Here is a 44823-nt window from a genome sequence, read left to right as displayed (position 1 = left end):
AACTATCTGTGCGAGCAGTTACGCTCGCCTGAATTGGTGGTTGCGTAAGTCCTACTATTATAGTACGGTGTTGAATACCATCGTCGCTAAGGGTGAGTCCGTGCTGGTATATCTTGATAAAACCAGTGGAAAAAAGAAAAATATCGATGACACCAAAAAAGCCGCGATTACTGCTTTTGAAAGTTTTAACTAAAATAGGCTGCATGGGTTTTACACAAAAAGGTGGCGCTGATAGTTATGGTATTAAAAGCACGGTAGCAGCAGAGATTTTAATGAATTTAAATTAACTTAAATGGATTTTCAAACAACACAAGGAATGTGTAGATTATGCTTTATATCAAAAAGTTGTCTTTTGGTTTGGCTGTTCTTGGAGCATGCGTACAGGCACAAGCGATAGATCTTGTCACTAATGGAGATACTACTTTAAGTATCGGTGGTTATGTTAAAGCGGAAGGCATATTTTATTCTCCCGATGAAGGGGAGTCTGAGTTCAAAGGAAGTGGACGACAATCTCGGATTAATGTTAAAACCACAAAGAATGTAGAGGATAAAAAATTAACGGGTTTTATTGAAGGCGACTTTTATGGTAATGCCGCAAATGGTGGTTCAGACTTGCGGCTCCGCCATGCTTATGTTCAGGTCGATGATTTGACCGTCGGTAAGACGTGGAATGGTCAGTTCTTAGCGGTCTACCCACTTTTGACTGATCAGCTTGACTTTCGGGGCACGGGATTGGGCACCATCTCTGGTGGTGGCGCTGATATTCGTCCAGATTTGACGGTGCACTACACTCATAAAGGGTTTCGTTTTACCGCTCAAGACCCTGTTTATGATGAAGCCAATCTGCCTGATATGGTAGTTAGCTACAAGAATAATATATCTGATCTTAGCTATAATGTGGCGGTCACTGCTCGTGAGGCCAAAAATGGAGACGATTCGGATGTAGGCGTCGGTGCTTCTTTGGCTGGTAAACTAAAACTGGGCAATGACTCGCTACATGCGAGCGTATATAACGGTAAAGGGATGGGCGTCTATTCTACCGTCTGTGTTGGAAGAGCCCTTGGCACGACGGGCGATTTAGATTGTGATGCGGAAGACGGTAAGCTTGTCTCGCAAACGGGCTACACGGTCGGTTACAGGCACAAGTTCACAGAGAAACTGATGAGCAACATGCGCTATGGTGAAATTATGGTGGATGATGAGGCAGATACTTCTGTAAATGTAAAAAGTATCAACCTTGTCTATGAGTATCTACCAGATCTAGACATTGGTATTGAGTGGCGGGATCGTAGCGACAAAACGCTGTCACAGGTAAAAAAAGGTCAGCAAGTTGAAATAATGGCCAAATACGAATTCTAAGCTGAATATAGTCAATCATGTATAAATCCGATACGGTCTCAGGCGCTTAGTCGACTATTTATCGTACTTTCACTTACCTTCTTTGTATTCGGATTAGGTTCAACATACCTTCTGGTTAAAGTTCTTTTGGTTAGGGGCTGTATAGAATTCAAATCAGCGGCAGCCAGATAAAAACACAAGCGAGAATTACGGCAGCCTCATAGCTGGCTTTAAGTTTATCATAGCGTGTAGCAATGCCTCTGAAGTGTTTTAACCTAGCAAAGGCGTTTTCTACTAAATGGCGACAGCGATATAAGTACCAATCTAGCGTATCGTTGTTGCTTTTAGAGTTAGACTTAACGGGTATTACTGACTCAGCACAATGCTCAAAGATACACTCTCTTATGTCGCTACTGTCATAGCCTCTATCTGCTACGACCGCCTTAGTCTCTTTTTTGATGGTACTTTTAATTAAAGCGTTGGCCATTTTAGAATCATGTACTTGGCCTCCTGTCAGCGCCACATGAACAGGGTTACCACAAGCATCAACTATGAGATGTAACTTGCTGCTATTGCCAGCAACGCTAGTGCCGATGGCTTCATCACGACAACTGGCAGCGCCTGTACTGTGCTGATGTGCTTTTACCACGCTACCATCTATAAATAACCATTCACTATCGTAGTCTGCTGTCATTATGGACATCAGTTGTTGCCATTTACCCGTTTTACGCCAATAGCGGTATTGATGATATACGGTAGACCACTTGCCAAAGCAGGATGGTAAGTCGCGCCATGGACAGCCAACACGTATGCGGTACAACATCGCTTCGACGGTTCGTCTTAGATTGGGCTTGTTATATATGTTAATTTGTCGCAATATATCAGACAGCTTTTGCCATTGTTCCTCAGTGAGCATGGTACGAGCCATAAGTGACGCCTTTTCTCTTTGTTGTGGTAAACAAGAGTGTAAGGCGTTGCTTATTTTTTTCAACTATTCCCCAATTCTATACAGCCCCTAGTCATTGCTTATTTGGTTGTTAAGAGATTGTAAGCAATGACACCGTTTTTAAGAAAGTCTCAGTTTGGCAAAGGCTTATAAGTGTCGTCTTTCTTGTATCACAATTATAGTAAACCAATTCTATCTATAGTCTCGTTAGCGTCATTCAAAAGTTCTGGCCCATTCAGCCCATGCTACATTTATGTCGACTCAGTCTTGACGCCAATACACTTTCACAACGACTTCTGCACGGCTGAGCTCAAATCTCTCTCTTAACATAGGTCGCAGCGCCTTCACCGTGCTAGCCTCTAGTGCGCCCCAAACCTTATCAATTTGCAATGGATGTTCAGTCAAATAATCGCTTAGCTTACTATCGATTAACGTGGCTAAACTCTGCTCTGAGTTTATTGAACCGATTACGATAGGTAGTACGGTAAAGTTTCCGTCAATACTGCCTTTGACATCGTGATTTATTTTTATATCATCAAAATAGCTTTGATCGGCTGCGTCTTGCGTGACACACACAATCAATGGTGGCTTAGGATTGTCCCAAAGCTCTAGCAAACGTGCCGCTGTTGGCATCGAAGTCTCATCGACGATCAGTAGCGCTTGGCCATCGCGCAAATGCTCAACCTTCTCTGGAAACTCCCTTTTAGTGATAACCGTATCACCTGCCTGCAAGGCTGTCGCCCAATTCCCGCCCGGGGTATTCCCATGGACAAAGACATCGACCCATGCTTGCAGACCATCAGAGTTTTGCCATGCTTTTCTTAGGGTGTAATAACAATGTGGACGAGCGGGGTGCGAGCTGTCTTTTATACCGCTATTTATATGATTGCTAGCAATGACGTTGTGTTCTAAATCAAACAAATACGCATAACCGGCCTCATTCATGGGTATCGAGGTTGGGTTGGTATTTGATGGGTCGTTTTCACTTAATGCCGGAAGGCTTAATGCTGGCACGTCTAATGTAAGACGCAGCATATTTTTGCTGACTCTGTAGCTGTCCTGAACTATAAAGGTTTGCTTGGTCAATTTGATACTTTTTTTACCCAGCTTTTTATCCGCTCTTTGTTTGAGCAAAATATATTGGGTTTGTAACTCATCAGGCTCTGTAATGGGGGTTGCAAACCCAATAAAAAAAGTCTGATCATAAAGAGTTTTATTTTGAGAGTCGGTAGGCTGTTGTTCTTGATTTTTGGGCTGTACTTGTACCTCGATACCCTCAGAGTAGATAGCGGTTAACTGCACGTCTATGTTATTAAGCTCGTTTAAAGACAACGAGGTAAACACTCCGAGAAACCCAAGTAGCTCATCAAAATGCTCTTCATTGAGATGAGCAATAATGTTCGTTATTTCAGGGTCATTTATCAAGGTGTAGGGGCGTACTTGGTTAGGCGTGCTTTTGTTCGCAGCTAAAAGGGCGTCGGTCATATTAATACTCACAAGCAACAGTGAATTGAGGAACAAGATTATTTATTTTTTGGTAATGATAATTGTTTTTATTATCATTTGCGAGTAAAATCGATTTTTATTGTCATATCAAGTTACCGACAACGATTTCTATTGACCATTAATTTTATTAACCGTGAGTGCCTATATGCTACGTGCAAATCAACTGACTATTAGTCGTCAAGGGAATACTTTACTAGACAATGTGAGCTGTGAGATTGCCAGCAATCAATTGGTCGCCCTAGTAGGGCATAACGGCTCGGGCAAATCGACCTTGATTAAAGCTTTGGCAGGCGAGATGAGCAGTAGTAGCGGTAGCATCACTTTGGATGAGCGATCTATTAGCGATTACGGTAGTAAAGAGCTGGCGCGGCAAATGGCTTATTTGCCGCAGCAACTGCCTGAAGCGGCTGGATTTACGGTACGTGAGCTGATCATGCTAGGGCGTTATCCACATCAAAAATGGCTGCAAAAGCCAACCCAAATGGATAAAGAAAAAGTCGCGCAAGCGCTGAGAGTGACTCAAACAGAAGCGTTCGCTGACCGTATTACCGCGACTCTCTCAGGCGGCGAGCGCGCCCGAGTGTGGCTGGCGATGTGTCTGGCGCAAGATACCAGATATCTGTTACTCGATGAGCCACTGGCTGCCCTTGACATACATTATCAAATCGAGGTTATTCAGCTTATTCGTCGCTTAGTCGATGAGCAAGGTTTGAGTGTGGTCATCATTGTGCATGATATTAATTTGGCCGCGCAGTATGCAGATCGAATCATTGCGCTAAAGAACGGTCACGTTTGTCATAACGGTGATGTGTCCAGCACCATGCAACCCAAAATATTGCACGATATATTCAATATCGATATGCAGTTACTTAGCCATCCAGTCACTGGTCAGCCCGTCGCAGTGGCGTAGTGCTCGGTATTTGCTTTTTTTATTCTTTCTTCTTAACTCGCCTACAAAGATATGCTTCTATGCGTCCTGTTTTTTATAAATATAAATCGTCCAAACCGTCAACCGTTTTGCCACTAACAACCCTAAAATGGTTAACCGTTTCAGTATGTTTAGTCTTAACGGCTTGTAATAATACAACGACCGCACAAAGCGCTGACCAGCTTGATGAGTCACATTCTAAAAATGCTGCAAAAGCAGACAATCATACTGGCGAAACCAACCACACTAACGACACCATTAATATTGCCTCCCCTGACTGGGGCAATGCGGCGACCTTGACCGCTATGGGTCATCCACCGATTGCCACTGGCGATGTCAGAGTGTGGGACAGGTGGGTAGGTACGCCTACCTTGCCGAGCTCAATTATTGATTTGGGCATTCGCTATCAACCCAATGCAGAACTCATCGCCCAATTACCCGTTAATCTGGTGGTGGATAACTTCTTTTATAAGCATGCGCGCAACCTCTACGGGGACGTGCCTGCTGAATCTGTGATGTTTGCCGCCAAGGGGGAGACGGCAACGTGGGCTGACTATACCGAACCAACGCGAGAGCTAGGCATACTGATTGATAACCCTAAGATGGCTGAAGACTATATTGTAAAAAGTCAGAAAGACATACAGCTGGCCAGTCAGCAATTCCAGCAGCGCTATCCAAAAGCCAAGAAATTTGCAGTGGTACAGTTTGCGGATGCCAATAACATGCGTATGTATGTGGCAAACAGCTTATTTCAGCCTGCGTTAGAGCAGATGGGTAGAGAGCTTGTAGTATTGGGCAAGGGCAATCAGTGGGGGTTTGTGCCAATACGAATGGGAGATTTGGCGCAATTAGATGATGAGACTTGTCTATTAATTATCGATCCACTAAGCCCAATTACTAGAGCTGAAATTGATGACAGCTTAATTTGGCAGCGCCTGGATTATGGTAATACCCGCTGTGTGGGCGAGCTACCACCAGTATGGATTTATGGTGGGATGTCATCATTGGTTAGCCTAGCAAATAACTTGTCAGAAGTTTCATTAAAAGGCGGGGAAGTACTATGAGCGCCAACGCAGATACTCACAACAACCACAATAACCATATCAATAACTACGCCGACAGTTCTCATAACGACAGTGCTCATACGATGACATTAGCCTCTCAATCAGCAACGGTTTCAAAACCCTCATCAACGTCATCATTAAAACAGTCATCGCCGCCACCGAACCAACCCAAACCTCAAACTTCTCTATTTACCAATATATCTTGGCGACTGTGGGTCATGCTCATCGGATTAACGGCTCTATCATTATGGAGCAGTTGGGTACTGATAGATCAAGAATGGACGCGCCCATTCCGTGATTTGTTGATACCAAGCTCGCAATTGGACATTGCCAGTATGGCGATACAGCTGCATATCGTGGCGACCAGTGTGGTGGCGTTATTAGCTGGCGGGCTGTTAGGCGTGGTCAGTATCTTGCTACAGCAATTGGTAAAAAACCCTTTAGCATCCGATACGACGCTAGGGGTGGGCGTTGGTGCGCAGTTGGCTATGCTCATCGTCACGTTGTTTTTGCCGAGCTTGGCCATTTATGGTGGACTTTATGTGGCCTTTGTGGGGGCTATCATCAGTATGAGTCTAGTGTTTGCGTTATCAGCACCCAGTCGGTTTAACCCATTGATTTTGATACTGGCTGGTTTGGTGGTCAATATTTTGCTGGCAGCCGTGGCCAATGTATTGGTGTTGTTTTTCGCTGAGCGTAGTAATGGCATGCTGTCATGGGCGGCTGGGTTTTTGGCACAAAACAGCTGGCATACCAGTATCGCGCTAGTCATCACTGCTATTTTGATGGCGGTCGTATGTCTGCCACTATTGAAACCATTAACGCTAATGAGTCTAGATGACACGCAGGCCAAACGTTTGGGTGTGCCTATTAATGGGATTCGGGCACTGGTTGTATTGGTGGTCGCCGTTGTGACCGCTTTAGTGATTAGTGAAGTTGGTTTAATTGGTTTCATTGGTCTTGGTGCGGCAAGTTTGGTCAATGCGCTGGGCATCTCCGCGATTGGTAAGCGTTTGGCCACTGCCTTTGGGTTGGGGGCACTGCTGTTATTGTTGACCAGTAATGTCGCGTTACTGCTTGAGCCAATGCTCGATATGCAGATTCCAGCTGGTGCCATGACAGGTATCTTGGGTGCGCCGCTGATTATTTGGCTGATTTTGCGTCAGCGCCGCGCGCGGATAGAGACAGTGACGCCTATGCTTGCGGGTAAGCATACATCTATTGCCTTTTGGCGATGGGGCGTTGGTGTGATCGCTATCATCATGCTAGCTTGTCTTTTTGTACAAGACATCAATGGTTGGGGGCTCAGTACTGACTGGGCGCTCACTCAGCAATACCGCTTGCCTCGCAGTTTGAGTGCTGCAGCGACAGGCTTGATGTTGGCGGTCGCCGGTGTGCTACTGCAAACTTTAACGCGTAACCCTATGGCCAGTCCAGAGGTATTGGGTGTCAGTTCAGGCGCCGCACTTGGGGTTATTTTAGGGTTTTTATTACTGCCAAGTTTAGGGCTGTCCGCGGGAGCAGGGACGTTGCTGGTTTCAGGACTGTCAGGGGCGATGGCCGTGTTGCTATTGATTATTTGGCTGGCACGCAGGGTCAGCTCAGGTTATTTATTGTTAGTAGGTATAGGCATTGCCGCCATGATGGATGGGGTGATGCATATGGTCAAGCTCTCAGGAGATCCGCGTCTAGAAGCAATGCTCAGCTGGCTTTCAGGGACGACTTATAGCGCTCAGCCTAGTACAGTATGGTATCTCATTGGCATTGCCGCTATCTTATTTATACTCAGTCTATTGCTGATTAAGCCTTTACGTGTCCTTGGACTAGGTACAGGTGTGGCGCGTAATTTAGGTGTGGCAGTTACGCTAGTGACTTTATCGTTATTGGCATTAGTAGCAGCGCTTAGTACGGCTAGCACGCTTGCCGTTGGCCCGTTGAGTTTTATTGGTTTGATGGTGCCACATTTGGCGACTTCACTGGGAGCTGTGAAGCTTGAACGGCAATTGCCACTAGCTGCGCTTTTAGGGGCAGGGGTAATGGTGATAGCAGATTGGATTGGCCGTTACGTTATTTTTCCTTATGAGCTGCCTGCGGGCACGATTGCTGCCATTATCGGTGGTGGATATTTCTTATGGCTCATTCGTAAGGTGCCAGCCTCAGCAAATAGATAGCTCATGTCTGCAAGCATTGAATAGCCGACAATTTTGACTTCATTCAGCAGAGGCTTATCTAACCTTATTTGATCAGCATTTTGATAAGAATAACGATGCTAAATTTCAGCAAGATTGGATGACGTGCTCGTCAGGCTAGCCAAATAATAACTAGGAGCAAGTCATGCCGACCATCACCCAATTTTATGGTGCCGCTGCTTAATGAGCAACGCCCCTATAAATAAGGCATCTACCAATGAGTCGCCTATAAACGAAGCCTCGAATAGTAGTGGTAATGGCTTTACCGACAAACAGGTACAGCAGGTGTTACTGACACTACTGCTCGGCGGTACGGTGGTCAGCTTTAGTAATAGTGCGCTCAATCCAGCGATTCCTGTCTTTATGTCGGCGTTTGATGTCGATATCGTGATGGGGGGCTGGGTGTTAAATGCTTATGTCTTGGCCATGAGTGTAGGGCTAATGCTGAGTGGCTACTTAAACAAAAAGTTTCCGTTTAAGCATGTTTATTTGGCGGCAATTTTTGGATTTATGCTGGGCTCAGTCATTGGCATGCTGGCGTCTAGCATGAGCTTTGTCATCATTGCCAGAGCCATACAAGGACTGAGTGGCGGTCTGATTATCCCGCTGTCTATTGGTATGCTATATCAGATTTATCCGCAGAAACAGCACGGCAGAGTAATGGCGCTATGGGGCATTGTCATTATGATGTCGTTGGCGTTTGGCCCTTTGGTCGGTGCTTACTTGGTTGAGCAGTTTGCGTGGTGGACACTGTTTGCCATTACCTTGCCACTCAGTGCGGCGGTCATGGCGATGGTGTGGTGGTTAATACCTGATATGCGCTCACATGATAAAAAAAGCCCTTTCGATACCATTGGGTTTATCAGCTTACTCATTTGGCTATTGACCATGATGGTGTGGCTGAGTACGCTGAAGGTAGACTTCACTGGCGGGCTACTCAGCAGTGATGGCTTATTAAAGATAGCCACGTTGGGTTTATTATCTATTGGGTTTCTACTGTCCGCGATGGTTTGGTGGGCATATGAGCGGCGGCAGAAATATCCATTATTAAACGTGCGCTTGTTCAATAATAAAACCTATTTGCACAGTAATATCATCAGCATTAGCCAAACAGTCGGTTTGATGCTGTGTCTCTTGTTATTGCCCGTGGTGATACAAGATGTGATGGGCGAAAGTGCTTTATGGACAGGTATTGTCCTGATGGTCGCGACGCTCGTGGCCAGTATCACCACGCATTACGCTGGCAAGATGGTAGATAAGCAAGGTGCCCGAGGGATTGGCATCGTAGGAATTGCGATTAGTGCGCTGTCTACTTTGATGCTGGCATGGTGCTTGTATCAGCCTACGCTTTGGCTATTAATGCTAATTATGAGTGTGCGAGGTATTGGGGTAGGTTTGGCGTATCTGCCGACCACTACCGTTGGTTTTAGCAGCTTACCCAAAGACGCGGTCACTGAGGGAGCCGCCCTTAATAACATCAGTCGCCGTATCATCTCTACTATATTTATCACGCTGTCCACCCTTTATATAGGCAGTCGAAGTGCGCAGTTATTAGCAGCAGGTAGTAGTGACGGCATGGCAAGCTCGATTCAAGAAATACTGGTGGTCATCGCGGTGATTTTATTATTCACAATCCCTTCAGCGTGCAAATTACCACGATCCCCATAAACAAACACCCCGTATCGGGGTTTACTTTAACTTATCAAGACGGAAATATCATTGATTTTTGGCACTAGGCATTAATCGCCGCAGAACAGTGGGCATCATTAATCAATTGTCCTTTTCACCCACTGGATAAAAGTAAGTTAAGTTTCCCTGTGTTTGCACAGGGTATCAGCGCTGTGACTACCTTCAAGAGTAACCAAGTACAAGGCACACTAGCACCCGATATTTGCTATCGCTTCGGTGAGCAGGCAACGACGATTCATTCAGGCGACATTGCCATTATGGATAATGACGGCGTATTTATATTGTCTGTTGATGTAGCACAGCAGCTATTATCAGATTGTCAAAAGAAGCATAGAGAGGATGAGGCAAAATTTCAGCGGTTTTTTGAGGCCTATCGTAATAATGAGCTAGATAAGTTATTCAATAACTAATGAAAATATCAGAGGTTAAATAGTCAGCGATATCTAAAAACAGTACAAATAAGCGTTTACTAACAAGATGTAAATACATATAGAAATAAAAATGATTATCATTTACAATACGATTCACAAAGTTAGTACACACTGTATTATTAGCTAAATATTATTCATATCACTGTTTATTTATCCAACTAAGTGAAATAACCTAAGTGAAAAAATTATGAAACGCCATCATCAAGTTGCTCTATCCGTTCTTACCCTTTGTATCAGTCAACAACTATATGCAGAAACTAATATCGACGTTTCAACGACAGATACAGTCGAAAATTCAGCTGCTAGTGATGAGCCAAACGTGACTTTGGATGCCATTACGGTCACTGCTAACGCCAGAACAGGTACGGCGCTGGCACAAAAAATTAGCGAGATGCCTGCCGTCACGCAGGTAATTACCGAAAATGAGCTGCAGATGCAGGCGACAGGCAATCGTACTACTGGTGACATCTTGGCACAGCTGATTCCGAGCTTGGGTACCAGTAGTGGTTCGACCAGTAACTACGGCACCACCATGCATGGCCGTCCAGTACAGTTTTTGCTAAATGGTGTACCATTAAGCGGTTCACGCAGTCTTTCACGTGAGCTTAACAGTATTGATACGTCACAGCTTGAGCGGGTAGAGGTGCTTTCGGGTGCCACTAGTATCTATGGTGCTGGCGCGTCAGGTGGCCTGATTAACCTTGTGACCAAATCTTTGGTAGGATATGGACCTATCAGACAGACTAGAGTCGGTGTCAGTAGCAGTCGCGATTTTGACTCAGACTCATTGGGCTATCATGTAGGGCAGACATTGGGCTATGGCGGTGAGCGAGTCTACGGTCGCTTAGATGTGGATTACGATACTAAAGGCGGCAAGTTCGATAGTCATGACAATCGCATCAGCCCAGACGTCAATCAAACTGACCAACAAGATACCGAGGCTTTGAGTGTTAATGGTAGCTTAGGTATGGAGCTCACTGATAGCCAACGTCTTGATCTCGCCGTGACTTATTATAAAGATGAGCAGGACACCGACTATGGCCCAGACTATGGTAAGGGTTTAGGTGTATTATTTGGCGAGATACCCTCTCTAAAAGCTATTGACGGCGCCAACGTAGAAAACCAGCCTTATACCGAAAAAAGCTCCGTGAATTTAAATTATAGTGATGATGATTTTGCGGGTTCAGGTTCTAGCTTAAGTGTAACGGGCTACTACAGAAACGAAAAGGGTCGTTTTTATCCTTCAGGTAAAACTGCAGGAGACCAAGCAGCTGAAGTATGGCAGGCAAATGGCCTCACTGATGAAATTGCATTGAAAAAACTAAAGAGCGCTGCAACATTTGTCACTCAATCAGAAGCAGAGATTGAGGTAATGGGTCTGCGTGCAGCGATGCAAACTGAAACCGAAATCGCAGGCAAAAATACCCTATTTAGTTATGGTGTGGATGTCGAACGCGAAAACAGTGAGCAGACCTATTATGGTCAAGATCTAAACACGTTTATTGCTAGTAATGGTTTGAGCGCTCAAACCAACGGATTATCTTACAATGGCGGACCAGATACCACCATCGATAAATGGGGTGCTTTTGTCAATGCAGATGTTGACTTGACCGACAAGTGGCATACCAGTGCTGGTGTGCGTTACCAAAAATTGAAGTCAGAGACTGATACCTTTACGCCCATCTATGAGCAGCTGCTTGAAGAGTATTTTAATAGTGCTGCTATTAGCGGGACAAGTGCAGCTTATGGCATTGACTATCAAGCAGGCGACGTAGAAAAAGGCAACACCGACCATGACAAAGTACTTTTCAATCTTGGTACCAGCTATCAGATAACACCGAAAGATCAATTGTTTGCCAATTTTTCACAAGGTCTTGATACCGCAGATATACAGCGAGCACTGCGTGATGTGCGTGCCGGTTTCGTGGTTAATTCAGACAATGTTCAACCGATTGCAACCAATAACTATGAGTTTGGTTGGCAAGGAAAACACGGTGATACAGCGGCACGCTTGAGCGGTTTTTATAACGAATCAGACAAAACGGTACGCTTTACCAATGACTATACGGTAGAAGTGGTCGATACCGATGAGCGTGTCTACGGCGTAGAAGGCTCATTCAGTCACGATATTAATGAGCAATGGCAAGTGGGTGGCAGTGTCGCCTATACCCGTGGTCAGTACGACAAAGATGGCGATTGGTTGGAGCTCGATGCCGTGCGCTTGACGCCACTTAAAGGCACCGCATTTGCGCAATACAACTTTGATGAAGGCAGTAATGTACGTCTACAAGCGTTAGCAATTGGCGATGATGATAAAGCCTTTAAGGATCAACAGAAAGACCCTGATTCTAGCGCATTGCCAGTGACAGGTTATATGACACTAGACGTTTTGGGACAAGTAAAAATGCCAGTAGGCCGAGTAGACTATGGGGTTTATAACTTACTCAATAAGGATTATCTAACGGTCTATCATCAAACAACTTATGGCGACTTGAATCGTCTACCTGCCTCGGGCACAACTTACGGCTTGAGCTACACTGTAGATTATTAAAGAAGGGTACGATGACATGCCCTACAAATCCTTTACGTTATCTAAAAAGGATTTGATCTAAAGATTTGATATAAGAATTTAAGCCTACCCCCATCAGTTGGATGCAACTGATGGGGGTAATTTTATGGCGTACGCCCTAAATATTCCATTTTTTAATAACTGTATTCTACTTATTACACAACTGCCTCAACAGCGGTAAAAGATTTAATGCTAAAATCGCCAGTCATTATTACCCCAGCCGCTAGTGCCTGTGTAAATGGGCTAATCGCATCATCGATCAAATCATGTATTTGATACCGCGCGTACCAATATTATATTAATAGGAAGCTCTCATGATCGTTTGGCAAAAACCGAATGCATTCAGAATACTTTTTACTTTGCGCGGCTCTGTCATACCCCATATTTACCCCCAAGTTTTGCTGATTACCCTACTAAGTGCCATCATTTCAGCGGTTCAGCATTGGTTTCCAAGCTCTTTTTCCTCTTATGGTGCTGCGCCATTTACCTTGCTTGGTATCGCCTTATCGTTGTTTTTAGGCTTTCGTAACAATGCAAGCTACCAACGCTGGTGGGAAGGTCGGTGTTTATGGGGGCAACTGGTCTATGATGCTCGTAGCTTTACCCGCCAAGTCCTCTCTTTTATAGATGATGAAACTGAGACTGGACGCCACACACAGCAGTCTATGATTCATCTGACGATTGCTTTTACGCACGCACTGCGGCACAGGCTTCGCAAGACGTCTCCATGGGAGGATGTCGAGCGATTTGTAGAGCCGGAGCATCACATTAGTATGCGCCAAGCAGGCAATCTACCCGAGTATCTACTGCGCCTAATGGGTAAAAAGCTCGGATATAGTCGACGCCAGCAGCTATCATCAGATCTTATGATACAGAACATGGATGAGCGTGTGACCTCGATGACGATAGTATTGGCAGCTTGCGAGCGCATTCATAATACGCCTTTGCCATTTGCCTATACCTTACTCGTGCATCGTACCACCTATCTATATTGCTTTATGCTGCCTTTTGGCTTGGCAACATCTTTGGGCTGGGTCACTCCTTTGGTTTGCGGTGTCATTGCCTATACTTTTTTTGGTTTAGATGCACTCAATGAAGAAATTACCGATCCTTTTGGCGTTGCTGCCAATCACTTGCCCCTCACTGCTATATCCCGCACCATCGAAATCAATCTGCTCGAAGCATTGGGAGAGACGGAGCTTCCCCCTGAATTAATGTCTGAAGATGGTTATTTACAGTAAATTAGTTATTATCACTTAGATTGAGCACATGCCTTTGTTAAGCCTGTCATGCTATAAAATATCCAGCGTGACAGGCTTTCTTATATTTTGAGGCTGAGAAATGATTACTGTCTTTTAAATTTATTTAAGACTGAGCATATAAAAGAGAAGGGCTTAATCTCGATAAGTTGAGAAGATAATGATGGTTAATCTTTTGCGGATAACGTTTGAGAGCGATGTTTGGCAGTGATGCTTGAAAAAGCACGCTGAGGCAGCAAAGAAGAGGCGACATCTAAAGAAAAAATGTTATATTTAAGCTCATAAAGACACAGAGTCAGATGAGTTAACCAGACTGTTATTGTTTCAGCTTAAAGGTAAGCAGTCTCAAAAACGATGATAATAATGAAGGAAGGAAAAGTTATGCATATCACGGCAAATTTCGATGCGGGTAATATTGACGTTATTAACTTGGACAATAAAAACAATATTCAGTTGGCGATTCGTCCTGACGTTGGCGAAGAATTTTTTCAGTGGTTTAACTTTCGTCTATCAGGTGAAGTGGGCGAGCAGTATGTGCTGAATATTGTGAATGCAGGGCAGGCATCCTACCTTGCAGGCTGGGAGAATTACCAAGCGGTTGCCTCCTATGATCGGGAGTATTGGTTCCGTCTACCGACCTCTTATACAGATGGCAAGTTGACCATAACGGTAGAGCTTGAATGCGATACCATTCAAATTGCCTACTTTGCCCCGTACAGTTATGAGCGTCATCAAGACTTATTGGCAGCTGTACAAACGCATCCCTTGGTAACCTTAGAACATTTAGGCGAAACGCTGGATAAGCGCGATTTAACCTTAGTTAACATTAGCGATGGCAATAATGAGGTCAATAAACGCAACATTTGGATCACGGCGCGTCAGCATCCGGGCGAAACCATGGCTGAGTGGCTGGTTGAGGGACTATTATATAGCCTCTTAGACAGTGATAACGCTACTGCTAAATTATTATTAGAAAAAGCGAACGTCTATATTGTACCCAATATGAACCCTGATGGTAGTGTGCGTGGACATCTGCGTACCAACGCTATTGGGACGAACTTAAACCGTGAATGGTCCAATCCAAGCTTAGAAAAAAGCCCTGAAGTCTTTCATGTCATTAATAAAATGGAGACGACAGGCGTTGACCTATTTTATGATGTGCATGGTGATGAAGCTTTACCTTATGTATTCTTAGCGGGTTCGCAAGGCACACCAAGTTATAGTGACCGCCTTGCCCGTTTACGCGATAAATTCTCAGACATGTTAAAGATAGCCAGTGCTGATTTTCAGTCCGAAGTTGGCTATGACATTGATGCGCCAGGTACGGCCAACATGACTATCGCAACTCACTGGGTGGCGGAACGTTTTGACTGCCTTGCGAATACTTTAGAGATGCCATTTAAAGACAATGATAATTTACCTTTTGAGGATACAGGCTGGTCGCCAGAGCGTTCTGCTAAACTGGGTGAAGCGTCGCTAGTTGCTATGTTGGCGGTCGTTGATGATTTACGCTAGTGAATAGTTTGATATTATAGTTCGTTGAAAATAAAACGATTATATAAATTTAAACGCGCTACTGGTATAAATGTTACTTACGTGCTGCGTCCCCATAGGCTGCGCAACCTACATTTAAAGACAGCGTCCCAGTAGCGCTATGTTCTTTTTAGAGTATATCGACTATAGTTAAATATTTAGGTTAATTATTTAAAGCTTAATCCTTCCTTATTTAATATCTCTCATTTCTCTTCCGCTATTTTTAATTGGCGTTTAAGTGGCTTGATTCCTTCAAGAACGGCCATCACTGCAGTATAATAGGTTGCTGTGACGACAAGCATGCCTTCTTTTGACCGCTTCTGCTTTGAATTCCGCATTATTGCTCTGCAATTTTTTGGTCATGATACACTCATCATAGAGTGGCTGTTTTACCAAGTTCACCACTACGATTTTTTCAACACGCTCTAATAAATCAGTAAAATATTTGACCCATTGATTTTTCACTCATACGCCTTTAATAATTAATAAGAAGACTTTATTATGCAAACCAAACGTCCACTATATATTCCCTTTGCAGGTCCTGCATTATTAGAAACCCCTTTACTAAATAAAGGCAGCGCTTTTTCATCAGAAGAGCGTGATAGCTTTAATCTGACAGGTTTGCTACCTCATAACATTGAGACGATTGAAGAGCAATCTCTGCGCGCTTATCATCAACTGCGCTCATTCACTAGTGATATGGATAAGCATATTTATCTGCGTAATATACAAGACACTAATGAAACCTTATTTCATCATCTAATTGAACAGCATATTGAAGAGGTCATGCCGCTCATATATACCCCAACGGTTGGTCAAGCATGTGAAAAATTCTCGCAAATTTATCGCCGCAAACGTGGTTTGTTTATCTCTTATCCTGAGCGCCATAAAATCGATGACATGCTGCAAAATGCCACCAAACAAAACGTAAAAGTGATCGTTGTCACCGATGGTGAGCGTATATTAGGCCTAGGCGACCAAGGTATTGGCGGCATGGGAATCCCCATTGGTAAGTTAGCGTTATATACGGCTTGTGGTGGTATTAGCCCAGCTTACTGCTTACCGATTTTGTTAGACGTCGGCACCAATAATCAACAGCTAATTGACGACCCTATGTACATGGGCTGGAGAAATCCACGCATCTCTGGTGATGACTATAATGAGTTTGTAGACTTGTTTATTCAAGCGGTCAAACGTCGCTGGCCAGAGGCATTATTGCAATTTGAAGATTTTGCCCAAGAGAACGCGACGCCATTATTGAATAGATATCGTGACCAATTATGCTGCTTCAATGATGATATTCAGGGTACTGCTGCTGTTTCAGTCGGCACCTTGATTGCAGCGTGTTTAAATAAGGGTCAAAAGCTTAGCGAACAAAAAATAGCGTTTTTGGGTGCAGGATCTGCAGGTTGCGGTATCGCCGAGCATATCATTCGCCAAATGCAGCGTGAAGGGTTAACGGAGGCGCAGGCGCGTAGCCAAGTATTTATGGTGGATCGTTATGGCCTACTTACTGATAGCATGACAGAGCTACAAAAATTCCAAGAACTGTTGGTACAAAAAGAATCGGCCATTGCAAATTGGGATAAAAGTAAGAAGCTTGGTTTAGCCCAAGTGGTGAAACAAGCAAAAATAACGGTATTATTTGGCGTCAGTGGCCAAAAAGGTCTGTTTACCCAAGAGGTGATCGAAACGTTATGTGCTAATACTGAACATCCCATTGTCTTACCGCTTTCAAACCCAACGTCTCGTGTCGAAGCAACGCCACAAGAAGTGACCAATTGGAGCAAAGGTCGCGCAATTATTGCAACCGGAAGCCCTTTTCCTCACACCACTTTTGAAGGTCAGACTTTCGAAGTGTCGCAGTGTAATAACAGCTATATTTTCCCCGGTATTGGCCTAGGAGTGTTAGCCTCACGTGCGACGGGTATCAGCGATAATATGTTAATGGCCGCAAGCCAAGCACTGGCAGATATATCTATGGAATATGAAAAAGCACCAGGTGCAATATTACCGCCAATTAGAGTCATTAGAGAGATCAGTGAAAAAATAGCCTACGCAGTTGCACGACAAGCAATTGAAGATAAATTGGCGCTACCTGTCACGGCAGAGAATTTAGAACGTCAATTACAAGCCAATTTTTGGTTACCAAAATACCGCAACTATCGTCGTACTTCTTTTTAGTAGTCAAAAAGTAGCTGCTAAAAAGCACTCATAATAAAATATAGTCAGTGAAAAATAATATCGAACCATCACACACTGCTGATATCTATTTTTCTTGCTTGCTGTGCCTGCGCAGACAGAGGCGACAAAAAATTGATATCAGCAATACCGTCGCGTTTTTAGGATATTTTGACTATACATATAATAAGGCCAAACGTTACCGTTAAAAGTAGCATTTGGCTTTTTTCATTATTGTGGTAGTCAACTAATTCAGGACGGCTGATAAGAGGGTTTTATTAAAGTGGTGTCTCTCTTCTTCTAGCGCTACTAAGACGAGTTTTGCATTGCCTCAGGTTTTGACATCGAACGCCATAATATATCAAATAATGCATCAAAATTTGCATTGAGCGGGGCATCTGCTTGACGAATCGTTTTCATAATACCGAGACGGCTGATAAACCCCATAAACACGTCAAATAAGATATGCAGTGGAACCGTCTCCACCAGTACCCCTCGCTTTTGACCATCCTCAAGCACGCTCAAAAAAGCATTGATAAGCTCTTTATTATTGTAAATAGCGATGTTATGAAAACGCGCTATCGATACCTTCGATAACACCATCACGGCGTCAGGATGAGTGTCGACAAAATCTAAGCACACCCATAACGTCTTACGCAGACGATCTTCTACGCTATCAATACCTTGCAAATGATCCATCATCCTTGTCGCTAGCCTACCAAGCACTATATCCATAATAGTATAAAGTACCGTTTGTTTATCGCCAAAATACTTATAGAGTGTTTGCAACGAGACGTTTGCAGCCTTAGCAATTTGTATCATCGTAATATCGCTAGCATCACTACTAGCAAAAAGCTGGCGTACGGCTTTCTCTATTTTATCTAAAGTAGCAGGGCGCATATCGGACAATGGCGCTAAGGCTAAAGACTCCGTTTGAGCAGTCAAATTAGCAGAGTTGCTTTTATGTTTGCCACGTTTATTTTTGGCGCTTTTTTTATCAATGTCAGTTTTGCTACTTGCTTGCGCTTTTGAGCGAGTGGTTTTCATATTTAGTATCTCCTTGATAATTCTAGCTTATCAATTTTTAAAACCAGCAGTTAATATTTAGGATAATTATAATTACCATTATAATGAACTCTGTTGCAAATGTAAGATTTATTTTATAAGATAAAAGCAACTAGGCTAGTATTAATATGTATTTTTATAACTTCATAAAAGGTAATATTAATTACTATTTTATAATTTTTTATTATATTATCCGTGTAAGAAGTTTAACATCCATTAAAACTAATACCATATCAAGGAAGACTTTATGACTATCGCCTGTTTTAAACCGAAGTGGATGGATGAAGAAATCGAGATGCTGCATGAGAGTGCGCTAAAAGTGTTTAAAGGTTGGGAAGTGCATGATGAAAAATGGCGTGAGAACGGCATGCTTGACCGCGCAGCTTGGCTAGAAGCTGGCGAGATGGGCTTTTTATGCGCCTCGATGCCAGAAGAATATGGCGGCGCAGGCGGTGATTTTCGTCATGAAGCGGCCCTGATTTATGCACAGTCAGAAGCCAATCAAGCAGGTTTTGGTGGCTTTTTGCATTCAGGAATTGTCGCCCCTTATATTTTGCATCATGGTACCGAAGAGCAAAAGCAGAAATGGCTACCCAAGATGGCGACCGGTGAGCTGATTGGTGCAATCGCGATGACTGAGCCGGGTACAGGCTCTGACTTACAGAATATCAAAACCTTCGCAGTCAAAGACGGTGATGATTATATTATCAATGGCTCTAAGACCTTTATTACTAATGGTCAATTGGGCAATTTAATAATCGTGGCTTGCAAAACGGATAGAGAGCAAGGGGCGAAAGGCGTTTCGCTGATTGTAGTAGAGACGGACAATGCGCCCGGGTTTGAGCGTGGCAAGAAGCTAAAAAAGCTCGGTATGGCGTCACAAGATACCTCGGAGCTGTTTTTTAGTAATATGCGAGTACCACAAAAGAACCTCTTGGGTACGGTTGAAGGTATGGGGTTTATGCAGCTGATGCAAGAGCTGCCGCAAGAGCGTCTCATCGTCGCCTTGGCGGGGGTTGGTGCCATGAAATTGGCGCTGGATCTCACCATTGATTACACCAAAGAGCGCACCGCTTTTGGTAAGCCAGTATGGAGTTTTCAAAACACTCGCTTTAAATTAGCGGAGTGTAACAGTCATTATATCGCTTCAAGTGCGCTATGTGATGCTGCTATTGAATCGCTACTCAAAAAAGAGCTTACCGTGCAACACGCAGCTTTAATCAAATATTGGGTGACCGAAAAGCAGTGTATCGTCATGGATGAATGCGTACAGTTATTCGGTGGTTACGGTTATATGATGGAATACCCCATCGCGCGACTCTACGCTGATGCACGAGTACAAAAAATCTATGGCGGTACCAATGAGATTATGAAAGAGCTGGCCTCACGTTTTATGTAAAAGCGGTTTTTTGATATCAGTACTTTATACCCCTTTTATACCTCTATTTTATATTTATTATTCAGAACGAACTTTCAAGGAAGAAAGTATGAAAAGTATGCTCGGACACATGATGCAACGGCCATTGTTGATTAGCCATTTGATTGAACACGCTGCCAATTACCATGGTGATACACCGATTTATTCGCGTGAGACTGATGGTAGTACGACTCATACTGATTAGAAAACGATACATAATAACAGTAAGCGCATCGCAAACGCTTTAGCCAAGCTGGGCATAGAGCAGGGCGATCGCTTAGCGACCATCGCATGGAATAACCGTCGTCATCTTGAGATATGGTATGGAGTGTCTGGCTCCGGCATGGTATGTCATACCATCAATCCACGTTTATTTCCGCAGCAAATTATCTATGTTGTTAATGATGCTGAGGATCAAGTGCTGTTTTTCGAAAAGACGTTTTTACCGCTAGTGTTAGGAGTTAAAGACCATCTGCACACGGTTAAGCACTTCGTTTGTATGACTACGGTAGATGAAGAGGTCAGAACGCAACTCCCTAATGTCATCTTCTATGATGAGCTGATAGAGGGTGAGTCAAATAACTATGACTGGCTTGAGCTTGATGAAAATGCACCAAGCTCGCTATGCTACACCTCAGGTACCACGGGCAATCCTAAAGGCGTGTTATATACCAATCGGGTGGTGTTCTAAAAAGTATGCTGGCATTAGACGTAACCATAATTGATGTAAAAGAACACCAGATCAAACACTTTGAAGTGATTATCGAGCTTCTTAGAGAAACAACAGGTTTTTCTAACCGCCCGACGCAGTCGGTGTCTAAGACGGCAGTTATTACCTTCAATGCCTACCGTATGAGATTTGCCAACTCGTTTGTGATCAAGTTTAAAGGCGGTTATAAAACTGTCCCAGTTATCCATGCTAATCGAGTCATAGCTGACTTTAAGCTGCTTGAGACGAGCTCTTAACTTCTTAGCCGTTTTTAAGTCACGTTTGCCCCAGACATAAGCGACAATCTCATTAGTAGCGCGATCATAAGCATAAATAAGCCAAACTTTACGCTTTTTGCGATACACGTAAGTCCAGAATTCATCAACCTCTAAGCGTTCATAGTAGCGCTTCTTAGGCGTAATCTTATAAACAGATGAGCCTATAGTACTAAGCACTTTACCAATACTAACTGAGGCTATAATAGCAATATCTCTAACACCGCAGCCTCTAACTGTCATGAGCCGTATAAGCTCTTCCACTTTAGAGTGACAGCCATGATAAGTTAAGGCATGGTCACCAATGAATTGACGTTTGCAGTCCTTACACTGGTAGTTTTGCTTACCATAGCTTTTTATGCCATTTTTCTTTAAACTGGGACTGTGACAGTCGGGGCAGCTGATATCTATTTGTGTCTTCATAACCTCAAATATATCATCTTGCTTTGACTGTCACCCTCCTTTTATCTCCTCAGCATACTTTTTGATACACCACCACCAATCGTAGTACGGTGCTACATAGCTTCGCGGCCAGCTTACCTGATTCAATGAATTTATCGTCACAAGATATCGTGTTGCCTGTAGTACCGATGTTTCATGCCAATGCATGGGGTTTGCCTTATGCGGCTGCGATGATTGGAACATCAGTGGTGCTACCAGGGCCAAATCTAGATGGGCACAGTTTGGCCAATATGATCGATGAGTATAAGGTCAATGTGGCAGTTGGCGTACCGACTATTTGGCAAACCTTACTAGCGGCGGCCAAAGAGACGGGGACTAGGCTGCCTAGCCTTAAACGTAACGTCGTTGGTGGTTCAGCTTGTCCATCGTCCATGATTAAAGCTTTTCGTGATGAGTTTGATTGCGAGACCTTACATGCGTGGGGTATGACGGAGACCAGTCCACTAGGGACCGCCAATCAGCTCAAAGCCAAACATAGCGAGTTATCAGCAGACGATAAGCTAAAGACGCGTCTGTCGCAGGGTCGTCCGCCATTTGGAGTGGAGATTCGTCTTGTTGATAAGGATCAGAACAATAAGCTACTGCCTAATGATGGTAAAACCTCAGGCAATCTACAAATTCGAGGATATTGGATTGTCGATAGTTATTTCAATAGTGCAGAGTCGGCACTTGAGGCTGACGGTTGGTTTGATACGGGTGACATTGCAACCATCAATGAGGACGGTTATCTAAGCATTCGCGACCGTGCGAAAGACTTAATAAAATCAGGTGGTGAGTGGATATCCTCAGTAGAGCTAGAGGATATTGCTATGTCGCATCCGGCGGTGGCTATGGCAGCGGTCATCGGCGCTAAGCATCCAAAATGGGATGAGCGTCCAATAATTATTGCTCAATTAGCAGTTGGCGAGGAGTTAACAGAGGAGGCCTTAATCGCTCATTATGAGGGAAAGCTTGCAAAATGGCAGCTTCCGGACGCCGTAGTCTTTGTAGACACTGTTCCGCTGAATGGCACTGGAAAAATGCTCAAAAAGGATATGCGTGAACAGTATGAAAATCATCTCATTGAGCGCGGTTTGATCGATTAATTAAAGTGAAGCGCTAGTTTCCCTAGTATCAATATATATTTATAAACTCTAAATGGACTTGTTATGAAAACCAGAATCACCGAAATGCTCAATATTAAATACCCTATTATCCAAGGCGGCATGATGTGGGTGGGCACTGCGGACATGGCGGCCGCTGTATCAAATGCTGGCGGTTTAGGCATGGTTACCGCCCTCACGATGCCGACGCCTGAAGCGCTGACCAAAGAGATTGCCCGTTGCCGTGAGATGACGGATAAGCCCTTTGGCGTTAATTTAACCATTTATCCTACTATCAATCCGCCGCCTTACGATGAGTATATGGACGCCATTATCGAAAGTGAGGTCAAGATTTTAGAAACCGCTGGCAATAATCCCAGAGACTTTATGGCAAAACCCAAAGCGGCCAACTTAATTACTATCCATAAATGTGTGTCGGTTCGTCATGCTTTATCTGCTGAGCGCCACGGTGTCGATATAATATCTATTGATGGGTTCGAGTGTGCTGGTCACTCAGGAGAGGAAGATATCGGTGGCTTGGTGCTCATCCCAGCTGCCGTCAAACAGCTATCAATCCCTGTCATCGCCTCTGGCGGTATCGGGCCGCCGCTTTAGTATTGGGTGCAGAAGGCATCAACATGGGCACGCGCTTTTGTGCCACTGTCGAGGCGCCCATGCATGATAATATTAAGCAAGCGTTAGTCAACGCCTCAGAGCGTGATACTCGCCTTATTTTTAGAACCCTAAATAACACGGCCCGCGTCCTCAAAAACGCTATTTCAGATGAAGTTGTCGCCAAGGAGTATCGCGAGGGTGGGGTGGAATTTTCAGAGATTCGTCCACTTGTCACAGGTGCGCGTGGTCAAGCGGCGCTGAATTCAGGAGAGGTTGATGACGGTGTTATCACAGTAGGACAAATCGTCGGCTTGATTGATGATATTCCTACCTGTGCTGAGCTTATTGAATGCATCGTCGCTGATTGTGATGAGCGCTTATCTATTGCCTCAGGTTGGATGAAGTAGATTCTATATCGACACGACTAGGCAGCTTTTTAGGCAATTCAAACTTGCCAGAGTCAATCAGTGTGTCTTCTACTTTACGAATGATACGGCTAGCAGAAGACTCATGAATACCAAAGTCCATACTGATATGATAAAGCGTGCGGTATTCACGCCAATAAGTCAGGGCGAGTAGTATCTGCTCCTTAAGACTGAGCACACTTGGTCTGCCTGATTTGGTCTTAGATGCTTCATGCTTTTGCATGGCATCAAGCATGTCATAAAAGGTGGCTTTATGAATGCCTGTGTAGCGTTTAAAACCAGCGTCACTTTGTTTGAGTAGCTTATCTATGTTTGGCATATCTATTAAGTAAGTAGAGTTCAATAATATACGTTGTGTCTTACAACTACTTTTGCAAGAGGTCTAGTATATCACCAAGACTATAAAACAAGATTTACAGCCATCAGCGATATCATTGGCTATATTGAGCTGTACTACAACCAAACGAGGATTCAAAAGGGTTTGGGTTATAAATCGCCAAGACAGGTGTGGTTTGATTATTATCGTCAGGCTGCGTAACTAAAATCTCCCAAGTTTAAGTCTACGGGATTGACGGCAGGGGTCAACTTGAGCTTATGTATCAGCTATCTTAAAATTTAATTAACTTGCCATTGGTTAAAATCTTCTAGCGTGGCTTGTAAAATTGCCTCTTTATCACAAATGGCTGTGCCTTCTGCTCGAATCAAGGTGCGTTTTTTAAAGCCCATTTTTGCAAACATCATATCCAAATAACGGTAAGCAAATTCCATTTGTTGGCATTCTTTATCCAATGAGAACATCGACCCACTAATTTGTAGAAACAACACGGCTCTATTATCGGTCAATAAAGGTTCAATTTTACCTGCCTCGCTGTACTGGAAAGTCTCTCGTGGCATCAACACCATATCCATATAATCTTTGAGTCGAGCAGGGATATTGTAGTTATACATCGGATAGATAATAACGATTTTTTGATGCGCTTTAAACTGCTGTAACATCGCTTGCCGAGTGTCGGCGATAGCTTGCTCCGCCACACTCAAAGCCTCCCCTGCTTTTTGTTTATAAATGACCGTTAGGGTTGCCTCATCCAAGGTAGGTAAATCCATGTCATTTAATGGCAAATAGGTTGTGCTTTCAGCAAATTGCTGTTTGATTTGTTGTAGTAACTGAGCCGAAAATGACTCAGTATGGGCATTGATTGTGGTATCAATGACAAGCGTTTTCATGGTTTTATACCCCATTTTTATTGGTTTAATTTGGCTAGCACATTTTCTGCCAAGTCTTGCAACGTTTCTTTGACAGGGCGTTTGGTAGGCTTTAAATTAATGGTGACATGAGATAAGCCTTGTTCTTTCTGCTCTTGCCAAAATTCCAGCAAACTATGTGACCCGCCTCGTAGATAAATATTGCGAGATAATTGAGCAGGCTCATTCGGATTCTCACTAAGTTCGACAAAATTGGCATAACCAAAAGGATGCCAAGCGTCATCTTGATTTAAATCCGCCAAGGTTTGCACGATATTTTTGGTATCTTTTGGGTTTACCCCATGCCAAATCCACGCATCGGCAGTATTAGCAAGCCAATCTAGTTCCTGTCTGGCACGACCAATAGCAACCATCGGTAAGCGTTGTTCAAGGGTAGGGATAAAGCCAATATTGCCTGTTAAATCCCCATAATGTTGCCCTTTAAACTGCGGAAATTTTTGGGTGGTTAAGGCACGAATCATGTCCCAACTTTCTCGAAAACGCTCGGCACGATTGTCAAAGTTTTGCTGAAACACAGGGTATTCCACAGGTCTATCGCCACTCGACATCCCCAAAATAAAGCGATTATTGCTTAATACTGCCGTACTTGCTGAGGCTTTGGCGATATGAATGGGACTCCGCAAAGGTGCAACGATGCCTGCTGAACCTATCGCAATTCGTTGGGTTTTCGCAGTCAAATAGCCCATGGCAACCATGGGGTCAAATGCTTGTCCAACATCGCCAAAACTTGGGTCATAAAATGGCACATCTCGCAACCATAGTGCAGAAAATCCAAGCTGTTCTGCTAAGACAGCGGTTTCCCCAAAGTCTTCTAAGCTCGGAATCGGACTATTGGGATAGCCTTTAAACGGGGCAATCAATCCCAAGGTGAGTTTATCCGCTTGAAACACCTCACTAAATGCAGGGTGATTGGCAAGATGAGGGGGTAGTTGTTTTTGTTGCGGGGTTATATTTTCATTCGTCTGAGCGGTGTGAAATAATTGGCTATTGTCTTGTCCAAGAACAGAGAGGTTTGGTACAGCAGTTTGTGAGCTTGTGGTCATGGGAGTCACTCCGTTAAATTAAGCATTAAAAAATATAGCCCTAGTATAATGCTTTTATTTTTAATGATAATTGGGGTAAAATTAGAAACAGTTTTGCTTTTTTTGCAAAAATATGTTTATTCAAAAATACACTTAACTGCTAACAAACCCATGACCATCAATTACTTCTATGCCCTCACTATTTTTCACCATGTGGCGAATACTAATAGCTTTACTGCCACGGCAAGTCAGCTTGGGCTGGCGGTGTCGTCTGTCACTCGGCAAATTGATAACTTAGAACAATCCTTGCAAGTTAAGCTATTGAATCGCTCAACCAGACATTTGGATTTGACCCATGCAGGGATGCGTTATTTACAACAGACCGAGCCGATATTAGCTGAATTACAACAGGTAAATGAAGCGATTAAAGAGGAGCAAATTGAACCACAAGGGCGATTGTGCCTTACTTTTCCCAGTTCCTATGGGATTGAAAAAATCGCCCCATTGCTTGCCGAATTTGCCCATTTATACCCAAAAATTGAATTGGAGCTATTTGCCAGTGATGAATTTGTAGATTTATTTAATGAGAAATATGATGTAGGGGTGCGGTTAGGGCGTGTGGAGGATGACCGCTTGGTAGCAAAATTTATTGCCTCTCAGCAACGGCTGTTATGTGCCAGTCCCGATTATCTACGATTGCATGGAACACCACAAATACCGTCACAATTAGCCGAGCATAATTGTTTGCCGTTTATGTATCAAGGCTATGCGTCAAAGTGGTATTTCCATCAAACGGGTAAAACGCAAAGTTTGCGGGTGACAGGGAATTTGATGGGTAATAATATAGAAATGCTGAAACAAGCCACGCTTGATGGACAAGGGATTAGCCATTTACCTAATTGGCTGATTGAGAAAGCGTTGCAGTCTGGGGCGTTGGTACAGGTGTTGTCTGATTGGCAAGTGACCCCGTCTTTGGCGACAGATGACGGGATTTATTTGGTGTATCCGCCCACTAGCCGTAATGTGGTAAAAATTGGCGTGTTGGTGAATTTTTTAGCACAGCGTTTGATAGGTTAAACTGTAGATGGTGATATTGTGAAAAGCAGTAGAATATTATGCGTATCTAATTTAGGGAGGGTTTTCTTCATAAAAGTAGTCTATCATAGTGCTTATCTACTACAGCCCCTTAATTACTACAAAGGTCAAAGTATCAAGATAGTATCAAAAAATTAATTACATCCATGCAGTCACATAAATTTTAGACAATAAAAAACCCTTACAAGCCAATGCCTGTAAGGGTTTGAATTTGGTGGGCCCAGTATCAACCATATTTAAATATTAACTTATTGATTTTAATGTCTTTATTCGTAAATATTTCTGCTTATACCAACGGTTATACCAACAATTGAATCGAATTATAGATTGATTTTCCAATCAATACTGCAGTAAGTTTGGTCTTAAAATTAATTGTTGTTTATTGTTAAATATAGGTAATATGCTAATTGCAGAATATAACTTATTCTAACTGTATCTTAATATCATTCAGATAATATGTGGGGAAGTAAAATACTAGGAAATCGTGTATATATTCTTACCCCACAGTGGCAAGCAGTTAGGAAGGTGTTTCCTATATTAGTGAGAATTCAATATTCCAACGTCCAGCTTCATTATATTCACCTTTAGCATTCAACTTAAAATATCGGTTTTTATTAGTATCTGAGGTTAGTTGATAGGTTACACCACATTGCGAGTTTAAGCATTGCGCGATAAAGGTACGATTGGTTGCTCTTGGTTCAAACCCCGATATTAATAGCGTCACCTAAGAAAAATAAATTTCATACTCCAGCCCTCTACACTATATAGATAATAGCATATAGAGCTTTTATAACTTATCAGAGTAAGGTTGATTCATGGCATATGCAGATATTGACGATATTTTAAACACCATAATATTGAGGAGTTTACTACCTAATAAGTTATAGTTTTAATAAGAACTTGATCTACTTGAGCGTTAACTATTTCTAGTATCTATCTCAATTTTGAGCATAGCTAGACTATAAAACTGACGACATCAGTGTATTTATAAAGATTCTAATGCTTGCTGGCATGCTTGAGCTAAATAAGGGTCAATACTGTCCTGTTTAAGCAGCCATTTAATATAGCCAGTACCTTCAGAGCTAGCAGCTAAATCTGCAATAGCCTCACCCTTGTGCTTACCAAAGCTTAAATGCGTGGGTATACGCGCCATTTCACTAAATTCATATAAGCTTTCCACATCATTTATCTCATGACCTTGGCTATTAGCTAAATCAATCAGACTACCAAGCACCAGCTCAGTGAAGTAAATATCAGCAATGGCAGCATGTGCATCTCTTGCTTGAGCGCGCGCTATATAACGGTGAAAGTAATAGAGGAGGTATACTAGCTTATGACTCTCAAGCGTAGGAAGCAGGTAGTTAGCCATCGCATTAGTACATATCAGATTAGGAGTATGGGTCACGCCAGCATTTTTCAGAACGGTCATATCAAAATCAATATTATGACCAATCAAGTACTCAACACTGTTAGATAGTCTAAAATCAGTATGAGGCGGCTCATCTGCCACATCCTCATCACAGATATGTGATATTGCCATAGAGCCCAAGCTGATTTCTTTTAGAGGATTAAAGCGCTTCGCTCTTGGTGCTTGCAATACAGTCACCTTGGAAAGTACCCTAAGCATGCAAGATAGAACCTTAATATGTGGTTGCTCCAAATATGAGGTTACTCACTTTTCAAGATATTTCACCATTTAAAAATTATTATTACGTTTTTTAGTAAACGGCTAAACTCAAGCTTCAGAAATTGTTAATCTATTTCGGGCTTACTAATCGCGCGCCATAATATAATGAACAGCTCATCGAAGTTATCATTCAGAGGAGCTGGGTTTCTCCGTATAATATGCATTAATCCTAAGCGGCTAATAAAGCCTATAAACACATCAAATAAAGTAAATAAAGGCACCGTATCATTCAATATGCCTTGTTCCTGCCCATCTCTCAACACCTGTAAATAAGAATCAACTAACTCTTTATTATCATAAATGGCAATTTCGCGATAACGCGAAACTGGCACTGCTGTGGACAATACCATCATAGCATCTGGGCTTTTATCAATAAAATCGAAAAATACCCAAAGAGTTTTACGAAGGCGATCTTTAACACTATCAATACCTTGCAAATGATCAATCATACGGATCGCTAAACGTCCTAACACTCTATTTAAAATAGTGTAAATGATGGTTTGCTTGTCCCCAAAATAATTATACAAAGTTTTTAATGACATATTTGCTGCATTTGCTATCTGTATCATGCTCACTTCGGAGGGATCATGATTTGAAAATAACAACAGCACTGCTTTTTCAAGTTTGTTTAAGGTTGCTGGTCGCATAGCTGATATTGGTTTTAATTGTTTGTTCCTCAGTTTACTCTTCAAAGCCTTGCCTGCCATTTTCACATTCTCCAATTCATAGTTTGCATTTTGTTATCCTCTAATTTTTCTATTAGCCTGTATATAAATCGCCGATTGAACAAGTTTGCTATTTAGAAAAATATCTCCTGAATAAAGTATATGAGGATAATCTATATTATCTTTATTGTATAATTGATTGCAATATGTATTGCAACTGCATAATATAATTCCTACAAACCTTATTTAATAAGTTTTTATAGGTTATATAAAATGATAATATTTATTATCATTATTTTATATAATGCGATTATGAAATATGAAAACCAGTATTTTGAAGGTTTTCAAACACACTAAACTAGGAAAGGAAGCCATGACCATGTTAATGACAGAAGAGCAGAAAATGGCCACTGACGGCTTGCGTAAAGTTCTGGATAATGAAATTGAACCAAAGCTGCGTGCTCACGGAGAAGGTTTCATTCCTAAAGAGATGTTAAAAGGCTTTGTTAAGACTTTGACAGAATACGGCCTAATCAAAGCGCCCTTTCCTGAGAGGTGGGGTGGTTTAGGCTTGGATTGGGTGACGCACTTGTTACTTTGGGAAGAAGTGGGTGTTAGCTCAATAGATTTGGCATTACCTATCCTAATTAATGTTTCTGGCGCTGATCTGTTGATTAGAAATGCTCCAGAGCATATCAAAGAAAAGTATGTGCCGGGTCTGCTTTCAGGTGATTTGTTTATAGGCATCGGGATATCTGAGCCTGACGCAGGGTCTGATGTAGCTGCCGCAAGGACTCGAGCAGTGCGTGATGGCGACGACTGGATTATCAATGGAGAAAAAACCTGGATCTCAAACGGCGAGCATATGGATATCTTTATATGCACATGCAAAACTGCTGAGGGCGAATTGACCCATATTTTGGTAGATATGACCACATCAGGCATTGAAGTACGCGGTATTAAAAAAATGGCTTTAAATGGTCAGTCAACGGCACAAGTATTTTTTGGTGATGTGCGAGTCCCTGTGAGCAATACTATTGGTGAATTGGGCTCTGGGTTGAAGAATACGCTTGTGACTTTTGAACGTGCGCGCTGTCATATGGCAGCTTGGGGTTACTCTATTGCTCGTAGATCAATGGAAGAGTCTATTAAGTATAGCCAAGAGCGTTTCCAACACGGCAAGTTGATCGCGGGTCATCAATTAATAGCGGATAAAATCGCTGATATGGCTACTAAAATAGATGCCTCTAGATTACTAACGCTAAGAGCCGCCACTATGATCGATCATGGTATACGTTGTGATAAAGAGTGTGCGATGGCTAAATGGTATAGCACCGAAATGGCGGTCAAAGTTTGCCGTGATGCTGTGCAGATTCATGGCGGCAATGGCGTTACCAAAGAGTATATTGTTGAACGTTTAGCTCGAGAAGCAATTATTGGCACCATCCCCGATGGCACTACTGAAATCCAAAAGTTATTGATAGCGCGTTCGCTGACTGGTATTCAAGCCTTTAGATAAATTTACTCGACGCAATAGTGTCCCAATAAGAGAAAGTATGGGTAAAACAAAGCTGAGTTTTTTAATCAACTAGTAATAAATAGTACTGAGTCAGTAGCCAGTCAGCAAGTTGTAAGGAACATGCTTAATCGACCTAAACCGTGGGTTAATGCATAACAATTAGCTTGACCTGAACGATTAGACTGATTTTAACGATTAAAAAACTCTTAGTATCTGGTTTATTGATGTATGCCAAGGAGAGGCCATCATGTTTAGTACCATTGCTATTATCATAACTTTACTGTTATTGATGTTCTTTGCTTATCGTGGATATTCTGTGTTGATTTTGGCGCCGATATTGGCAGTGTTAGCCGTATTTTTATCAGGTGATTTTTTAAGCAGTATCCCTGCTTATACCGATATATTTATGGGTGGATTAAGTGGATTCTTACTCAAGTTTTTCCCAATATTTTTATTAGGTGCTATGTTTGGGCGCTTAATGGGAGATTCGGGAGCGGCCACAGTCATTGCTAATGCGATCGTCAAGAAGTTAGGGTCAAGCAAAGCTATTCTAGCCATTATTTTAGTATGTGCATTATTAACTTATGGTGGGGTATCTGGTTTTGTTGTAGTATTTGCTATCTATCCGGTAGCCAAGAACTTATTCAAGATTGCAGATATTCCTAAGCGTCTAATCCCAGCAGCGATTTCGGTAGGGTCTTTTACTTTTACCTTGACGGCACTGCCAGGTACACCTGCTATTCAAAACGCTATTCCTATTCCTTACTACAATACCAATCTTTTTGCCGCTCCTATCTTAGGTGTTATCGGCGGGATAATTATGTTCGTGCTGGGTTGGTGGTGGGTACAGTCACGAGCAAACAAAGCTAAATCGGCTGGTGAAGGTTATGGTCAGCATAAGGATGGTTTCGAAGGGGGGTATTAATGTTGCGAAAAGTGATATTTCTCAAAATAATACCACTCAAGGCGAAGAGTTCGTAACGGGTCATACAGTTAAGGAAAAAGCCCCAATTTCATTTACGATGGTTATCATACCGCTGATATTGGTTATTGGGATTAATGCGTTACTGGTTTACGCTATCTTTCCTTCGATTGACTTCAGTGCGCTACAGACTCAGTTCCCTGATCTGAATATTGCTGGCTCATTAGGATTATGGTCTATTATTATCTCGTTAGTTATTGCCTGTTTGGTCTTGATTATAATGCGAGTTGGGCATTGGCACAATCTACAAAAAACTATTAATAATGGTACGTATGACTCCATGTTACCTATTTTCAATACCGGCTCTGAAGTAGGGTACGGTGCTGTCATTGCTTCGTTAGCAGGCTTTATCATTATTCGCGACAGTATTTTAAATATAAGTCCTAATAATCCATTAATTTCAGAAGCTATAGCCATGACGACGTTGGCAGGAATTACTGGTTCATCGTCTGGCGGTTTAAGCATTGCCTTAGCGACTCTAGGTGAAGATTATCTACGCATGGCCGTCTCAGCAGGTATTGATCCAGAGCTGATGCATCGAGTCGCCGTTATGGCCTCCGGCGGTCTAGACAGTCTGCCGCATAATGGTGCTGTAATTACTATGCTAGGTATTTGTGGTCTTACTCATAAGCAGGCTTATCTCAACGTGGCGGCGGTTACTATTGCTATCCCGATAATTGCCATCATTGCTGTTATTACCTTAGGAACTGTCTTTGGTTCATTCTAAGCAGCTTGATTAATTATGAGATGTTTACTTAATGATAAATAATAACCAAATATTAATAGAGACATATGCTGCCAATACGCATACCAATAATAGCGCTTTCAAAATTAACGTTCGATAGGAGAACCATACATGAAATTACATATGGAAAATAACGCTTTAGAATTTAAACAAGTAGGGCCAGCGGCTTGGATTACCTTGAATAGACCTGCCGCTATGAACGCCATTAATCTTAATATGATAGATAAGTATGAAGAGCTACTGCCAAAGATTGCTGAAGATAGCAGTGTGAAAGTATTGGTCATTACCGGTAATGGTACAGCCTTTTGTGCGGGTGCGGATCTTAAAGAAATCTTAGTCTCAAACGATGGCCCTGCAGGCGAAGCAGATTTCATTGATCGCTTAACCGTTAACGTGCTTGATGTACTACGTAACTTCCCTAAGCCAGTTATTGCAGCTATTAACGGTATTACTATGGCCGGTGGTTTAGAGACTGCTATGTGTGCGGATATTGTGATAGCTGCAGACAGCGCGCGCATAGGGGACGCTCATGCTAATTATGGCGTCTATCCAGGAGCTGGTGGTGCGGCAGTATTACCAAGATTAATTCCACTTAATGTTGCAAAGTATTTACTTTTCACTGGCGAAACCCTTTCTGCAGAAGAAATGAGAGGCTATGGCTTCGTTAATAAAGTTGTTAGCCCCGATAGCTTGCAAGAAGAAGTGCAAAAACTAGCAGAATTAATAGCGGAAAAAAGCCCTATAGCGCTAAAAAGAATGAAAGTAGTTGCTAATGCCAGTGCAGACAAATCGCGTGATGATGCGTTGCAACAGGAGCAAGTGTTGTTCCGTGCTCATATGCGCTCTTACGATATGCAAGAAGGTCTCACCGCGTTCAGTGAAAAGCGTAAACCAGAGTTTCGCGGCTATTAACTTAAGTTATTTTTCAAATAATTTTTAATCAGAAAACAAGGGAATGAATCATGAATTTAACCAATAAAGTTGTCGTTATCAGTGGTGGTGCCTCAGGATTAGGTTTAGCTACTGCTCAATATATGGTACGCAATAAAGGGGCTAAGGTAGCCTTATTAGATATGAATCAAGAAGCAGGTGAGGCTGCTGTTGCCGATCTTGGCAAAGATAAAGCCATGTTCTGTCGTACGGATGTGACTTCTGAAGAAGATGTCGATAACGCTATTGCTGCCATCATAGATGGGTTTGGCGCTATCCATGCCGACATCAACGCGGCAGGTATTGTAGCTCCAGCGAAGATTCTAAATAGAGAAGGCAAAGCTTCGGCATTAGCGAATTTTAAAGCAGTAATTAATGTGAATTTGATTGGGCTATATACCGTCATGTCAAAATGTGCTGAAAAAATGGCACTAAATGAGCCTGATGAAAAAGGCGAGCGTGGCGTTATTGTGAACGTCTCTTCTGGTGCTGCTTGGGAAGGCCAAATTGGGCAGAGCGCCTACGGAGCGTCAAAATCTGGCGTTAACGGTCTCAATATACCGGCAGCGCGTGAGTTCGGAAAATTGGGTATTCGAGTTAATTCCATTGCTCCAGGCATGTTTGCGACCCCTATGGTGGAGTCGCTTGATGCAAAAGTTAGTGAAGCTCTTATTGCTATGTGTGAAGCACCTAAACGTATGGGTAATATGGAAGAGTTTGCCTCTACTTGTGCATTTCTAATTGAAAATAGCTACATGAATGGTCGCTATATTCGTCTCGATGCTGCGACGATACTGCAGGCTAGATAATAGAAGGCAGTTTTATGAGTACTCAGCAAGGAAGTTACATTACGCCACCAGAGTTTGGTGAGTTGCTAGTCGTTAGTGACGGAATATTATGGACTAGATTTAAAATACCTAGCAAGTTGGATCATATAAATATTTATTTGATTAGGGATGTAGATGGCTGGTTCGTGATTGATTCAGGTCCTGCCTCCGATGAAAACCGTGACTTGTGGAAAAGCTTAATACAGAACTTACCTAGCCCCGCGAAAATTACCGGTATCTTAATCACTCATTCACACCCTGATCATATTGGACTGGCTGGCTGGTTGGAGGATTATAGCGATGCACCCTTATATATCTCCGAAAAGGAGATTTTACAGGCAAGGCTTGAGAACCGTTATCGCAGTACTAAAGATTACAGTGACTTGCCACATTTCTACAGTCGTATGGATGCCTCACTAGAAGACATGCAAAGTCTGGAGGAGGTTTGGGAGTACTTAGATATGATGTTTGGTTCGTTGCCCACCGAGGTAAATATTGTCAAGTCTGGCGATACGATTGAAATAGGGGGCGAGTCATGGCATCTTTGGTCGGGTTCGGGGCATTCTATAGAGCATATTTGTTTACAAAAGGCTTCGGGAGAGGTGATGATTTCAGGTGATCAAATCATCGAACATATCACGCCCTACGTTGGCCTAAATTATATGAGCCAAGAGACCGATCCTTTAGCCGGTTGGTTAGCAGGTCTGAGCGATATGATTGATTGGATAAGTACGAATGCACTGGTCTTACCCGCACATAATAAGCCGTTTTATCATGGGGATGAAAGAGTTCGTGAAGTGTTGCAGCACCATCAAACCTCGTTAGATAAACTGCGGAAAAACCTCGACCAATGGCGCACTGTCAACGAGTTAAGTTCGGTATTGGGATGGGCAAAGAAAAAAGGTTTTGCACGTTGTTTAGCGCTTGAAGAGACGTTCGCTCACGTTACTTATTTGGTGAATACTGGAGAAGTAGTTTGCGAGACTGCAGAACTATCCGGTGTCTTGTACTACCAGTTAGCTTAAACAATTATATTTTTTAGAGATCGTCTAAAAAGTTATAACCTTTGGTTTCATGGTAAATGTAAGAGATTCGATAGCAGGATTAGGCTGTAAAGATAAACAAGGGACTACCACTTATTAAGGATAATAAACATGTTAATTAATTTTAGTAATCATATGGCAGCACTCGCGCAGCGTTACGGAGATCGTGAAGCCTTAGTAAATATAGAGCGTAACCGCAGATATACTTTTTCTGAATTTCACCTCTTATCCAATCAAATCGTCAATATGATGGTCAGCTTAGGATTAGGTGTTGGCGATCGCTTTATCAATATTCTGGATAATGACAATCTATCATTGATTCATGCTCCAACTATTTTTAAAGGCGGCGCTACTGGTGCCTTCACCAATTTTAGAGATTCGCTTGAAGAGCATACTTGGCAGGTGGCGGCTGCTAATGTGAAAGTTGCATTTATTGAAACGTCATTACTCAAAACACATTATGAAATGTTAATAGGGCAAGGCATTACTATCGTCGTTATGGATAAGCCAGAAGATAGCTTAGAGGGTGTCCTTTATTTTTGGGAGCTAGTAGATCAGGCCCCTGATCATAATCCTGATTTTGAATTAGATGATCGTGAGCATTGTGCGCTGATTCGCTTTACTGGTGGTACGACTGGCAAAGGTAAGCCAGCTATGTACTCTATGGATAATTGGTTCAGCTGCCGTGATACGGCCTTTGCTTTTGATGACAAGGATATATGGGCCGATGAACCAAGATGCATTCACGTAGCGCCTATCAGTCATGGTAGTGGCATGCTTGTATTGCCAACGTTATATTCGGGTGGCTGTACGATTACCCAAAACAGCCCTGATTTGAATGCTTACTGCGCTAATATTGAAAAAGAAAAGGCTACGCTGACATTCTTAGTGCCTACCATACTTTATCGCCTGCTAGAGATTGAGTCTGATTTAAGTACGCTTAAGTATGTGGTTTATGGCGCAGCACCTATGAGCCCAGGAAAACTCAAATTACTTCAGGCAAAGCTAGGTAATATATTCATACAGGGATATGGGTCTACCGAGCACTTTGGTTTTGCATTGAACATGAGCACCCAAAAACATATTATAAAAACAGAAGTGGACGAAGTTCGATTAGGTTCCGCTGGTCAACCTACACCTAGTGTTGAGTGTGTTATCGTTGACAGTGAAGGCAATACACTGCCACAGGGCGAGACAGGAGAGCTCTGGGTACGCTCACGTAGTGTCTGCCAAGGATACCTGAATGCCCCTGAGCTTACCGCTGAGGAATTCCATAATGGATTTTGGAAGTCGGGTGACTTAGGTTATATGGATAAAGAAGGCTTTATTTATCTTGTCGACCGCAAAAAAGACATGATTATCTCAGGTGGTTTTAATATTTATGCCAATGAAGTCGAGTCTGCTCTTAATAGCCATGCGGATGTCTTTCTAGCTGCAGTAGTAGGTATCCCTCATGAAGAGTGGGGTGAGGCTGTACATGCTGAGGTTATTCTTAGAGACAATGTTAGCTTGACAGATCTTGAGCTCATTGCGCATGTTAAAAACCTGATTGGTAGCTATAAAGCGCCAAAAACTATCTTAATTGTTGAGCAGATTCCCACTAGTGTGGTTGGTAAAGTGCTACGTAGAAAGGTGCGTGAAAAATACTGGAGCGAGGCTCGTAAAATCTCTTAGTAAGGTACTTGATATTCACAGCCTAGTCTTTACAACTGGTGTTGATGGATAAATATTTACTTTCTAAAATTAATTCAAAGGAATGACCTATGAGTGACATTTATATTACTGGCGTTGGCATGACCAAGTTTGGCCGTCATATAGAGCGCAGTTATAAGGATTTGGTGCGTGAAGCGGTAGAACAGGCATTGACCGATGCCGGTGCTGAATTGGAGCAAGTTAAGCAAGCTTATTTTGCTTCCTGTGTTATCGGCTTTATGCAGGGTCAACACATGATTCCTGGTCAGGTAGCTTTACGCTCGATGGGCTTTCAAAGTATCCCAATCTTTAATATCGAAGGGGCTTGCGCGTCTTCTAGTACCGCCTTACATTTAGCAGCGATGGCGATCAAAAGTGGCTCGTGTGATATCGCTATTGCGGTAGGAGCTGAAAAAATGATCAATGAGGATAAGGCTAAGATGTTTGCCGCTTTTGACTCAGCTTGGGATGTAAGTACGGTTGCGGATAATCGGGATACCTTATTGGCGATGGGCGCAGGCTTTGAATGTCCTGAAGGCTCGCAATCTCCGAAACCGTACTCGATGTTTATGGATGTATACGCCGCCTTTAGTCGCCATCACATAAATACTTTTGGTACTACGCAAAGACAAATCGCGGCTGTCTGTGCAAAGAACCATACCCACTCTGTGCATAACCCACTGGCTCAGTATCAACGACCTTATACGATAGAAGAGGTATTGGCAGCACCACCTATCACATATCCGCTCACTCTGCCTATGTGCGCGCCCATCTCTGACGGTGCTGCGGCTACGGTCTTATGTAATGCGGAAGGGTTAAAGCGTCTAAAGGGTGATGCTAAACGTGCCATCAAGCTATTGAGTAGTGTCGTGCGCTCAAGCTCAGATCGCAGTTTTGAGGATTATAAAAACCACCTTACTGCGCTTGCTGCTACCGAAGCTTATGAAAAGGCGGGCGTCTCTCCGGCCGACGTAGATGTCGCTGAGGTACATGATGCTACGGCTATGGGAGAGATTATTCAGGTGGAAAATCTTCAACTGGTCGGTTATGGCGAGGCGGGTAGAGCAGCAGAAGCCGGCGAGCTGACAATCGGTGGCCGTGTCCCTGTCAACCCATCAGGCGGTCTTGAGTCCAAAGGACACCCGATTGGCGCAACCGGACTAGGTCAAGTCTATGAGCTGGTGACCCAACTACGGGGCGAAGCTGGCAGGCGTCAAGTAGAGGGCGCGCGAATTGCTATTCAAGAAAATGGTGGCGGTATTTATGGAGTAGAAGAGGCTACTGCCGTTATCAATATCTTTGCTATGCAGTAGTATTTAACTAACTCATTATTAAAAATAAAAAAGGAATTTTCTATGACTGAAATAGCTTATATCTATGATGCCATTCGTACGCCACGTGGCAAAGGGAAAAAAGAGGCTCCCTTTATTAGGCAACGCCAATTTGGCTTGTTCACACTTGAGCTATGCTGAAGAAACCGTAGAGATAAACTTGGTAAACTAAGCTTATTAATCGGAGTTTACCATGACCAAGAAAACCAGAACTTATAGCACAGAATTTAAAGCAGAGGCCGTTAAGAAGATAGCGGGCAAACCCCAATTTTGACAAACTCACCTGAGTAAGTTCTCGAACTAAAAAAAGGTGCTAACAATAGGCCGTATATAGCGTTAGCATCATTTTTTGCTACTACCTATATCTAATAATTATCGACATTTGTTCATCAAAATAAGAATCGAAAACCCTCGTTAATAAGGCTATAAGCATCTAAGAAATTACTACTTGATCCATAAAGTAATTTTACTAAAAGCATATTCATCAGTGAACTTTAGCACTAGCCCACTGTTTAAAGCCTAATAAGCACACAATGATAAATACTAACAGGACTGTTGATACGCAGAAGCGACTTAGTACAAGATTAACATTATCAAACCCATCAGTACGAATTTATGTCGCAGGTTATCGATTACGATAATAGGGATATAGAGAAGCTAAGTCTTTATACTCGCCATTTACAACCTATGCTACGTGAAAGGCTCGATGATGATGAGGTTTATTTCAGTAATATGATAATGAGTCACTACCGCTTTTTTAAGCTACGTCAACAGGATTTAAAACTGTAAGAGGGTAGTTTCTTTCCGCTGAATACTGGTAGCGGTGGAGCTGGCAAAGCTAAGGATAAATAAGAGGACTGGCTATTAAAAATAGTTGCAAGGTTAAATGAGCTATTCGATGCTGAAAATCTGACCGATAGAGACCTAATCAATTACTCGTAAACTATCTGGGATAAAGTCAACGAGAACCAAATCGTCATGAATACGAATATAGTTATTGTTTTAAGTGAAAGGAGTTGATTATGTCAGATAAAAATATCAGTTTTTTAGCTGAAAGTAGCTTTGATTATTTATTTACTAATAAAGTCACTTCTCCACATTGCATGCTCGCATACTGCACAAAACCAACTCTCTTTTGCCCGCATATAGGCGATATCAGCAGGTACATCAATGGGACAGGCGCTCCCGCAATATTCACAGCACACATCATCTAAGCAAGCATAGCATTGGCTTATGGTTTCAAATAATATGTGTGAACTGATATTATATTTTTGACAAAGCATACGGACATAATCTACATAGCTAGTTTTATGATCATAGGACCAATAATCCTCACAGACCCGTTTGTCCCAAGCATTTTGTGTCATGCTCCATTCAATCCTGATGCCCATAATATACTCCTTCTTAATGGCAGAATGACTATGATTAGTGTCACATTTTTATAGTATCTATATCTATCGAACGAGTCGCACCCATCATAGTTAGCCAGCTATTGAGCGATAAGATGAGTCTATGACATAATAAAGCGTTAGTCAGCACAAAATAGTTTTTGACGGAAACTTAGTTATTGCCAACGAGTATTATTTTAACAGAAAAGTAATCACTGGCAAGTATTTTTTACTTACCAATAAGGATTTTATTGTGATTTTATGTAATCTACCAGTGCTTTTAGCGGAAAGAAGGTTGCGAGTTGCAGATTTAGTAAGAATGACAGATATCAGCAAATCAACGCTTCATAGAATTTATAACGATGAGACAACTCGCATAGAATTCGATACCCTGAGTAAGTTGTGCCAGGTATTAAAAGTCAATCCAGGGGATGTTTTAAAGTATGTTCCCGATGAGAATGAAGAAAACTAAGCTTTATAGGAAGGTCGACTGCTATAAGACGTTAACCTCCTCACCCGACTAGAATTGAAATTTTAAAATACTCTTCAGCCTTTATTTATAATAGGTTGGAGAGTATTTTTTTGTCTAAAAGATTTTTCTAAATCAATATTTAAAGTATTAAAGATAAAAATATAACAGAAATATTAAAGTCTTTACAGCTGGTAGGTTATAACATATTATAGTTAATATAATTCACTATAATTAGTTAAAAAATGAATAATATTCATCTAAAGCCTATTCAAAAGTTTATAACTTTTAGTAAATCTAATCTGGTTATTCATACACATGCTCAGAAGGCATTATTGATGTGGCAACAATTTAGACCGAGAGTAGTTGGTGTAAACATGAATAGTTTTAATGACTATTATCGACCACCGCTACGCTTAGTATCTAAACCAGACGGCGCTTACTATTTTTTTAATGAATTTAGACGTATTGATAGGGTTCTTACAGAAGAGGTTAGTTTGCGTCAGCCTTGCTTGATTGCGGCTGAAAGCTTACAAGACATTAAGTACTTGGCTTGGAGTGAGGTTGTTGAGCTGGCTTTCGCAAGAGGGACTCATCATCCTGAGTTTTTTAAGGCACTCAGTAATAGTGCACCAAAAAGTATTATTTGCGAACTTATGAATATAGAGCGTCTTACGGTAGACAATTATTGTCAGTTTGCTGGTATCAGCCAAAGTGCTTATGAGTATCAGCAGGGCAAGGCGGTTAATGATGAGGTGATGTTGGGACTGCACAAAAACATGGATTGGATGGATGCCTCTTATGAGTCAAACTAAATTATTTGATGATGTGACTACTAGGCGAGTGTTGGATAAGCTTATTCCAACAGACTCACTGCATAACGTACAAATGCGCCAGCTCGTGATTGATGTGATTAGTCTGGTGCAAGATGATGATATTGGTTTGTTGTATTTAAAACCAGGTGAGAATTTTGCAGAACTTACTGGTATAGACTGTGAAGATGTGATTAAAGAAATCATTCGGCAAGGTAAAACAGTAGAGTGGGCGGTTACCTATATGCTGATTGTCTTTTATCAGGCATATGGCGAAGTTAATATAAATAATAATGCTTGGCGATTTATGAGTGGCTACTTAAAAGTGATATTTATGATCACAGTACGCCACAACAAACACTTTGCCAAAATAGATAAGCTTGGTGTGCGTGTTCGTATGGCGCTAAGACCTTCTGATCCACAACGTGGCATTCTCGACCAGTTAATCAGCACTCATGCTCAGTGCGATAGCTTGTCCTCATGTTTACCTTATATCAGACAATATGAAGCAAGCGTCAAACAGGAAGAGGCAACAGGTGAAAAAGCGAACCAATATCTTGGTAGTAAAATTGGTCAAATTAGGTTGGCTTATGAAGTAGCAATTGATAATAAGGCTTTTATTGGTAAAACCTATAATGAAGATACTAAACGCGTAAAGTTGTCTCAAACAGTCACCAAGATAGTGGCGCATATCGATGGTGAGCCGCTACAAAGAATAGTGTTTGGTACGAAACAATCAAAAAAGCACAGTAATGTGGCAATCGCTGAAAATATTGCCGATGACAACGAAGTGCCATTGCTAGACAATGATTTTAAGCCAGCTCTGCAAATTGCTAAATCTTCTGAGCTGCAGCAATGGCGATTGAAAAATAACCATCAACACGCCCGCCGTAACCAATTTCATTTCCCAACCAATCATCGTCAGCTAAGCATTACCGGATATCAGATGTTATTTGCCACGCTTTGGCAACGCTTTATGAATGTTGATAAAGAGAGTGGTACTGGGTATGCAGTTTTACTACTGTCACTGTTAAGCGGTCTTAGTATTGATAGCATCATTGCTGATTGGCAATGCAGTCGCAGTCAACGGCAGTATTTCGTCTATGACCGTGTCCGTAAAATCAGTAGTATCGCCATCACGATCGATGTGACGACCAATACTCGAAGTCATCTGCTTGCCCACAGACAAAGCAACGGCAGTACCTTTTATCGCGCACTGCCTGAAGCTTTACAAATCATGCTTGAGGATAAAATTACCGTTTCACCTGGTAATGTTAAAGCCGCTATCTCTTACGCTAAAGATATATTGAACCTGCCAGCACTGAGTCCTCAATATATTGAAGCCGGGCTATTTATCCTTATTAAAAACGAACTTAATAAGCCCCTACATGCCGACATGATCACAGGTGTTGATGTAAGGCATAGCTCTGCGCTGTATTACACTAGCACTAAAACGGTAGAGCTAGAGCAAACTTATATAAAAGCGGTAGAGCTGATAACTGAATACTGCAATGATGAGCAAAAAGTACTTTTAATAGATGAGTGTAGCGTACCGATGAACGGGCATAGAAGCCATATTGGTAGTGATATGGTACTAAAGACCACAATGTGCCAGCAGTTCTTTAATCAACTGGCTATCAGTGCTGAGAGTTTTAATGGAAAGTTAAAATCCCACATGGATCGCTATATTGCGCAGTTCAATAGTTATAGCATTTGGCTATGGCACATTATCCTGATCCAAACGGGTATTCGCCCAGTCAGACATGCACCAGGATTACTCAATCAGTTTGATTTGAAGCGGCGTATATTATGGGTATCTGACAAAGAAGAGCGTCATGCGCAGTCTGATGGCAGGCTCATTCCTCTTAGCAAGTTTTTGATAACTGCTATACAAAACTATATGACTTATATTAAGCAATTTGCCGCCATCTATAATCCATTATGTCCAGCAGCGCCTTATCCTATCAACGACATCTTGCAATCTGAGCGTCCTCTCATTCAGCTCTATAAAAAGAACCCAAAGGGCTTTACTAGCATTACGCCAAGCCAAGTTCGCTACCAGTTGCAAGACTTTTTTAGTCATCAGGATAATTGGCTGCGTCATCAGCTGAGATCCATGCTTACGGGGCGCGTGCCTGACTATCTGATTTGTGCCCTTTATGGTCATGAGCATCCTGATCAGGAATTTATGCATCCGATGTCATCAAGCTCTATTAATCAGCTGCACCAGCTCAGTTCCCATTTAGATGCGATTGCTACAGACCTTCACTTAAAACAAATTGAGGTTCGCCTATATGGATAACATTAGCGCTCATAAAATGCGACAGCTGAATAGAGAAGAAGCTAAAAACAGTATCAAGTATGATGCTAAAGCCCTAATTAAAGAATATATCAATCAATATCCTATGCAATCGCCTTGTGAGCTGCAGCATCATTATGAAGCGATTAACCAGTTACTAGAGGAGAAGTTCGATACCGCTCAAAACTTTCAATTGGCGCGGCGCGGATTTTTAGAGTTTATTCGTGATTATAATAAAGCTCACCAGATATACCTTAACGAGCCTGTTGTACCGATACTGGCGACTCGTGAGCGCTTGACCATTAATTATGATTGGTTTGTGAATGGGTGCGCTGTGGCAGACAGTAGCGCTATGATGATAGAGTCTTGGCAACGAAAACGGCGTTTTTCAATGAATGACTTGGTTGAGGGATTATTATATTGCAGCATCATGTATGGCGGTATCAACGACATTGAGGTGTTAAAAGCGCTCTATGATTGGCTATTTGGTGAGCGCCGTATATATAAAATTAACATGTCAGCGACTGATGAAAAAAGCAGAGTAGAATGTTTGGCTATAATACCGCTTAGCGTACCTGATGATAATTATGGAACTACGCTAGATGACAGCGAAAGCTTACATCGTTTTGTTGATTATATTCCCGATGATATGGGCCTATGTTTTTTATATGCTCTAAAGGATAAAGAGTTAAACACTGCCAAGATAAAGCCATTTAATACCATAATCAACGATATCTCACAAACGCTTAAACTCACCAATAAAGATATCGATCGCCCGCAGCACTCAATGCTCATCAAATATGCCAACTACCACTGGCGACAGCTAGAGGGTAGTCTAATCGATGGTGCGCTAGCCGTGGTGAAACAAGATGATATAAAGACAACAGGTTTGCCTACTGAGAAGCTAATCCATTATAACCGAGAGCTCATCAATCAAAACCCTGAGCCACTCGAGTGGTCTGAGCTGTTTGATGCCAGTTATCAGACGGTAGGAAAATCGCAGGACAAGAGAGATGCCACAGTTTATCCAAGCTTTAGCAAAAATCTGATCAAAGAGCTGCAAGATGCACTCAAATTGACTAGAAACGCCGCTATTTGTACTATCACAATATTAATGACAGACGCTAGCCAGCCTAATGCGCGACGCTTGCTTAGCTGGGTATTATCATTGCTCGGTGATAATAGTATTAGACTAAATACTATTAGTAAATATGCTGGCTGTATTGGTCGCGACTGGCTAATGCTGACGTTGGATGAGGATATTGATCAGTGGGAGGGTAATGACTTTGAGGAAGTGTACGAGCAAATTATTCAAAGTAAGGTAAAAGATGGTCGCAAGTTTTCTGTACTGTGCAAGTCGTCAGAGTTTGA

33 protein-coding genes and 6 pseudogenes (1 of these 39 only partly in view) are annotated in these 44823 nt (G+C 42.4%); 29 read left to right on the top strand and 10 right to left on the bottom strand.

Going from position 1 to position 44823, the window contains the following annotated elements; all coding sequences use genetic code 11:
- Both CXF65_RS14870 and CXF65_RS14865 read left to right on the top strand, forming a co-directional pair.
- Positions 1–193, top strand: a pseudogene (locus CXF65_RS14870) (hypothetical protein); the annotation flags it as partial.
- Between the two features lie 134 nt (positions 194–327).
- Positions 328–1359, top strand: coding sequence for a hypothetical protein (locus CXF65_RS14865; protein ID WP_101212861.1), 1032 nt, complete (start codon positions 328–330; stop codon positions 1357–1359).
- Positions 1360–1507: 148 nt separating this feature from the next.
- On the opposite strand, the gene CXF65_RS14860 is transcribed toward CXF65_RS14865, so the two are convergent.
- Both CXF65_RS14860 and CXF65_RS14855 read right to left on the bottom strand, forming a co-directional pair.
- A complete protein-coding gene (locus CXF65_RS14860) occupies positions 1508–2266 on the bottom strand; it encodes an IS5 family transposase (protein ID WP_101212859.1) in 759 nt (252 codons plus the stop codon).
- A gap of 279 nt (positions 2267–2545) precedes the next feature.
- Entirely contained in the window at positions 2546–3769 is a 1224-nt protein-coding gene (locus CXF65_RS14855) for a siderophore-interacting protein (protein WP_025650731.1), read from the bottom strand.
- 166 nt (positions 3770–3935) lie between these two features.
- Between CXF65_RS14855 and CXF65_RS14850 the strand changes: the two genes are divergently transcribed.
- The 8 genes from CXF65_RS14850 (at position 3936) to CXF65_RS14815 (ending at position 15434) form a co-directional block, all read left to right on the top strand.
- Positions 3936–4700, top strand: coding sequence for an ABC transporter ATP-binding protein (locus tag CXF65_RS14850; protein ID WP_025650730.1), 765 nt, complete (start codon positions 3936–3938; stop codon positions 4698–4700).
- Positions 4701–4759: 59 nt separating this feature from the next.
- Complete coding sequence (locus tag CXF65_RS14845) at positions 4760–5782, top strand: ABC transporter substrate-binding protein (RefSeq protein WP_025650729.1); 1023 nt, start codon at positions 4760–4762, stop codon at positions 5780–5782.
- Complete coding sequence (gene fhuB / locus CXF65_RS14840) at positions 5779–7953, top strand: Fe(3+)-hydroxamate ABC transporter permease FhuB (RefSeq protein ID WP_025650728.1); 2175 nt, start codon at positions 5779–5781, stop codon at positions 7951–7953. Before CXF65_RS14845 ends, fhuB begins: the two co-directional genes overlap by 4 nt.
- A gap of 201 nt (positions 7954–8154) precedes the next feature.
- Positions 8155–9639: an MFS transporter gene (locus tag CXF65_RS14835; protein WP_025650727.1), complete on the top strand. Its 1485-nt coding sequence runs from the start codon at positions 8155–8157 to the stop codon at positions 9637–9639.
- A 173-nt stretch (positions 9640–9812) separates the two neighbouring features.
- Entirely contained in the window at positions 9813–10070 is a 258-nt protein-coding gene (locus CXF65_RS14830) for a hypothetical protein (protein ID WP_156915591.1), read from the top strand.
- A gap of 208 nt (positions 10071–10278) precedes the next feature.
- Positions 10279–12642, top strand: coding sequence for a TonB-dependent receptor (locus tag CXF65_RS14825; RefSeq protein ID WP_101212857.1), 2364 nt, complete (start codon positions 10279–10281; stop codon positions 12640–12642).
- A gap of 332 nt (positions 12643–12974) precedes the next feature.
- Positions 12975–13901 (top strand): bestrophin family protein, encoded by a 927-nt coding sequence (locus CXF65_RS14820; protein ID WP_025650724.1) that lies wholly within the window; start codon positions 12975–12977, stop codon positions 13899–13901.
- 399 nt (positions 13902–14300) lie between these two features.
- Positions 14301–15434: a M14-type cytosolic carboxypeptidase gene (locus CXF65_RS14815; protein ID WP_101212855.1), complete on the top strand. Its 1134-nt coding sequence runs from the start codon at positions 14301–14303 to the stop codon at positions 15432–15434.
- A 270-nt stretch (positions 15435–15704) separates the two neighbouring features.
- Here the strand turns inward: CXF65_RS14815 and CXF65_RS14810 are convergent, their stop codons facing one another.
- Positions 15705–15917 carry a hypothetical protein gene (locus CXF65_RS14810; RefSeq protein ID WP_025650721.1) on the bottom strand — a complete coding sequence of 71 codons (213 nt, stop codon included), beginning with the start codon at positions 15915–15917 and terminating at the stop codon, positions 15705–15707.
- Between the two features lie 36 nt (positions 15918–15953).
- On the opposite strand from CXF65_RS14810, the gene CXF65_RS14805 reads away from it, so the two are divergent.
- The gene (locus tag CXF65_RS14805) at positions 15954–17636 is read left to right on the top strand and encodes an NAD-dependent malic enzyme (protein WP_101212853.1); all 1683 of its coding nucleotides are present in this window, start codon (positions 15954–15956) and stop codon (positions 17634–17636) included.
- Between the two features lie 306 nt (positions 17637–17942).
- Here the strand turns inward: CXF65_RS14805 and CXF65_RS14800 are convergent, their stop codons facing one another.
- On the bottom strand, positions 17943–18680 hold the full coding sequence (locus tag CXF65_RS14800; protein ID WP_025650719.1) for a TetR/AcrR family transcriptional regulator: 738 nt from the start codon (positions 18678–18680) through the stop codon (positions 17943–17945).
- 265 nt (positions 18681–18945) lie between these two features.
- On the opposite strand from CXF65_RS14800, the gene CXF65_RS14795 reads away from it, so the two are divergent.
- The gene (locus tag CXF65_RS14795) at positions 18946–20097 is read left to right on the top strand and encodes an acyl-CoA dehydrogenase family protein (RefSeq protein ID WP_025650718.1); all 1152 of its coding nucleotides are present in this window, start codon (positions 18946–18948) and stop codon (positions 20095–20097) included.
- A gap of 97 nt (positions 20098–20194) precedes the next feature.
- Positions 20195–20794 (top strand): annotated as a pseudogene (locus tag CXF65_RS14790) (AMP-binding protein); the annotation flags it as partial.
- 26 nt (positions 20795–20820) lie between these two features.
- Here the strand turns inward: CXF65_RS14790 and CXF65_RS14785 are convergent.
- Positions 20821–21522 carry an IS1 family transposase gene (locus tag CXF65_RS14785; protein ID WP_101212851.1) on the bottom strand — a complete coding sequence of 234 codons (702 nt, stop codon included), beginning with the start codon at positions 21520–21522 and terminating at the stop codon, positions 20821–20823.
- Between the two features lie 74 nt (positions 21523–21596).
- Between CXF65_RS14785 and CXF65_RS14780 the strand changes: the two are divergent.
- Both CXF65_RS14780 and CXF65_RS14775 read left to right on the top strand, forming a co-directional pair.
- A pseudogene (locus tag CXF65_RS14780) lies at positions 21597–22646 on the top strand (AMP-binding protein); the annotation flags it as partial.
- A gap of 63 nt (positions 22647–22709) precedes the next feature.
- Positions 22710–23665: pseudogene (locus tag CXF65_RS14775) on the top strand (NAD(P)H-dependent flavin oxidoreductase).
- Here the strand turns inward: CXF65_RS14775 and CXF65_RS14770 are convergent.
- A complete protein-coding gene (locus CXF65_RS14770; RefSeq protein WP_157824086.1) occupies positions 23640–24026 on the bottom strand; it encodes a helix-turn-helix domain-containing protein in 387 nt (128 codons plus the stop codon). The pseudogene CXF65_RS14775 and the gene CXF65_RS14770 sit on opposite strands and share 26 nt — an antisense overlap.
- Positions 24027–24050: 24 nt before the next feature.
- Here CXF65_RS14770 and CXF65_RS14765 point away from each other — a divergent pair.
- Positions 24051–24221: pseudogene (locus CXF65_RS14765) on the top strand (IS3 family transposase); the annotation flags it as partial.
- A gap of 77 nt (positions 24222–24298) precedes the next feature.
- Here the strand turns inward: CXF65_RS14765 and CXF65_RS14760 are convergent.
- Together CXF65_RS14760 and CXF65_RS14755 are read right to left on the bottom strand one after the other, a co-directional pair.
- Positions 24299–24907: an FMN-dependent NADH-azoreductase gene (locus CXF65_RS14760; RefSeq protein WP_157824085.1), complete on the bottom strand. Its 609-nt coding sequence runs from the start codon at positions 24905–24907 to the stop codon at positions 24299–24301.
- A gap of 17 nt (positions 24908–24924) precedes the next feature.
- Positions 24925–25989 carry a TIGR03571 family LLM class oxidoreductase gene (locus CXF65_RS14755; protein WP_101212842.1) on the bottom strand — a complete coding sequence of 355 codons (1065 nt, stop codon included), beginning with the start codon at positions 25987–25989 and terminating at the stop codon, positions 24925–24927.
- Positions 25990–26139: 150 nt separating this feature from the next.
- Here CXF65_RS14755 and CXF65_RS14750 point away from each other — a divergent pair, with 150 nt between their 5' ends.
- Entirely contained in the window at positions 26140–27045 is a 906-nt protein-coding gene (locus CXF65_RS14750) for a LysR family transcriptional regulator (RefSeq protein WP_198552024.1), read from the top strand.
- 1003 nt (positions 27046–28048) lie between these two features.
- On the opposite strand, the gene CXF65_RS14745 is transcribed toward CXF65_RS14750, so the two are convergent.
- Complete coding sequence (locus CXF65_RS14745) at positions 28049–28690, bottom strand: DNA polymerase III subunit epsilon (protein WP_101212840.1); 642 nt, start codon at positions 28688–28690, stop codon at positions 28049–28051.
- Between the two features lie 125 nt (positions 28691–28815).
- The gene (locus tag CXF65_RS14740) at positions 28816–29457 is read right to left on the bottom strand and encodes a TetR/AcrR family transcriptional regulator (RefSeq protein ID WP_101212838.1); all 642 of its coding nucleotides are present in this window, start codon (positions 29455–29457) and stop codon (positions 28816–28818) included.
- Between the two features lie 331 nt (positions 29458–29788).
- Between CXF65_RS14740 and CXF65_RS14735 the strand changes: the two genes are divergently transcribed.
- The 12 genes and pseudogenes from CXF65_RS14735 to CXF65_RS14680 form a co-directional block, all read left to right on the top strand.
- A complete protein-coding gene (locus tag CXF65_RS14735; protein WP_101212836.1) occupies positions 29789–30934 on the top strand; it encodes an acyl-CoA dehydrogenase family protein in 1146 nt (381 codons plus the stop codon).
- A 247-nt stretch (positions 30935–31181) separates the two neighbouring features.
- A pseudogene (locus tag CXF65_RS14730) lies at positions 31182–32643 on the top strand (GntP family permease).
- A gap of 129 nt (positions 32644–32772) precedes the next feature.
- On the top strand, positions 32773–33573 hold the full coding sequence (locus CXF65_RS14725; protein ID WP_228706538.1) for an enoyl-CoA hydratase/isomerase family protein: 801 nt from the start codon (positions 32773–32775) through the stop codon (positions 33571–33573).
- A gap of 50 nt (positions 33574–33623) precedes the next feature.
- On the top strand, positions 33624–34400 hold the full coding sequence (locus tag CXF65_RS14720; protein ID WP_025650713.1) for an SDR family NAD(P)-dependent oxidoreductase: 777 nt from the start codon (positions 33624–33626) through the stop codon (positions 34398–34400).
- 14 nt (positions 34401–34414) lie between these two features.
- Positions 34415–35443 carry an MBL fold metallo-hydrolase gene (locus tag CXF65_RS14715; RefSeq protein WP_025650712.1) on the top strand — a complete coding sequence of 343 codons (1029 nt, stop codon included), beginning with the start codon at positions 34415–34417 and terminating at the stop codon, positions 35441–35443.
- Between the two features lie 129 nt (positions 35444–35572).
- Positions 35573–37135, top strand: coding sequence for a class I adenylate-forming enzyme family protein (locus CXF65_RS14710; RefSeq protein ID WP_025650711.1), 1563 nt, complete (start codon positions 35573–35575; stop codon positions 37133–37135).
- Between the two features lie 89 nt (positions 37136–37224).
- Positions 37225–38466 (top strand): thiolase family protein, encoded by a 1242-nt coding sequence (locus tag CXF65_RS14705; protein ID WP_025650710.1) that lies wholly within the window; start codon positions 37225–37227, stop codon positions 38464–38466.
- 1040 nt (positions 38467–39506) lie between these two features.
- Positions 39507–39698 (top strand): hypothetical protein, encoded by a 192-nt coding sequence (locus CXF65_RS14980; protein ID WP_156915590.1) that lies wholly within the window; start codon positions 39507–39509, stop codon positions 39696–39698.
- A 427-nt stretch (positions 39699–40125) separates the two neighbouring features.
- Positions 40126–40344 (top strand): helix-turn-helix domain-containing protein, encoded by a 219-nt coding sequence (locus CXF65_RS14695; RefSeq protein ID WP_025650707.1) that lies wholly within the window; start codon positions 40126–40128, stop codon positions 40342–40344.
- 374 nt (positions 40345–40718) lie between these two features.
- Positions 40719–41156 carry a hypothetical protein gene (locus CXF65_RS14690; RefSeq protein WP_025650706.1) on the top strand — a complete coding sequence of 146 codons (438 nt, stop codon included), beginning with the start codon at positions 40719–40721 and terminating at the stop codon, positions 41154–41156.
- Positions 41143–43455 carry a hypothetical protein gene (locus tag CXF65_RS14685; RefSeq protein ID WP_025650705.1) on the top strand — a complete coding sequence of 771 codons (2313 nt, stop codon included), beginning with the start codon at positions 41143–41145 and terminating at the stop codon, positions 43453–43455. Before CXF65_RS14690 ends, CXF65_RS14685 begins: the two co-directional genes overlap by 14 nt.
- Positions 43448–44823 carry the 5' end (the start) of a tyrosine-type recombinase/integrase gene (locus CXF65_RS14680; protein ID WP_025650704.1) on the top strand. It continues 1774 nt past the right edge of the window, so only the first 1376 of its 3150 coding nucleotides appear in the window; its start codon is at positions 43448–43450; the stop codon falls past the right edge of the window. The genes CXF65_RS14685 and CXF65_RS14680 overlap by 8 nt, the downstream gene beginning before the upstream one ends.

The organism is Psychrobacter sp. Sarcosine-3u-12, assembly GCF_002836005.1.
Classification (GTDB): domain Bacteria; phylum Pseudomonadota; class Gammaproteobacteria; order Pseudomonadales; family Moraxellaceae; genus Psychrobacter; species Psychrobacter okhotskensis.
Note: the sequence above shows the minus strand (reverse complement) of the source record. Positions and strands in the feature narration are given on the sequence as shown.

Coding starts and splice junctions, on each gene's coding strand:
- CXF65_RS14860 (WP_101212859.1), bottom strand. CDS start 2,266: ATGGCTCGTACCATGCTCACTGAGGAACAATGGCAAAAGCTGTCTGAT.
- CXF65_RS14745 (WP_101212840.1), bottom strand. CDS start 28,690: ATGCTTAGGGTACTTTCCAAGGTGACTGTATTGCAAGCACCAAGAGCG.
- CXF65_RS14735 (WP_101212836.1), top strand. CDS start 29,789: ATGACCATGTTAATGACAGAAGAGCAGAAAATGGCCACTGACGGCTTG.
- fhuB (WP_025650728.1), top strand. CDS start 5,779: ATGAGCGCCAACGCAGATACTCACAACAACCACAATAACCATATCAAT.
- CXF65_RS14710 (WP_025650711.1), top strand. CDS start 35,573: ATGTTAATTAATTTTAGTAATCATATGGCAGCACTCGCGCAGCGTTAC.
- CXF65_RS14690 (WP_025650706.1), top strand. CDS start 40,719: ATGAATAGTTTTAATGACTATTATCGACCACCGCTACGCTTAGTATCT.
- CXF65_RS14865 (WP_101212861.1), top strand. CDS start 328: ATGCTTTATATCAAAAAGTTGTCTTTTGGTTTGGCTGTTCTTGGAGCA.
- CXF65_RS14800 (WP_025650719.1), bottom strand. CDS start 18,680: ATGAAAACCACTCGCTCAAAAGCGCAAGCAAGTAGCAAAACTGACATT.
- CXF65_RS14685 (WP_025650705.1), top strand. CDS start 41,143: ATGAGTCAAACTAAATTATTTGATGATGTGACTACTAGGCGAGTGTTG.
- CXF65_RS14980 (WP_156915590.1), top strand. CDS start 39,507: ATGTCAGATAAAAATATCAGTTTTTTAGCTGAAAGTAGCTTTGATTAT.
- CXF65_RS14750 (WP_198552024.1), top strand. CDS start 26,140: ATGACCATCAATTACTTCTATGCCCTCACTATTTTTCACCATGTGGCG.
- CXF65_RS14720 (WP_025650713.1), top strand. CDS start 33,624: ATGAATTTAACCAATAAAGTTGTCGTTATCAGTGGTGGTGCCTCAGGA.
- CXF65_RS14805 (WP_101212853.1), top strand. CDS start 15,954: ATGCAAACCAAACGTCCACTATATATTCCCTTTGCAGGTCCTGCATTA.
- CXF65_RS14705 (WP_025650710.1), top strand. CDS start 37,225: ATGAGTGACATTTATATTACTGGCGTTGGCATGACCAAGTTTGGCCGT.
- CXF65_RS14755 (WP_101212842.1), bottom strand. CDS start 25,989: ATGACCACAAGCTCACAAACTGCTGTACCAAACCTCTCTGTTCTTGGA.
- CXF65_RS14825 (WP_101212857.1), top strand. CDS start 10,279: ATGAAACGCCATCATCAAGTTGCTCTATCCGTTCTTACCCTTTGTATC.
- CXF65_RS14845 (WP_025650729.1), top strand. CDS start 4,760: ATGCGTCCTGTTTTTTATAAATATAAATCGTCCAAACCGTCAACCGTT.
- CXF65_RS14715 (WP_025650712.1), top strand. CDS start 34,415: ATGAGTACTCAGCAAGGAAGTTACATTACGCCACCAGAGTTTGGTGAG.
- CXF65_RS14855 (WP_025650731.1), bottom strand. CDS start 3,769: ATGACCGACGCCCTTTTAGCTGCGAACAAAAGCACGCCTAACCAAGTA.
- CXF65_RS14760 (WP_157824085.1), bottom strand. CDS start 24,907: ATGAAAACGCTTGTCATTGATACCACAATCAATGCCCATACTGAGTCA.
- CXF65_RS14815 (WP_101212855.1), top strand. CDS start 14,301: ATGCATATCACGGCAAATTTCGATGCGGGTAATATTGACGTTATTAAC.
- CXF65_RS14740 (WP_101212838.1), bottom strand. CDS start 29,457: ATGGCAGGCAAGGCTTTGAAGAGTAAACTGAGGAACAAACAATTAAAA.
- CXF65_RS14820 (WP_025650724.1), top strand. CDS start 12,975: ATGATCGTTTGGCAAAAACCGAATGCATTCAGAATACTTTTTACTTTG.
- CXF65_RS14795 (WP_025650718.1), top strand. CDS start 18,946: ATGACTATCGCCTGTTTTAAACCGAAGTGGATGGATGAAGAAATCGAG.
- CXF65_RS14725 (WP_228706538.1), top strand. CDS start 32,773: ATGAAATTACATATGGAAAATAACGCTTTAGAATTTAAACAAGTAGGG.
- CXF65_RS14835 (WP_025650727.1), top strand. CDS start 8,155: ATGAGCAACGCCCCTATAAATAAGGCATCTACCAATGAGTCGCCTATA.
- CXF65_RS14850 (WP_025650730.1), top strand. CDS start 3,936: ATGCTACGTGCAAATCAACTGACTATTAGTCGTCAAGGGAATACTTTA.
- CXF65_RS14785 (WP_101212851.1), bottom strand. CDS start 21,522: ATGAAGACACAAATAGATATCAGCTGCCCCGACTGTCACAGTCCCAGT.